The sequence below is a fragment of the Vibrio salilacus genome, from assembly GCF_002811245.1.
Taxonomy (GTDB): Bacteria; Pseudomonadota; Gammaproteobacteria; order Enterobacterales; family Vibrionaceae; genus Vibrio; species Vibrio salilacus.
In genome coordinates, this window is sequence record NZ_NIVQ01000011.1 from 57672 (window position 1) to 115342 (window position 57671).

At 46.9% G+C, this 57671-nt stretch carries 49 protein-coding genes, 1 pseudogene and 2 riboswitches (1 of these 52 only partly in view); of the genes and pseudogenes, 17 read left to right on the forward strand and 33 right to left on the reverse strand.

Annotated features, from left to right (window positions below; genetic code table 11):
* Nucleotides 1–27: 27 nt before the first annotated feature.
* The 19 genes from CDZ87_RS09630 to CDZ87_RS09720 form a co-directional block, all read right to left on the reverse strand.
* A complete protein-coding gene (locus tag CDZ87_RS09630) occupies nt 28–1071 on the reverse strand; it encodes a rod shape-determining protein (protein WP_100753358.1) in 1044 nt (347 codons plus the stop codon).
* Between the two features lie 169 nt (nt 1072–1240).
* Nucleotides 1241–4954: a DUF6701 domain-containing protein gene (locus tag CDZ87_RS09635; RefSeq protein ID WP_100753359.1), complete on the reverse strand. Its 3714-nt coding sequence runs from the start codon at nt 4952–4954 to the stop codon at nt 1241–1243.
* Nucleotides 4947–5369, reverse strand: coding sequence for an MSHA biogenesis protein MshP (locus CDZ87_RS09640; protein ID WP_100753360.1), 423 nt, complete (start codon nt 5367–5369; stop codon nt 4947–4949). Before CDZ87_RS09640 ends, CDZ87_RS09635 begins: the two co-directional genes overlap by 8 nt.
* Nucleotides 5341–6114, reverse strand: coding sequence for a PilW family protein (locus tag CDZ87_RS09645; RefSeq protein ID WP_100753361.1), 774 nt, complete (start codon nt 6112–6114; stop codon nt 5341–5343). Before CDZ87_RS09645 ends, CDZ87_RS09640 begins: the two co-directional genes overlap by 29 nt.
* On the reverse strand, nt 6114–6680 hold the full coding sequence (locus CDZ87_RS09650) for a prepilin-type N-terminal cleavage/methylation domain-containing protein (protein ID WP_100753362.1): 567 nt from the start codon (nt 6678–6680) through the stop codon (nt 6114–6116). Before CDZ87_RS09650 ends, CDZ87_RS09645 begins: the two co-directional genes overlap by 1 nt.
* Complete coding sequence (locus CDZ87_RS09655; protein ID WP_100753363.1) at nt 6670–7143, reverse strand: type II secretion system protein; 474 nt, start codon at nt 7141–7143, stop codon at nt 6670–6672. Before CDZ87_RS09655 ends, CDZ87_RS09650 begins: the two co-directional genes overlap by 11 nt.
* Nucleotides 7144–7281: 138 nt before the next feature.
* Nucleotides 7282–7746 carry a type II secretion system protein gene (locus CDZ87_RS09660; RefSeq protein ID WP_100753364.1) on the reverse strand — a complete coding sequence of 155 codons (465 nt, stop codon included), beginning with the start codon at nt 7744–7746 and terminating at the stop codon, nt 7282–7284.
* A gap of 34 nt (nt 7747–7780) precedes the next feature.
* The gene (locus CDZ87_RS09665) at nt 7781–8347 is read right to left on the reverse strand and encodes a prepilin-type N-terminal cleavage/methylation domain-containing protein (protein WP_100753365.1); all 567 of its coding nucleotides are present in this window, start codon (nt 8345–8347) and stop codon (nt 7781–7783) included.
* Between the two features lie 81 nt (nt 8348–8428).
* Nucleotides 8429–8902 carry an MSHA biogenesis protein MshF gene (locus CDZ87_RS09670; RefSeq protein WP_100753366.1) on the reverse strand — a complete coding sequence of 158 codons (474 nt, stop codon included), beginning with the start codon at nt 8900–8902 and terminating at the stop codon, nt 8429–8431.
* Nucleotides 8886–10106, reverse strand: coding sequence for a type II secretion system F family protein (locus CDZ87_RS09675; protein WP_100753367.1), 1221 nt, complete (start codon nt 10104–10106; stop codon nt 8886–8888). Before CDZ87_RS09675 ends, CDZ87_RS09670 begins: the two co-directional genes overlap by 17 nt.
* A gap of 8 nt (nt 10107–10114) precedes the next feature.
* Nucleotides 10115–11839, reverse strand: a complete 1725-nt coding sequence (mshE, locus tag CDZ87_RS09680) for an MSHA fimbrial ATPase MshE (protein ID WP_100753368.1) — start codon at nt 11837–11839, stop codon at nt 10115–10117.
* Nucleotides 11836–12927, reverse strand: a complete 1092-nt coding sequence (locus CDZ87_RS09685; protein WP_100753369.1) for a tetratricopeptide repeat protein — start codon at nt 12925–12927, stop codon at nt 11836–11838. The genes mshE and CDZ87_RS09685 overlap by 4 nt, the downstream gene beginning before the upstream one ends.
* Nucleotides 12928–12930: 3 nt before the next feature.
* Nucleotides 12931–13770, reverse strand: coding sequence for an ExeA family protein (locus CDZ87_RS09690; protein WP_100753370.1), 840 nt, complete (start codon nt 13768–13770; stop codon nt 12931–12933).
* Between the two features lie 4 nt (nt 13771–13774).
* A complete protein-coding gene (mshL, locus tag CDZ87_RS09695) occupies nt 13775–15448 on the reverse strand; it encodes a pilus (MSHA type) biogenesis protein MshL (protein WP_100753371.1) in 1674 nt (557 codons plus the stop codon).
* 14 nt (nt 15449–15462) lie between these two features.
* On the reverse strand, nt 15463–15789 hold the full coding sequence (locus CDZ87_RS09700; protein ID WP_100753372.1) for an MSHA biogenesis protein MshK: 327 nt from the start codon (nt 15787–15789) through the stop codon (nt 15463–15465).
* On the reverse strand, nt 15782–16432 hold the full coding sequence (pilO, locus tag CDZ87_RS09705) for a type 4a pilus biogenesis protein PilO (RefSeq protein WP_100753373.1): 651 nt from the start codon (nt 16430–16432) through the stop codon (nt 15782–15784). The genes CDZ87_RS09700 and pilO overlap by 8 nt, the downstream gene beginning before the upstream one ends.
* Entirely contained in the window at nt 16432–17871 is a 1440-nt protein-coding gene (locus tag CDZ87_RS09710; RefSeq protein ID WP_100753374.1) for an MSHA biogenesis protein MshI, read from the reverse strand. The genes pilO and CDZ87_RS09710 overlap by 1 nt, the downstream gene beginning before the upstream one ends.
* A gap of 5 nt (nt 17872–17876) precedes the next feature.
* A complete protein-coding gene (gene csrD, locus CDZ87_RS09715; protein ID WP_100753375.1) occupies nt 17877–19889 on the reverse strand; it encodes an RNase E specificity factor CsrD in 2013 nt (670 codons plus the stop codon).
* 162 nt (nt 19890–20051) lie between these two features.
* Entirely contained in the window at nt 20052–20597 is a 546-nt protein-coding gene (locus tag CDZ87_RS09720; RefSeq protein ID WP_038175286.1) for a single-stranded DNA-binding protein, read from the reverse strand.
* Between the two features lie 339 nt (nt 20598–20936).
* Here CDZ87_RS09720 and CDZ87_RS09725 point away from each other — a divergent pair, with 339 nt between their 5' ends.
* The 4 genes from CDZ87_RS09725 to CDZ87_RS09740 all read left to right on the forward strand — a co-directional run bounded on the left by CDZ87_RS09725 (nt 20937) and on the right by CDZ87_RS09740 (nt 27369).
* On the forward strand, nt 20937–21584 hold the full coding sequence (locus tag CDZ87_RS09725; RefSeq protein WP_100753376.1) for a response regulator transcription factor: 648 nt from the start codon (nt 20937–20939) through the stop codon (nt 21582–21584).
* 110 nt (nt 21585–21694) lie between these two features.
* Complete coding sequence (galU, locus tag CDZ87_RS09730) at nt 21695–22570, forward strand: UTP--glucose-1-phosphate uridylyltransferase GalU (protein WP_100753377.1); 876 nt, start codon at nt 21695–21697, stop codon at nt 22568–22570.
* A 131-nt stretch (nt 22571–22701) separates the two neighbouring features.
* A complete protein-coding gene (gene uvrA / locus CDZ87_RS09735; RefSeq protein ID WP_100753378.1) occupies nt 22702–25524 on the forward strand; it encodes an excinuclease ABC subunit UvrA in 2823 nt (940 codons plus the stop codon).
* A 69-nt stretch (nt 25525–25593) separates the two neighbouring features.
* On the forward strand, nt 25594–27369 hold the full coding sequence (locus CDZ87_RS09740) for a PglL family O-oligosaccharyltransferase (protein ID WP_100753379.1): 1776 nt from the start codon (nt 25594–25596) through the stop codon (nt 27367–27369).
* Nucleotides 27370–27412: 43 nt separating this feature from the next.
* Here the strand turns inward: CDZ87_RS09740 and CDZ87_RS09745 are convergent, their stop codons facing one another.
* Nucleotides 27413–28534, reverse strand: coding sequence for a pyridoxal-phosphate-dependent aminotransferase family protein (locus CDZ87_RS09745; RefSeq protein ID WP_100753380.1), 1122 nt, complete (start codon nt 28532–28534; stop codon nt 27413–27415).
* A gap of 221 nt (nt 28535–28755) precedes the next feature.
* Nucleotides 28756–28933: riboswitch (Lysine riboswitch) on the forward strand.
* A gap of 113 nt (nt 28934–29046) precedes the next feature.
* On the opposite strand from CDZ87_RS09745, the gene lysC reads away from it, so the two are divergent.
* Nucleotides 29047–30402, forward strand: coding sequence for a lysine-sensitive aspartokinase 3 (lysC, locus tag CDZ87_RS09750; RefSeq protein ID WP_100753381.1), 1356 nt, complete (start codon nt 29047–29049; stop codon nt 30400–30402).
* A gap of 72 nt (nt 30403–30474) precedes the next feature.
* Here lysC and pmbA read toward each other — a convergent pair whose 3' ends face one another.
* Nucleotides 30475–31818 carry a metalloprotease PmbA gene (pmbA, locus tag CDZ87_RS09755; RefSeq protein WP_100753382.1) on the reverse strand — a complete coding sequence of 448 codons (1344 nt, stop codon included), beginning with the start codon at nt 31816–31818 and terminating at the stop codon, nt 30475–30477.
* Nucleotides 31819–31927: 109 nt separating this feature from the next.
* Here pmbA and yjgA point away from each other — a divergent pair, with 109 nt between their 5' ends.
* Nucleotides 31928–32455: a ribosome biogenesis factor YjgA gene (yjgA, locus tag CDZ87_RS09760; protein ID WP_100753383.1), complete on the forward strand. Its 528-nt coding sequence runs from the start codon at nt 31928–31930 to the stop codon at nt 32453–32455.
* A 138-nt stretch (nt 32456–32593) separates the two neighbouring features.
* Here yjgA and thiQ read toward each other — a convergent pair whose 3' ends face one another.
* The 5 genes from thiQ to mpl form a co-directional block, all read right to left on the reverse strand.
* Entirely contained in the window at nt 32594–33298 is a 705-nt protein-coding gene (gene thiQ, locus CDZ87_RS09765; RefSeq protein ID WP_100753384.1) for a thiamine ABC transporter ATP-binding protein, read from the reverse strand.
* Nucleotides 33282–34886 (reverse strand): thiamine/thiamine pyrophosphate ABC transporter permease ThiP, encoded by a 1605-nt coding sequence (gene thiP, locus CDZ87_RS09770; protein WP_100753385.1) that lies wholly within the window; start codon nt 34884–34886, stop codon nt 33282–33284. Before thiP ends, thiQ begins: the two co-directional genes overlap by 17 nt.
* 9 nt (nt 34887–34895) lie before the next feature.
* The gene (gene thiB, locus CDZ87_RS09775) at nt 34896–35903 is read right to left on the reverse strand and encodes a thiamine ABC transporter substrate binding subunit (protein WP_100753386.1); all 1008 of its coding nucleotides are present in this window, start codon (nt 35901–35903) and stop codon (nt 34896–34898) included.
* 48 nt (nt 35904–35951) lie between these two features.
* A riboswitch (TPP riboswitch) is annotated at nt 35952–36073 on the reverse strand.
* Nucleotides 36074–36132: 59 nt separating this feature from the next.
* A complete protein-coding gene (locus CDZ87_RS09780; RefSeq protein ID WP_100753387.1) occupies nt 36133–36762 on the reverse strand; it encodes a flavin prenyltransferase UbiX in 630 nt (209 codons plus the stop codon).
* Nucleotides 36763–36773: 11 nt separating this feature from the next.
* The gene (gene mpl, locus CDZ87_RS09785) at nt 36774–38126 is read right to left on the reverse strand and encodes a UDP-N-acetylmuramate:L-alanyl-gamma-D-glutamyl-meso-diaminopimelate ligase (protein WP_100753388.1); all 1353 of its coding nucleotides are present in this window, start codon (nt 38124–38126) and stop codon (nt 36774–36776) included.
* A 312-nt stretch (nt 38127–38438) separates the two neighbouring features.
* On the opposite strand from mpl, the gene fbp reads away from it, so the two are divergent.
* Nucleotides 38439–39455, forward strand: a complete 1017-nt coding sequence (fbp, locus tag CDZ87_RS09790) for a class 1 fructose-bisphosphatase (RefSeq protein WP_038175267.1) — start codon at nt 38439–38441, stop codon at nt 39453–39455.
* A 241-nt stretch (nt 39456–39696) separates the two neighbouring features.
* On the opposite strand, the gene CDZ87_RS09795 is transcribed toward fbp, so the two are convergent.
* From CDZ87_RS09795 to tamA, 3 genes are read right to left on the reverse strand one after another with little or no spacing between them, the layout of a single operon-like run.
* Nucleotides 39697–40044: a gamma-glutamylcyclotransferase family protein gene (locus CDZ87_RS09795; protein WP_100753389.1), complete on the reverse strand. Its 348-nt coding sequence runs from the start codon at nt 40042–40044 to the stop codon at nt 39697–39699.
* Between the two features lie 22 nt (nt 40045–40066).
* Nucleotides 40067–43837, reverse strand: coding sequence for an autotransporter assembly complex protein TamB (gene tamB / locus CDZ87_RS09800; RefSeq protein ID WP_100753390.1), 3771 nt, complete (start codon nt 43835–43837; stop codon nt 40067–40069).
* Nucleotides 43834–45549 (reverse strand): autotransporter assembly complex protein TamA, encoded by a 1716-nt coding sequence (tamA, locus tag CDZ87_RS09805; RefSeq protein ID WP_100753391.1) that lies wholly within the window; start codon nt 45547–45549, stop codon nt 43834–43836. The genes tamB and tamA overlap by 4 nt, the downstream gene beginning before the upstream one ends.
* Before the next feature lie 116 nt (nt 45550–45665).
* Between tamA and msrA the strand changes: the two genes are divergently transcribed.
* Complete coding sequence (msrA, locus tag CDZ87_RS09810) at nt 45666–46289, forward strand: peptide-methionine (S)-S-oxide reductase MsrA (protein WP_100753392.1); 624 nt, start codon at nt 45666–45668, stop codon at nt 46287–46289.
* Between the two features lie 44 nt (nt 46290–46333).
* On the opposite strand, the gene CDZ87_RS09815 is transcribed toward msrA, so the two are convergent.
* Entirely contained in the window at nt 46334–46534 is a 201-nt protein-coding gene (locus CDZ87_RS09815; protein WP_100753393.1) for a DUF1107 domain-containing protein, read from the reverse strand.
* A gap of 205 nt (nt 46535–46739) precedes the next feature.
* Between CDZ87_RS09815 and CDZ87_RS09820 the strand changes: the two genes are divergently transcribed.
* The 7 genes from CDZ87_RS09820 (at nt 46740) to CDZ87_RS09850 (ending at nt 52141) form a co-directional block, all read left to right on the forward strand.
* Nucleotides 46740–47291 carry a YtfJ family protein gene (locus CDZ87_RS09820; protein ID WP_100753394.1) on the forward strand — a complete coding sequence of 184 codons (552 nt, stop codon included), beginning with the start codon at nt 46740–46742 and terminating at the stop codon, nt 47289–47291.
* Between the two features lie 136 nt (nt 47292–47427).
* Nucleotides 47428–47667: a DUF2607 family protein gene (locus CDZ87_RS09825; protein WP_245834682.1), complete on the forward strand. Its 240-nt coding sequence runs from the start codon at nt 47428–47430 to the stop codon at nt 47665–47667.
* A gap of 65 nt (nt 47668–47732) precedes the next feature.
* Nucleotides 47733–48428 (forward strand): zinc uptake protein ZrgA, encoded by a 696-nt coding sequence (gene zrgA / locus CDZ87_RS09830; RefSeq protein WP_100753396.1) that lies wholly within the window; start codon nt 47733–47735, stop codon nt 48426–48428.
* Between the two features lie 53 nt (nt 48429–48481).
* A complete protein-coding gene (locus CDZ87_RS09835) occupies nt 48482–49189 on the forward strand; it encodes an ABC transporter ATP-binding protein (protein WP_100753397.1) in 708 nt (235 codons plus the stop codon).
* Nucleotides 49186–50445 (forward strand): ABC transporter permease, encoded by a 1260-nt coding sequence (locus CDZ87_RS09840; protein ID WP_100753398.1) that lies wholly within the window; start codon nt 49186–49188, stop codon nt 50443–50445. The genes CDZ87_RS09835 and CDZ87_RS09840 overlap by 4 nt, the downstream gene beginning before the upstream one ends.
* Before the next feature lie 36 nt (nt 50446–50481).
* The gene (locus tag CDZ87_RS09845) at nt 50482–50946 is read left to right on the forward strand and encodes a DUF3299 domain-containing protein (RefSeq protein WP_422641421.1); all 465 of its coding nucleotides are present in this window, start codon (nt 50482–50484) and stop codon (nt 50944–50946) included.
* A gap of 298 nt (nt 50947–51244) precedes the next feature.
* The gene (locus tag CDZ87_RS09850; protein WP_100753400.1) at nt 51245–52141 is read left to right on the forward strand and encodes a TIGR03899 family protein; all 897 of its coding nucleotides are present in this window, start codon (nt 51245–51247) and stop codon (nt 52139–52141) included.
* A 130-nt stretch (nt 52142–52271) separates the two neighbouring features.
* Here CDZ87_RS09850 and pgi read toward each other — a convergent pair whose 3' ends face one another.
* Entirely contained in the window at nt 52272–53927 is a 1656-nt protein-coding gene (pgi, locus tag CDZ87_RS09855; RefSeq protein ID WP_100753401.1) for a glucose-6-phosphate isomerase, read from the reverse strand.
* 458 nt (nt 53928–54385) lie between these two features.
* On the opposite strand from pgi, the pseudogene CDZ87_RS17025 reads away from it, so the two are divergent.
* Nucleotides 54386–54538: pseudogene (locus CDZ87_RS17025) on the forward strand (YjbQ family protein); the annotation flags it as partial.
* Nucleotides 54539–54560: 22 nt separating this feature from the next.
* Here CDZ87_RS17025 and alr read toward each other — a convergent pair.
* Both alr and CDZ87_RS09865 read right to left on the reverse strand, forming a co-directional pair.
* On the reverse strand, nt 54561–55637 hold the full coding sequence (gene alr, locus CDZ87_RS09860; RefSeq protein ID WP_100753406.1) for an alanine racemase: 1077 nt from the start codon (nt 55635–55637) through the stop codon (nt 54561–54563).
* A gap of 12 nt (nt 55638–55649) precedes the next feature.
* Nucleotides 55650–57062 carry a replicative DNA helicase gene (locus CDZ87_RS09865; RefSeq protein WP_038175247.1) on the reverse strand — a complete coding sequence of 471 codons (1413 nt, stop codon included), beginning with the start codon at nt 57060–57062 and terminating at the stop codon, nt 55650–55652.
* Nucleotides 57063–57233: 171 nt separating this feature from the next.
* Here CDZ87_RS09865 and CDZ87_RS09870 point away from each other — a divergent pair, with 171 nt between their 5' ends.
* Nucleotides 57234–57671 carry the 5' portion of a DUF481 domain-containing protein gene (locus tag CDZ87_RS09870; protein WP_100753402.1) on the forward strand. Its footprint extends 327 nt past the window's final position, so only the first 438 of its 765 coding nucleotides appear in the window; the start codon lies at nt 57234–57236; its stop codon lies beyond the right edge, outside the window.

Here is a 57671-nt window from a genome sequence, read left to right on the forward strand (position 1 = left end):
CTCTTGGCTTTCACCAAGAGAATTCGATTATTCTTCGCTAAACAGATCGCCACCATGCATGTCGATCATCTCTAGAGCTTTACCGCCACCACGTGCGACACACGTCAATGGCTCTTCAGCAATCACCACTGGGATCCCTGTCTCTTCGGTTAGAAGGCGATCGATATCTTTCAGTAGGGCACCACCACCTGTTAATACCATGCCGTTTTCAGAAATATCTGATGCCAACTCAGGTGGACATTGTTCTAGTGCTACCATAACGGCAGACACAATGCCCGTTAATGGCTCTTGCAACGCTTCAAGAATTTCGTTTGAGTTGAGGCTAAAGCTACGTGGTACACCTTCTGCAAGGTTACGTCCACGCACTTCGATCTCTTCGACTTCATCACCTGGATAAGCGGAACCGATCTCATGTTTGATCTTTTCAGCCGTCGCTTCACCAATCAAGCTGCCGTAATTACGACGAACATAATTAATAATCGCTTCATCAAAACGGTCACCACCGATACGGACTGACGATGAATAAACCACGCCATTGAGTGAGATGACCGCCACTTCCGTGGTACCACCACCGATGTCGACCACCATAGAACCTGTCGGTTCCGAGACACGTAAACCAGCACCGATCGCCGCCGCCATAGGCTCATCAATCAAATAAACTTCGCGCGCCCCGGCACCAAGCGCGGATTCACGAATAGCGCGACGTTCAACTTGAGTCGACCCACAAGGCACACAGACCAAAACGCGCGGGCTTGGTTTGAGTACACTGTTGTCGTGCACTTGCTTAATGAAGTGTTGCAGCATTTTTTCGGTCACATAAAAGTCGGCAATCACGCCATCTTTCATAGGACGAATCGCCGAAATATTCCCTGGCGTACGGCCTAACATTTGTTTAGCAGCATGACCAACCGCAGCAACGCTTTTGCCCGCGCTTTTACGGTCTTGACGGATGGCTACAACAGAAGGCTCGTCGAGGACAATACCCTGTCCTTTCACATAGATAAGAGTGTTGGCAGTACCTAAATCGATAGATAGGTCATTTGAAAATATGCCACGAAGTTTTTTGAACATATTCTTCGTTCGTCCTGAAAGAATTATAAGATAGAAAATTGCATTAAATGTACCAATGCCTTGCCATCACAGCAAGGCATTGATCACCAAACATGGGCTAAAACACGCAATTTCTAACCTTAGGCTAACTTAATGATTGAAATTGGCTTTTATTCGCGAGCACAACGCACTATGGTGCACTGTTTTCACGCCACCAAATAACGCGGTCGCTACCTCGGTACAATCCAAATTGTACTCGGCCCTCTTCGGTATTATCGTTGTCAAGATCACCATCATCATCTTTGTCTTCTCGTAGCCAAGGAACACCTTGAGTGCTCATATTATAGGTGGTGGTGATGCTACCATTGTTACCCGCTCCTGGCGGGCTAAATTCTATCCAAGACTCGCCTCTACTTATTATCGAAGAGGTTAGATTAGCATTAACTTCTGGTTGAGTAGGATTGCCTGAAACCACGACTGTATAGTCATCCGAGGTGAGTTCAAAGCTGCTAATGCTCCCTAAGTTAGTGCATGAATCATCGATATTGGTTTCGAAGCTAGCATCTTTATATTGCTGTATTGCTAATTTTTGCCTTAGCGTTGTTAAGTCAGAACCATAGGTATCATGGATAACTAAACGCCCCCAGCGAAGTTGCATGCTTGCGTCTACATTATCAAAGCTAATGCCTTGACAGTCGCTCTCTTGATCTGAATCAGCCGTTTTGAAGCAAACGCCATCTGAGTCTTTGAGATCATTTTTGTCCAAAACAAGTTGGAAACTAGCCGTAAACGGATTAATTGGCGTAGCTGGTTTGTCGTAGACCATCACTTCGTTGTTTAGTGCAATAGCACTCGAATTTGACTGTACTCTTACAACTGTGGGAGCGGGATTACTCGTCGTATCTAAACTTATGTTTACACCATTGGCATCAAGATAGTTTCTATTTCCCCAATCATTGTTATAACGCCACCAGTCGTCGATAAGATAGTTACTAATGTCAGAACCATCGACTGTTTTGGGATTGAGCGCTAATTGTGGCTCATCTGAGTAGCCAAATGGCTGACCAATATAGTTAAAACTGCCACAAAAGGCTTCTAACTTAGGCTCTTTATCTTGTACCTTCGACACCGCTAAATAAGCAGGGATAAAGCGACCGATATTGCCACTAACACCCAAAGCAATCTCTCTATTAGTACTTCCATAGAATGGAGCTTGAGGCTCCGCGGTGAAATCAAATACCCCAACCTCAGAAACCGACTGTGTGACACTATTAGTACCATTCAAAATCGGAGCATGGTTGTAAGAGGTTGCAGTGATGCTTCCTTCGCTTCCTGTTGACGGCTCAACCAAACTATGGCTGATGGTAATCCCACTATGTTTGTAGTTGGGCGTCACGTCATCTTCTTGATTGTAAGCCGTCACCTTAAGCGTAAACTCTTCCCCTGCTTTGGCAAAGACATCACAATTAGTATCCGCACTACTGCAGGATCCGGTTCCACTATCCGAATTTTCAGCTGTAACTGTCAGGTATTTAGGAAAACTGACGAAATTAGCACTTCCGGTTAGCGCTAGCTCTTGTTCATCACCGGTACCGATGAATGTTGCATTAAGCTGTACATGCCCTGCATCATCATAATTGAGTTCAACAGATGCTTGACCTGTGCTATCAAAATCTAAGCTAAAATTTGTCGCAGAAGGTTCATCGTCACCGATATCTTGCTCTGTGCCAGAGGCATTAATAGACACCTTAGGAGTACCGATTAACTCTGCACCCGCAGGATCGATGTACTGACTCCAAAGATCAACGCTTTTGGTCTGATTAGCAAACCTCGCGACACACTGATCGGCACTGCTGCCCTGCTGGACAGCTTTGATTGTCGCAGTAACCGCTTCCGCTGCATACTTATCTGGGACATCAACTAAAAAGCCACTTTCCGTAAACAAAACATCACAATTGTCTGCACTCCAGTTGCCATTACCCGTCGAGCACAAGTTTTCAGAGAAAGGCCGTGCCGTCGGTGTCGAGCCCGACACATCTAGCGTTACGATTCCCGGTTGGTTTTTACGAATAAAAAATGTCCCTGAACCACCAGAAAATGTCTTAACGTTGCCACCGACCCAGCCCCCACCGCCCGTTATGGAGGCGGGAGAGAGTGTCGCTGTCACTGTTCCGGTATATTGTTCGCTACATGTTGCATTCATACACGCTGTGATCACAACCTCTTCTTGACTACAAGTTGGCTCTTGCCCTGAATGCGCAATACGAAAATGATCAACCTGCTCCCCGACGTCACGAGACTTCAAGGCACAAACCTTAAAGTTTTCAATCTCATGGTTATTAACTGATCCACCCGTTGAGCCTGCAAGAGAAAGTAAGAACTCTTCGGGTGTCGCACCTTGATTAGGATTCGATAACACATTAAACCAATCGATAACTGTCTGCATATTGCCATTCACCAGACGATCCACACGAACATAAACCGCGTTATTATTTCGTGAATCGATGGTGATGAAATAGCGATGACCAGGACCTGGCCCCGGGAAAGAACAGCCCCACCATTGACAAGTACGACGTACATCCAGCTTGGGGTTCAAATTAGCGGCAGTTCCTACTAGATAGCGGTAACTTGCGGCTTCAGAGCCTCGAATAGCAACGGCTTGGCGACGAAAACCAGGCCCTCCGACTCTTCCCTCTGTTGGGTTGGAGTAATTTCCCCATTCATCCAAACCAACTCCAAGCCAACCTCCAGCAAACCCCGGCTTAATTGGGTTGGAACTTGTGGTAGGTGCATACCCTAAAGAGCCGCCAAAACCACCTGTTCTGGGAATAATCTCGGCATCCGAAAAAATCACCGACACCCCATCTGCACCATTACCGGTTAAATTCGCCCACGCATAGTAATCAAACTCAACAGTAACTAAGTTGCCAGCCGCCGGAAAAATTCGTTGATAAGTCACAGCGGTCGCTTGGTTTCCAATAGCCTCGGTAAGACGCAAGCGGTCACTAACTATTCTCGGTGTAAAGTTACCAGTACTGGTAAAAGGTACCCAGCTTTGCCCCAGACTTGAGCGATTAAAATCATCGCTAAAGCAAGTATAGCCTTGTTGTTCAAATTGATTAATACGACTCGAACCCGACATAGTTAATTGCTTTGCGGTCACTCGGCCATTTAATACTGAATTATTATTTAAGGTCAGTTGATCTGCAGCATAAATATATCCATTTACAATACTTTGATTATTCAATGAGATACTACCATAAGCGACAATCGTCAAATTGCCCGTAGATGTTGCATTGAGTTGACTGCCAGAGATTTCGGTATTACCTAAAATAAAAATCCGTACATCACCATCAATGACCAATTGACTATTTTGGACGAAATTTGCTGACTCAAACCAATAATCTCCACTGGTTAAAATTGCTTTGGCATTTTGATTTAGTTGAAAATTTTTGATTCGATATCCATTATTGTTTGGCAAAAATGTCAGTTCACATCCACTGGTTAAATTAACTTGATTGAGCGTATTTATTGACGTGGATTGAGTGGTTGAACATCCAATATTTTCATTCGAATTCCAATTGGGGAAAGAATTTGGCCCCGTAAGAGACAAAGACGGTGTTGATAAACTCCCCGTGACCACACATTGCTGACCATCACAACCATTACTAGGTAATCCAGCCCCAAGGTTAGAAGAACAAAACGCTAATGCCTGACCACCTGTTCCCGTTATTTTGGCTGAGTTATTTTGTGTAAATTGCGGATTGGGCGCATCACTGCAACTACCATGACCTTGAGCTACGCTCGGGAAATAAATGGTTTGATCGATATTCTGAAACGACCAAGCGCAAGCAGGCAGCAGTACCAAACACCCCACGAGCGTTTTAACTAACGATCTATTCACTTTTCACCCCCACTTCAATAACTCGCTGCAACGTCCAATCGCCAGCTTGACAACGCCCGGTTGACGTCAGTTGATGAACAGTACGGCCATCATCCATATCGCCCACTGAGTTACATTCAACTTGTGCGCTACATTGCGCTAATCCTTCACCTTCAAACGTGAGTGATTGTACAGAATTAGTATGGCAACTGCCGTCGGTTGTCGTTTGATAAAAACGACTCAGTTCAACGTTGATCGCCGAACGCGCCGCCATTTCGGCGCGAGTGCCTATCACCATCGATACCAACTGTTGGCTATTGCGCTGTTGATTGCGGTTAGCGACCGAGGCAACAAAGCCGACCACCACAATGATAAAGATGACCAACACTAAGCCGCTGCCTTGCTGTTTACGGCGTGTTGTAGATAAGCGCATCATGGTCAAACCTCACCTCTTCACCGCGGTCGGAAAATGTCAGTTCAATTTTCACTAAGCCATTGCGTTGTAGCTCTGGCTGTGTGACGTGAAAATTGGCTTGGCTAATGTTTTCAGCCATCAATACTGGAGTGCCAAGCTGTTCAGGGCTGAGCGCACTGCGATTAAGCGCGTAATCCGCATAACGATAAATCCGACTGTTCTGATAACAAAAAGCCACTGGCGTGCGATAAAAATAAACTCGCTTAGCTGGCGATTGAATCTCAAACCCCGTCGGTTGCGTCAAGACTACATCGACCATGCTTGTGTTGTTGGGTGATGTAAAATCCACATCCGCGTTTACTTGCGCTGTTTGTCCGCTGGCACTTGGCGTTTGACGTAGCGAAGCGGCGTTGGTTGGAAACACGACCAGACGATCGCCATTGAGTACCTTTTTGTCGATCGGTAACAACCGTACCGCAGCCGAAGGCGATTGCACGGTTGGCAGCTCACTGTAGATCGCGCTGTCAGTGATCGGTAAAAACTCAATGCAACCATTTTCCACCATCACGCTGTTTGGCACCGCTTCACGCAATTCTCGGCTCAGCCGCTCAGTAACAAAGCGCCCTTGTTGGATCAAAGCTTCACGGGCGGTGGTATCAACATAAATACCCATACTTTGGCGGATCACAGAGCCTAAAAATAGCCCGACCACCGACAACAGAATAATCGTAATCACCATTTCCATTAAGGTAAAACCACGCGCCATCAGTAGTTCCCCTTAATGGCGGCAAACGGGTAGCGATTGCCTTGTGAATCAATAATCACCACCTTGATGCGTTTATAATGGCTGAGCTGATTAGCATTAACGCCTGTAAACTGACCGCTATTATCCTGCTCATAAAAGACATTAACGGTAACAGTAAAATTACGATAACTGCTATCAAGAGGTTGACCAAGCACGTCTTGAATCGGCCTTGGTGTAGCCGTGATAAAGTCGTCCACATCGTTAAATTCGGTAGTCATCGATTCACCATCATCGCCCAGTTCAGACGGTGCGCTACATAACTGCCTATCTGTCGTAGCCACAATCACACACTCTGGTAAGCCGCCATTGGGGCCTGAATTGCGGTCAAACTGACGCCCCAAAATTTCATCCAATACCGCTCTGCCCAGCTCAGCGGCTTTGACCGCAATCACCTGCTCGGCGCTCTGCTGCGAACGCGGGTAAAGGGCCGCCGCCAAGCCAGTAATCGCAATCGCGGTGATGGTGATAACAATGATCATTTCCACCAGGGTAAAGCCACGCGTTCGGTTAATTGGCTTAACAGGCATAGATATAGCCCTCAGTATTGATGCATACTTGGCGCTGATCGCTTGCACTGGAAATCATTACGGTACAGAGTGAAGTGGTGCATTGAGCGGCGCGGCCTAGAGAGTCAAAATCAAGATAACCATTAGGTGTAGAAAGGGTTAACGTTACACCACTTGGCACAGTAACTAACGAGACATCATTAGCCAACTCACTGCTACAAATCTCTGGTGTTTCGGGCTGCAAAGGCTTCACTTGCCCGGTTTGATTAGCGGTTACTAACCAACGATTACAATAACCCGTGCGCTGCATGGCGCGGTTTTGGGTTAGACGCAATGAGGCTAACACTTCGCTTTGTGTAGTCACGCTTGAAAAACCAGACGTTCCAGAATAACGACTGGCGGCATAAGCAGATAGAATACCGAGCAAGAGAATAACGACAATCAGCTCGACCAGAGTAAAGCCAGTATGTTTTAAGCGCGCCATAGTGAAACAACCCGAAACCACAATACGGTTAAGTATAACCTAACCAGGTTTGCCACTGTTGTTTTTTAAGGAAATTTGAGAGGCGTTGAGGGTAAAAAACGGATACGAAAAAGGCCAGCGATGCTGGCCTCAGAATTGTTACTCACAGTCATCTGTACCTACAGCAACTAATGCCGGTGTATTAGCATTAGCGGCTTGAGTGTACTTAACACAATTAGCCGTAAAGTTTTCGATACCAAATGTCGCTTCAGCAGGATCTGAATTTGCCACTTCCTGTATAAATACAAAATCACCATCCCCCAAACCTGTAACAATAGCTTCGATATCCGCTTGAGTAGCTTGAGGATAACCAAAGGCTGTATTAACATTTACATTGCTCATTGTCACAGAAGCACTGGATACAGCCTCTTCCCCTTCAATCGCTGATTTACCGTAAACAATTCCCGCAGCTCCTTGCATTGCACCGGCGAGGCCTTCAAGAGTTGCTTTACGCGCGTCATCTTGAATATTCAAAAAACGGGGCGCTGCTGTTACTGCTAAAATACCTAAAATAACTATCACCACCACCAATTCGATTAGGGTGAAACCGCCTTGTCTTTTCATATTATCTCTCTCTCTTGATTGACTATTTGCAGTACTACTGCAAGGTTACGGTCACACGACCTGTTTCAATTTCATACACAAACTGATGATCGCTGTTACCCTCTTTTTGCGTGTAAGTGCAAGTGGCATCACCGTCGTTTGCTTCTGCTGTATACTTGATATCCGAGTTGCTCGCTGTGTTAGCTGTCGTCCCCACTCGTGGCGGATTTTGCAATAAGTTATCCATCAAATCGATGCACGCCTGGTCAGTCAGTGACGTCGGAAACGTGCTATTGTCGAGGTTGACGGCATAAGGGTAACCATCACGAAAATTGCCATTGCTTTGATCGGCGCTGGTCAACCAAAAGTTCACCCCATCGTAATTGATACTATTGCGCGCCACGCCATTAATAGTCAGCGAAGGTCTTGCTTGTGCTTCCCACTGAGCACGCGCAGATAACACGCCTGTCGCGTATCCCCCTGCGACCCCTTCAATACTGGCCTTTTTCGCTTCATCGGTCACATCAAGAAAACGCGGCAGCGCAGCAACGGCGAGTAGTCCAACCACTACAATCACCACCACTAACTCAACCAGAGTAAAACCCGTTTGCTTATTTGCCATAGTGTAACAACCCGTTAGTTTCTACTCCGTATTATACGGAGGTTATATGATTTCGCTATATGTCATACGTCAATAAACCGACTAAATTAAGAGGCCAACTTTTGCTGAAAAGTGATTATCAATCAGACTAATAGCAATAAATCCATTGTGATTATAGTGATACAAACAACGATAATGACCCACTATCGATTCATTGGTAATCTCAAGTGGCTGACTACCAAGTAACTCTGTTTCTGGATACAAAAGCTCAAGCCAATGTTGACAGTCCACTTGCGATTGATGATTAACAGGCGTTACCCACCCTGTATTAGTGTAGTTCAGCCTTTGTGATCCTATTTTGAGGCTAGTGGGTTGTTTTGCAAGTAGCCATTGTTGTTTGTAATAACTTGCCCGTTCATTTATGCGCTGATTAGCCAATTGCAACGCTGATTTACTGGCTTGTTGTTCCACCGCTTGCCATGCAAACAGAAAGCTCATCACCAAAAAGGTCAGCAGCAATAACCAAATAACTAACCTAGATTTCTGAACATTATCGCCACTAGCCTTTAATTGCATCTAACATGCCCCACATTGGCAAGAAAATCCCGAGCGCCAGTATCAGCACCATCGCGGCGACAATCACTAATAAAATTGGCTCAATACGAGCGGTTAAGGTTTTTAAATCGTAATCGACTTCACGATCGTAAAAATCCGACACTTCTAATAGCAGCTCGTCGATTCGCCCTGTCTCTTCCCCAACACTGATCATTTGAATCACCAACGGTGTAAACACCCCACTGTTAATCGCCGTCGATGAGATGGTCCCGCCCGCTTCAATCGAGGCTTTCATCTCTAATAATCGATTCTCAAGGTATTTATTGCCAAGCGCTTCAGCCGATAGCGCGAGCGATTGGTTTAGTGGTACGCCGGCTTTGAGCATTAAGGCAAAGGTACGCGAAAAACGCGACAACTGAGCCCGATTAACCAGTTCGCCCACCACTGGCATGCGTAAGCGGAATTTATCCCATTTTTCTCGCCCTGCCGCGGTGTTAATCCAAGCCTTAAAACCAAACAGACCCGCCACTATCACCACGACCATCATCAGCCAATAGTTGACAAAAAATTCAGAGGTCGTGATCAAGATCTTAGTTGGCAGAGGGAGATCGACCCCAAAGCGCGCAAACATACTGGAAAACTGCGGAATGACTTTAACGTTTAAAATAAACAGCGCCACAAGGACAAAACTGATCACAAAGGTTGGATAACGCATCGCGGTTTTGATCCGTTTACGCGTTTCGACTTCTTGCTCGTAGTAATGAGCCAGTTGCAGCAGCGCTTGATCTAGCCGACCGGTATTTTCGCCAACGTGGATCATCGAGACAAACAGCGGGCTGAATACTTTAGGAAACATCTGCATCGAGCTCGATAGGCTGCGGCCATTGGTCAGTTCCTGAGTGACATCTTGCAAGGCTTCTTGCAGCTGTTTACTGGTACTATTTTGACTGAGCCCCTTCATGGAACGCAGTAAAGGTACGCCAGCCTTGGTCAAACTGTAAAGCTGGCGACAAAAAATCACCAGAGCTTCAAGAGGCAGAGCCGGGGTCAACAAGGCTTTGATATCAATACGGAAACGGCCACCTTGGCCACCTAATTGTATTGAAATGGGGATAATGCCTTTATTCATCAACTGTTCGACCACGACCTCTTGCGTCGGAGCATCGATAACTCCAGACGTTGCGCTTCCGTCTGCATGGCGGCCCTGATAATTAAACGTCGGCATAGCTCACCTTAGAGATAGATTGCTTGTATAAAACCAGATGAGTCCCCTTCACCTAAACTCATCACTTCACCTAAACTGACCACGCCTTGCATCGCCAATTCCATCGCAGACGCGAGTAGCGGTTTATACTCTTCTGATTGGCGTGCCACACGTGCAAAGCCGACCGCATCATTGGCGCGCAACATATCCATCATTTCCAGATTGAGTTCGAGCATTTCAAACACACCAATCCGGCCGCTGTATCCAGTGAGATTACAGTTTTGACACCCTCTTCCAACCGAAAAAGTATCGTTGACCTGATTGGGAAAACGCTGTGCAAGCCACTGCTTACTGCTGTCATCCAACGCGTGTTCGGTTTTACAATCTGGGCACACTTTACGCACCAAGCGCTGCGCAACAACCGCACGTACCGCACTTGCCACCAAATAGCCGGGAGCGCCCATGTCCATCATTCGAAGGGCACTGTCTACCGCATCGTTAGTGTGCAACGTACTCAGGACCAAGTGACCTGTTAGCGCCGCACGCAAACCGATTTCAACCGTTTCTTGGTCGCGCATCTCACCAACCAAAATGATGTCGGGATCCTGACGAAGAAAGGTTCGCAGAACAGTAGAAAAGTCTAAGTTAATTTTAGGGTTAACCTGCACCTGATTGACACGCGGCAAACGATATTCAACCGGGTCTTCTGCGGTAATGATTTTTTTACTCGGTTGGTTGAGTTCGGTTAACGCGCCATACAAAGTGGTGGTTTTGCCTGAACCGGTAGGCCCTGTCACTAAGATCATGCCATGCGGACGTTTGAGTTGATGGCGTAATCGCATCAGCAAATCGGCAGGTAGACCTGACTGCTCTAACTTACGTACTCCGGCCGATTGGTTGAGGAGACGCATCACGACCGACTCACCGTATTGCACTGGCATAGTCGACATACGAATATCGACTGACTGACCTTTGCTGCGGATATTAAATCGGCCATCTTGTGGTAAACGTTTTTCCGAAATATCGAGATTGGCCATCAGCTTGAGCCTTAACACTAAAGCCGACGCAATATTGACCTCATTAAGCAACGTCTCATGCAAGATGCCATCAATCCTTTGCCGCAAACGCAACACATTGGCGTCAGGTTCAATATGAATGTCAGAAGCTCCGACTTGAATCGCATCTTCAAATAGAGAGTTAATCAACTTTACAACGGTAACGTCTTCGCTGTCATTGCCTTCAACATTAAAATCAAACGCATCGGTAATTTGGTGCTCAGCTTGCAATTGCTCGGCAAACGAGGCGATCTCTTTGGTGCGGCGATAATAGCGATCAAAACCATCAACCAACTGTTTTTCTGGTGTAATGACAAATTCAATACGGTATTGAGCCAGTTGCGCCAATAATGCCTCTTGAGCAAACAAATCCGCCGGATCACTCATGGCGACGCGTAAAGTGTCTCCTTGCCGACCAATAACCAGTGCGCGTAAACGGCGCGCATGTACCTCTGGTAACAGTTGTACGGCATCAATATCGACATTCGCACGACTCAAGTCAATCAGTGGGATCTCTAATTGCTGCGAGAGAAAGCTCAGCATTTGATGTTCAGTCAGAAAGCCAAGCTCAATAAGGGTTGCCCCCAACTTACGTCCGGTCGACTTTTGTGCGCTCAGTGCCTGTTCAACCTGCTGCTCGGTAATAATGCCCTCTTCGACGAGCAAATCACCCAGTCGCTTACGGAGTTGAATTTTCATTGCGGTTGCTCCTCTAAGCGACCAATGAGTGCTAAACGGTCACGGATAAACTGTTGAGACTGACTGGATACCCCTAACTTAGTCAGCGCCTGACGATAAGATGATTTCGCAGCCGCCAGATCAAAAGCTCGCTCCTGCTGGATTGCTAGCCCCAACCACCAACGGCCACTTTGCGGCTCTCGCTCAACCAACTGGGAGTAACTCTCTAGCGCCAGTTGATCTTGTTTCTGTTTTTGCGCCAATGCTGCGCGCAAAGACAAATACTCTATCGACGCCTGCTCTGGTAACGCGATCAGTACCGTTAAAGCGGCTGGGTTTTGCTGCTCTTTGAGCAACATTTTTGCTAGCGCGAGACGCAAATCAATATTGTCATTGTTTAACGCAATGCCTTTTTGTAAGGTTTCCGCCGCTTTACGCACCTCGCCTTTTCCGTAATAAAGCGCCGCGAGCCACTGGCGAATATCGCTATCGTTTGGTGTATAACGCAATGCTTGATGGTAAGCGTCTAACGCCTGAGAGAGATTATTGCTATCAAGCGCTTTTTTCGCGCGCTCAGAGGCCTTATCTGCCAGTTGCTGCGGCGTGAGAGCAACGTGTTCAATCACGACCTGCCCCTGCTTTGCTTGCGAGGCGGCAACCTTATTGGTTGAGGCACTGACAAGCGTGTGGTTGACCGACGATTCCACCACTTGCGGTTGAGCGTATGGCTGCATTTTTGCTATCGGCGCGCTTGGAGAATGAGATTGCACGGCTTTGATTGGCGCAGATTCTGGTTGACTAGGCTTAGACGTAGCAAGCGGATCATTTGACGCTACATACATGGGTGACGAAATCACCGATGTTTTACTGGTCGGTGATACATTACCAGTGGCAAGCACCTCAACAGGTTCAAAATGGTAAAGAGGTGCAGATGGCGCTTGTTGAGAAATAGCCCAACCACCGACGGCTAAGCTGGCCGTAAAGCTGACGACTACCCACGCCACAATACGAGTCGATTTAACTGGCTTAACCTCGGCTTTGACCAGCACGCTATCGGTACTGGCACTGTTCGTCGATAGATCTGCCAACGCACGATTGATCGCACTCATAGGTTAACTCCATCCCCATAGCCATGGGCTTTTGAATTTAGGCTTACAACTGTCATAGGTGTCATGTATCGCTCGATATAACTGTGAATTATTGATGACTTTGGTTTGATCTCGGCAGGCCAAAACCAAGCTTTTATGACATATCTGATTGATCAAACGTGGATAGCCCAAACTGGCCCGCCACAGTGCTTTTTTGTGGTGGAGCGTAAACAAACCAGTGTTACCACCAACTTTATTGATGCGATTATCCACATAAGCCACAACCTCATCTAAGCTCAACCCACGCAGATAAGCGCTAAAGGTGATACGTTGACGCAGTTGGCGCAGGTGATGCTGAGTTAAACGTTGGTCCAATTCCGGTTGGCCCAACAATACAATTTGCAGCAACTTTTGTTGTTCGGTTTCTAAATTGCCAAACAGGCGTAACACCTCTAAGGCCTCATCACTTAACGCCTGCGCCTCATCTACCAAGACAACCACTTGCTTACCTTGCTTCGCCAGTGCAAGTAGTTTGTGTTGAATATGATTAACCAGTGTATTTGGCTCGACTTGGGTGATGCCCAACTCATTGGCAACCGTTGCTCTCAACTGCTCACCACTCAGAGCCGGGTTGGGCAAAAAGACTAACTGAACGTGCTCGGCAATATGCCTAATAATAACCCGGCAAATCATAGTTTTACCTGAACCTACTTCGCCAGTAATCTTAATCAACCCCTCGCCCATATCAAGCGCACCAAGCACGGTTTGAATCGCCTCATAGTGCGGGGCCAGCCCCAAAAACATCTCTGTGTCTGGCGTTAGGTGAAAAGGAAAAGTGGCGAAACCAAAATGCTCAAGATACATGCAATTATTGCTCGTCTGGGAACCATTCTTGCAGTAGGTCGCGCGATCGTTCGAGCTCTTTTTGCCATGTGTTAACCCCAACTACCGAAGGCTTAAGCAAAATCACCAACTCCGTTTTTTCCGTATATTGGTTGGTGTTCCTAAATAGATGCCCTAAGCCAGGTATGTCGCCCAAAAACGGGATTTTAGATACTCTGTCTAGGGTGGCCGACTTCATGAGACCGCCGATCACAACCACATCACCATCTTGAGCGCGAATCACTGAGTCTGATTCACGAATTGAGCTGGTAGCTAATGGTAAGGTTAAGTTGGTCTCACCATAGTTAATACTTTTATTCTCTTGCTGAACATCAATGACCGCTGGGTGAACATGTAATAAAACATTGCCCTGATCATCGATTTGCGGCGTTACATCAAGGGAGATACCCGAAAAGAAAGGCGTTAATTCAATATCAGTAGTGGTATTGCTGCTCGTATTGCCGGTGTCGGTATTTGACGAGAAGTCAGTGACAAAATAGCTGTCCGTGCCGACTTTAATCACCGCTTTTTGGTTATTAGAAGCCGTTACTCTTGGGCTAGACAGAACATTGAGATCGCCCTGGGTTGCCATAAAGCTCAACACGGCTTCAAAGCTACCACCTGAAATAACGGCGTTAGATTGCCCGCCAAGCAAGCTACCAATAGCATTAAGCCCAGGTAAAGGTAGAGCCAAAGGAGAACCATTAGTATCTTTGATAACAGAACCTTGGCCTAAGGTATAATTTGTGCCGTTTGACGAAAAGGCTTTTGACCAGTTGATACCTTGTTGATAGCCGTCACTCAGGGTGACTTCTAATATTTTCGCCTCAAGGATAACCTGACGATGCATTCTCTGTTGCGAGACACCCAAGAAATTACGTACTTCTCGAATCTCGTTAGGAAAAGCGCGCACCGTAATGACACTCGCTTGTGGAGTCACCACCACACTTTGCCCTTGATCCGAACCTATCAACTGAGTAACCGCTTGTTGCAACTGTGGCCAGAAGTCACTTTCGCTAGTGGTTTCGATTTCCGTGCCACCTTTAGTACTGCTATTGCTGCTCGATGAAGAGTTTGAACTGCTTGACGTGTTTGATGAACCAGATGAATTGCCATTACTCGAACCGCTTGCTGGATTCGTTACGGTCCCAGTCGAAATCGAGGTGACAGAACGACCTGTACGTTTAAATTGCAAATAGTCGACTGGCAGCGTAACTGTACGTAAACCAGCAGGGTAGACCTGAATAACATTGCCACTCTTGGTAATTTGATAGCCATACATATCTTCAATCACGCTCAACACTTCATCAAGCGACACATCATTGAGATTAGCAGTAATGGTTCCGCTCACACTAGGATGAACAGCGGCGCTATACGCCGTACCTTTGACTAAGCTGGTAAAAAATGCTTTCGCATCCACCTGATTTGCCTTAATACGAAAACGTTTGATCGAGTGTTGAGCGATCAACTCACCATTGCTGGTAGTTAATTCAGGCATCAGGTCGGCTTCAACGGACGCTGGCAGTTCATCTAATCGTAAACTGTTGTTTTGGTTAATCGCCTCGTTGAGCGCATTTTTGACTTCTATTGGATCGCGATGCCCCATCGAGCAACCGACTAACGTTGATACAATAGTGATAGCTATAGCGAATTTACGCATATGTTTTACTGACCTTACTGTTTCACTTCCAGAGGGAAGAGTTGTAATTTCCACGTTTTACCGCCACGCGTGAGGATAACGAGTTCTGGCTCAATGTGACGAACGGTGTAGCCCGAGACTCGCCCTCCAATAACCATAGATTGACCATTTAAAATCGCGTTGCAGTCACCAGATTGTGGGCAAACAATACTTTGCAGTTTGGGTAATGGAGCCACTTTGTTGACAGATTTATTGTCATTTGTTGCGGGCGCACTCCAGCCGAGAGGTGCCGTTGGATCTTGCTTGGCTTGAACAGCAACCGCGACCATCATTACAAGTGTTACGACAAGAAACCTAACCACTAATAAACTCCTGTCTGGTGCCCAAGGTATAAACCGTCAAAACTAATCGCGCTTGTGGATACGACTCCACTTGATAATCAAACTGACGCCAATAATAGTTTACTGGCATAGCTTCCAATGCTTCTAAATAATGGACGATGTCAAAATAACGCCCTGTCAACTCGATTCGAACCGGATGGATATAGTAGCCCGTCATGCCTTTATCCTCCGTGGCAGGAACAATCGGTTCCGCGGGCAAAGATTCCAGTGATACCAGACGTAACTGTTTTGAACCTAGTAACACCGATTCAAGTAATTGTGCCATTTCACTCGGAGTAATTAAGCTTTCAACCAGTTGAGCCAACTGTTGTGAACTTTGTTGGCTCTGTGCTATCAAACGTTCAATTTGTTTGTCTAACTCGCGATCCGGATCTTGATTCAACTGCGCTTGCATCCGTAGAATGTCGGCTTGCAATTGCTGCTCATTCAGCTTTGCATCAGATAACTGCAGGCTTAGCTGGTGATTTTTATTATAAACAGGCTCAACAACTAACGTCAGTAAACCGAAGATAATCGCCACTAATCCACATAAGCTAATCAGTCCTTTTTCTCGAGGGCTAAATTGCGTAAACTTCTCATTCCACCGCTGCCAATAACTCGCCATTAATTGCTCTCCCGCTGAGTTTTGAGCTCGAAAGTAATAATATCTTGTTCATTTCGGCCAATTTTGAGCTGTTCAAAGGTTCGTCCCACTAGACTCAACTCGTGTTTAAACTGATTTACCCAATTCGGAATCGCTTGTGGACTTTGAGCTAATCCAGTTAAATCAAGGCCGTTGCCATCAATTCGGATCGTCTGTAACGAAATATCATTGCGCCCTAACGTCGCGAGTGAACGCAGCACTGATGAGTACCCCACTTGCTGTGATTGAACGAATTTCTCAACCGCCGCCAACGCACTCTGGTTAGCATCTATCTCTAATTGTAGCCTAGCAATCGCCGCCTCTTTGGCTGCGCTCGGTTTATGCTGATTCAATTGCTCGGTTAGCTGAGTCATCTGTTGTTTAAATGCCGCTTGCTGGCGAGTGTGCTCAGCCAATTGCTGGGTTAAATCACGCTGTTGGTAATAGAGATTCGCTGCCACCACCACTAACAAGATCGCCGCGAATCCCCATCCTATCGCGATATTGGTCAGTGTAACGTATTCTTTTTTCGGCCTTAATTCTTCAGGAAAGAGGTTTATTTCAGCGTGGGGCAAGTTTTCGCACACGCGCACTAGAATTTCACCGGACCATTCGGCCTGCTCAGACAACCGCGCCGTTTTAACACTCAAACGTTGATTTAATGCTTCGACCATCTCTTGCTGCGACTCTTCATCACAACAGATCATCATTGTATGCAAAGGGGCAGAACGAAGCTGAGAGGAGAGATAATCAATCGAGCGCTGTAGTTCAAGAGCAATACCATCGAGCTGTAGCGCACTGCTTGCGACACCGGTTAATGGCGGTGTTATACCGCGCATCGTTCTTTGAAAAGCGCTTTGAGAATTAATAAACGCACTGACTCGAAACGCCCCTTGTTGGCTGCGTTGCAATAACAAGAAGTGACTCAACTCGCCCGCGGAATGGCCCCAGATTTCATCTTCAACCAAGACACGCTCAAGTTCGATAGATAGTGCCATCAGCGTTCGATATAACTGACTGACTAAACCTTTATCGACCACGTAAACTTGCAGCTTGTTATTGGTCGACAAATACATCGAGTCAATAATAACATCCGAGATTCGCTCACTAATGAGTTCTTTCAGCAAAAATGGCAGTGCCTGAGCTAACTCTTCCTCTGGCACATTAGGTTTGTCTATCTGATAAGTTTTATAAAGCGAAGAGTGTAATACCACATCCAATTTAACATGTGTGATAGTCAGCCCTTGCAGTGTGTCAGTCAGCACTTGTTGCCATGGCTGACCATTGAGCTCAACCTGACGCGGTAATTCACTGTGCAAAGAGGAAGAAAAAAACAACGCGCTCGGCTGCACAACCACATAGAGATGTGTCGAGGATTGCTCGCTGCGTTTAAACCTATTGATTATCGATTGAATGCTCATCTAATTCACTTTACTTTACGCCACCGGTTGCGACGACCGATTTGCACTTTATGTTCTGATGATTTTGCGGGAGGGAGCGACGCTTGCAGAGGCAATAACTGAGTTTCTTCACTCAAATAGCGCCCTTGTACTCCATGAATGCCTAATTGTACACTGGTGTGGTACTCGGCCTTATTATCCACCCCAACCGCAATCAGCTTAGTCGCTAGCCCTTCACACGCCCCAAGTAAACTTCTGACAAACAACTGATTTTCATCACGTTGATCGATTCTCTTTATCAAGCTACGGTGCAGTTTTAAATAGCTTACGGGTAAATCTTTGAGGTAATGCGTACTGACAATGGAGCGACCAGCTTGACCGACCGCGACCTGACAACCAAGCCCCACGATCATTTTGGTCACGGGTCGCATGTAATCAAGATGTTTAACCAAACGCGCTTCGGTGAATTCAAAGATCAACCGCTGACGCAAGCTGATGCTAAGCTGCAGAATTTCATCACGAAACCATTTAAAATACTCGCGTTCTGCAAAAGGTATCACATGCAAATTGATCGAGTAACTCTCTGAGCTATCAAATTGTTTTAAATGTCGCATAATGGCAGAAAAAGCAGCCTTATCGAGAACCCCTTCGTAACCTATGGATTCAATTGCTGAGTTGAACCTAGACGCTTTGATCACTCCCTTTTCTGGATCATTGATTCGTGCAAACAGCTCATGGTGCGCACAGAAAAGATCTTGATGTGAGTTAAGCAAATAACACGGCTGGGCAAAGATGTAGATATGTTCTGGTTTTAATGCCACATCAAAAAGTGTCCGCCAGCGAACGCTACCTCGTTCTTCTTGTTGCACATGGTGCTTATGAAAACGACTCCAAGTATTCATCCCTTGTAACTGAGCACTTTTCAATGCGGTTTCAGCTTCATCGATGATACGCCCTTGGCTTTCTCCTTCACGGTACATACTCACGCCAATGTGCACCCAATTGTCAACATCGAGAGGCTGCGGTGGGGTGAGCTTAGTAAGCTGTTTCAGACATTGAGTGGCGATATGAGAGACATCTTTGCTCGATAAACTCGGCGCGAAAATAGCAAAGTCAGAGCTGTAGTAACGTGACAAAATGACGTCAGGAAAGCGTTGAATGATATTATTAAGCCCTTCACCCACATCCACCAAGAAGTCATTTGCGACCTGTTTCCCCTGCTCTTCTTCTATCTGCTCCCAATCATCAATCCGTAACATCAACACGCCGCCATGGGCGCCATTTTCAGACAGTGCCGCTTCCAGTTTACTATCAAATAGTACTCGATTAGCGGTCCCAGTCAGTTGGTCTAAAAAAGTTTGAGTTCGAATAAAGGTATCGAAACGACTGCGCTCTTGCCGCGCATCTTGTAACTCTTCAATTAATCGGTCTAACGCTTCACTGGCGGTATAAGGCCACTCTCGTTCATCGCCTTTGGCGTATTCTTCGACTCGGCCGGCTAAAATCATCCGTCCACGCTCTTCGAGCATTTCTGAGCCATACAATTGCTCTTTGAGCCACTTCAAACCACGCAGCAAACAAAACACCACTAAACCAATCGCGAGCGTGATCGACCACAACGCCTGCATTGAATAGCCAAAACCAATATAAGGGGGGATTGCTTTCAAGCGAATTTGGTAGTCGCGATTACGTTCTAGCGTGTACTCCACCTCATACAGCAACTCACTCGCCACTTTTGATGAAGTATCTTTGAAGCGATAAATTACACCATATGAAGAGAGCAACTCCATTTCAACAACACTTGAGGCTTGCAACATTTTTGGCATCCAACGCTGGAGAGAGTATGCCGCGTCAGGGTCTTCCATCTCTTTATCGACCACATCGACGATCCCTTGCAAAGAGTGGTCAAGATATTCCTGGCCTAATCGTTTGAACGATAAAGTGCCACCTAAGAACAGGATAAACATCGCGCTGATAACAATAACAGTTACAAACGCAACCAAGCGTGTACTCAGTTTTAAGGTAGGCGTGTACCTCATGAATGCAGAATTCCTTTTCTCAATCGATAATCTTCAGTTATTTCGCGGATGCTTTTAGCTTATAGAGATTAGTGTAGTCAACGACTTATACTCTCGGCGAGTTGCTGAGGTAACTATATAAAAAAGCCGCGACAAGCGCGGCTTTTTTTCAATAATAATCCATTAAAACGGGATGTCGTCATCAAAATCCATCGGCGGCTCATTATATTGAGGCTGCGCCTGCTGTGGTTGAGATTGAGGTTGCTGCGCTGGCTGCTTTTGCATCGCCGGCTGTTGAGGTTGTCCCCAACCACCTTGCTGAGCTTGTTGAGGTTGAGATTGCCCCATACCACCTTGAGCTGGTGCACCACCTTGCGCACGGCCACCTAACATTTGCAGAACCCCCGTGTAACCTTGGACCACAACTTCCGTTGTATAACGGTCTTGGCCGCTTTGGTCTTGCCACTTACGCGTCTGCAATTGACCTTCTACATAGACTTGAGAGCCTTTACGTAGATATTCGCCCGCCACTTCGGCCAACTTGCCAAACAAAGCAACACGATGCCACTCTGTTTTTTCACGCTGTTCGCCCGTCGCTTTATCACGCCATGATTCAGACGTTGCAATAGTAATGTTGGCAACTGCACCGCCACTCGGCATGAAACGTACCTCTGGGTCAGTGCCCAGATTACCGACTAAAATAACTTTGTTCACTCCACGGCTAGCCATGTTTTGCTCCGTCTAAATTTGGGTTGTTCATAAAATAGCACATAAGGATAACACGCTTTGTGCTCGCAACAAATCTCTCAACCACAATGTCGTTTCAGTTTATCAAGCAACATCAAACTGAGTCCATTTTTAGAGTCGTCTCAAGCTGTAACAATGCTGAGTAATCAGTAAATTACCTAGCCATATGAATCGCAGCGCAAACACTCAACCAAAATTAGCGCACCTCTAAGACTTGCCGCACTCTGTCACTAAATTATTACAACCTTAGGGTCTGTTTATCTTTCACGGTTAAATTTGTTCGAAAAATCAACAGACCCTAGTATTAGAGGACATGACATTATGGCTAGAAGCATATATACCCGAACCATCTCCTTCCTATGTGAAGACTCATCGCTTAAACAACCGTTTATCGATCAACTAGAACAAAAGTTAGGAATGGTAATACCACGAATAATACCAAACGAACTTCTGCTCGCCTTACAACAACACAAACATCGCATTTTGCTGGTTGATTACCATAACTACACTAAGCTTAAAAGCCAGATACGCGCCCTTCCCTTAGCGGACAAATCCTTTGAAACCATTGTGTTTAACGTTAGCCAGCGATTGACTACTGACGAGCTTTTGGCGTTTGGCCATTTGAAAGGGGTATTTTATAAAGACATCAATATTGATTTGATCATGCGCGGTTGTGAAGCTGTGATCAACGGAGAAAACTGGCTGCCGAGAAAAGTGACCGCTCAATTGCTGTTTCACTATCGCAGTGTCGTCGATACGCAAACCACTCCTGCCACCGTCGATCTGACCGCGCGTGAAATTCAAATTTTGCGTTGCCTAATGAATGGCTCTTCAAATATACAGATCGCCGAAGACATGTTTATTAGCGAGTTTACCGTGAAATCACACTTGCAAAAGATTTTCAAAAAACTCGGGGCGAAAAACCGCGTTCAAGCAGCCGCTTGGGCCAAACAACACATGAGAAACTAAATCGACTACAATTGTTTCGTTATTCTGAGCGCACAGTGATTATCTCATTTAGAGTTTCATGATAAAGTCGCGCCAGTTTGATGAATAATAACAAGTTAAGGGTTCTACTCATGATAAAAAAATGCCTGTTTCCAGCCGCGGGTTACGGTACACGTTTTTTACCTGCAACCAAATCAATGCCAAAAGAGATGATGCCAGTGGTGAACAAACCATTGATTGAATATGGCGTCGAAGAGGCCATTCAAGCAGGTATGAATGGAATGTGTATTGTCACTGGACGTGGTAAACACTCGATCATGGACCACTTTGACATGAATTATGAGCTCGAACATCAGATCAGTGGCACCAACAAAGAAGATCTGCTGATTGATATTCGCGATATTATTGATACCGCCAACTTCACCTATATTCGCCAACGTGAGATGAAAGGTCTCGGTCATGCAATTTTGACCGGCCGTGAATTAATTGGTGACGAACCGTTTGCGGTGGTTTTAGCCGATGACTTGTGTGTTAACGAGCAGCAAGGTGTACTAGCGCAAATGGTTGCTCTATTTAAGCAGTTCCGTTGCTCGATTGTTGCTGTGCAAGAGGTGCCAGCGGATGAAACCCATAAATACGGCGTTATTGCCGGTGAGATGATCAAAGACGATATTTATCGCGTCGATGACATGGTAGAAAAACCTGAACCAGGCACTGCGCCGAGCAACCTTGCCATTATTGGCCGCTACATTTTAACCCCAGATATTTTTGAGTTAATCGAAAATACTGAACCCGGTAAAGGCGGCGAAATTCAAATTACCGATGCGCTGCTCAAACAAGCGCAAGCAGGCTGCGTACTTGCCTATAAATTTAAAGGTCAGCGTTTTGACTGTGGGAGCGTCGAAGGATACATCGAAGCGACCAATTATTGCTTTGAAAACCTCTATCTTAAAGACACCAAGACCTCAGAATTGGGCAAACAAACCACCACCAAAGAGAGCGAGTAATATCAACCTTTGAGTGGTAATGAAAGGCAACTTGAATAGTTGCCTTTACTGTTTTTTTATCCAGTATTTATTGGCACATTTCTCACACTATGTAATACTTAGCCAACTAATTTTTGCATAGAGTGACAAGCATGGATCAGATAGAAGTCCGCGGCGCCCGCACCCATAACCTGAAGAACATTAATCTCACCATTCCCCGAGATAAAATCACTGTCATTACTGGTTTATCAGGCTCAGGCAAGTCCTCGCTTGCTTTTGATACCCTCTATGCAGAAGGCCAACGTCGTTACGTCGAATCACTCTCTGCTTATGCACGCCAGTTTTTATCCTTGATGGAAAAGCCCGATGTCGACCACATTGAAGGCTTGTCACCAGCGATATCGATTGAACAAAAATCCACTTCACATAACCCGCGTTCCACGGTTGGAACCATTACCGAAGTGTACGATTACCTGCGTTTACTTTACGCTCGCGTTGGCGAACCTCGCTGTCCAGAGCACAAAGTTCCCCTTGCGGCGCAAACCATTTCTCAGATGGTCGATAAAGTTTTGGAGTTACCCGCTGGCTCAAAAATGATGCTACTGGCACCCATCGTCAAAGAGCGAAAAGGCGAGCACGTTAAAACCCTACAGAACTTAGCCGCGCAAGGCTTTATCCGCGCTAGAATCGATGGTGAAACCTGCGATCTATCCGATCCTCCGACGCTTGAATTACACAAGAAACACACGATTGAGGTGGTGGTTGATCGATTCAAAGTCCGCGATGACTTGCAACAACGGCTAGCCGAGTCTTTTGAAACCACGTTAGAGCTCTCTGGCGGGATTGCGGTACTTGCACCGATGGAAGGCACAGACGATGAAGTGGTTTTTTCCGCCAATTTTGCTTGCCCACATTGTGGCTATAGCATGCAAGAACTTGAGCCACGCCTGTTTTCATTCAATAATCCAGCAGGTGCTTGCCATACCTGTGATGGCTTGGGCGTCCAGCAATACTTTGATCCAGCCAGAGTGATTGTCGATGACAGTTTAAGTTTGGCGCAAGGGGCCATTCGCGGTTGGGATCAAAAGAATTATTATTACTTTCAGATGCTTTCATCGCTTGCGGAACATTATGGTTTTGATCTTCATCTGCCGTTTAAGTCATTGGCGAAAAAGACTCGAGAAATCATTCTTACCGGTTCAGGCCGAGCTGAGATCGAGTTCAAATACATCAATGACCGCGGTGATATTCGCGTTAAACGTCATCCATTTGAAGGGATTCTTAATACGCTAGAACGCCGTTATCGTGACACTGAATCCAATGCCGTCCGAGAGGATTTAGCCAAGTACATTTCGACCAAAACCTGCGCTAGCTGTGACGGTAGCCGTTTGCGCATAGAAGCACGCAATGTCTTTATTAACGATACCACGCTCTCTCAGATCGTTGAGTTAAGTATCGCCGATGCGCTGCGCTTTTTTGCCTCCCTGCAACTAGAAGGCCAACGTGCGCAAATCGCTGAAAAAGTGATGAAAGAGATTAACGACCGACTGCAATTTTTAGTCAATGTCGGTCTCAACTACTTAAATTTATCCCGCAGTGCCGAAACCCTTTCTGGCGGCGAAGCGCAGCGTATTCGTTTAGCGAGCCAAATTGGTGCCGGACTCGTCGGCGTGATGTATGTGCTTGATGAGCCTTCCATTGGTTTGCATCAACGTGATAACGAACGTCTACTGAAAACCCTTACCCACCTGCGCGATTTAGGCAATACGGTACTGGTGGTTGAGCATGACGAAGATGCAATTCGGATGGCTGATCATGTGATTGATATCGGTCCAGGAGCGGGTGTTCATGGCGGCAATGTGGTTGCGCAAGGCACCATGGCTGAGATCATTGCCAACCCTAACTCGCTAACGGGTCAGTATTTAAGTGGCAAACAACAGATCGCCATTCCTGAAACTCGCACGCCTAGAGACAGTAAAAAAGTCGTCGAACTTATTGGTGCCTCTGGCAACAACTTAAAGAATGTCAACCTCGAGATCCCTGTCGGGCTGTTTAGTTGTATTACCGGTGTTTCTGGGTCGGGTAAATCCACCTTAATCAACGATACTTTCTTTAAAATTGCTCATACCCAGCTTAACGGCGCCACCACCGCCATGCCAGCGCCGTATAAAAAGATTAAAGGGTTAGAGCACTTTGATAAGGTTATCGATATTGACCAGAGCCCTATTGGTCGAACACCGCGTTCAAATCCCGCCACTTATACCGGCATCTTTACCCCAATTCGTGAACTGTTTGCAGGAACCCAAGAGTCACGCTCACGTGGTTATAAACCAGGGCGTTTTAGCTTTAATGTCCGGGGCGGTCGCTGTGAAGCGTGTCAGGGGGATGGCGTAATCAAGGTTGAAATGCACTTCTTACCTGATGTTTATGTCCCTTGTGATGTGTGTAAAGGCAAGCGCTACAACCGCGAAACACTAGAGGTTCGCTATAAAGGCAAGAGCATTGATGAAGTGCTAGAGATGACGGTAGAAGATGCTCATCAATTCTTCCAGCCCGTCCCTGTGATTGCACGAAAACTGCAAACCTTAATCGATGTCGGCCTCTCTTATATTCGTCTTGGTCAGGCCGCAACAACCCTTTCAGGTGGTGAAGCGCAACGGGTCAAACTGGCTCGAGAACTATCCAAACGCGACACCGGAAAAACCTTGTATATTCTCGATGAGCCGACGACAGGTCTGCACTTCCACGATATCAAGCAGCTACTTGCGGTCTTGCATCGCCTGCGTGATCATGGCAACACGGTCGTGGTGATTGAACACAATTTAGATGTGATAAAAACCGCTGACTGGATCATTGACCTAGGGCCTGAAGGTGGCCAAGGTGGCGGCGATATTATTGCGTCTGGCACTCCTGAAGCGGTAGCGCTGGTTGAGGGGTCACACACAGCGCGATTCCTTAAACCTATGTTAAGTTAACATTTAGTTGTAAGATTAACAGACCAGTGGCTGCCTCACTGGTCTGTTTTTTTTGAGGTGTTGTAATTTATGGCGACTACGCATGTAGCTGGAACAGAGCTGGAAATCAAGGCGCCGAAGCCGCCGTTAATCAAACCTTTCTTAGTGTCTATTGCAATCGTATTTTTGCTAGCGATGCACTGGTTTATGCCCAATCCGGGCGGCTCTGGACTTGCACTCTCTTTTAATGCCACAACATGGCTCGCCATCAGCTTCTCACTTGCGATTGGCTTCTACCAGATCGGCTCGGAAGGAGCGCTCCGTTACAACAAACTGACTCTAGGATTATTCATCTGCTGTGTGATGATGACACTGCCCGTTCTCTATACCAGCGCCAATCCCAATTTGGCCGTCGGTAGATTAATTGGTTTATGGGCGGGCTACTTGTTGTTTGTAGTATTACAACAGATACGTTTTAGCAACAAACAAAAACAGCGCCTGTTGTGGTTTGTAGTCATTGCGGTGTTGATTCAAAGCCTATTCGGCTGGGTGCAATTATTACTCCTCGATCCAGACAATATGTTTGGCTACGACACGCTCAATAATCGCCCTTATGGTATTTTCCAACAGCCCAACGTAATGGCCAGCTTTTTGGCAACTGGCTTAGCACTGTCGGGGTACTTATTGGCACGTCATCCAACCAAATACCAACGCCGAATCAGTGAAGTCGCCTTGCTCTATCTCACCCCGATAGTGACGCTCCCCCTACTGATTGTCTTAGCGTCCCGAACCGGCTGGTTAGGAGCGGTGTTAGGCGTTGTTTTTCTTCTGCACTACCTGTATCGCTTTGCGACGAAAAAGCGTTTTTGGGGCTGGATAGTATCGATTACGCTTGGTATCGTGATCGGTTTCTCTCTTTCGGCTTTACCGGGGCAATCTTCAACGCTGATTGGCAACAAAGCCAACCTTGAAAGTCCAAGACAATATACCTTTCCACAAGCGTTAGATATGTTGATTGAAAAGCCGTTTACCGGTTATGGATACGGCCGCTTTGAGCCGGAGTATCTGGTTTATACCGCACGCCAACATCAGCTCAACCCAAGTTATCAACCTGGACTTGCCGCCATGGATCACCCGCACAATGAACTGCTTTATTGGGGAGTAGAAGGTGGATTGCTGCCTTTATTGGCGATTATACTGGCGGCGTTATTCGTCTTAGCCCGATTATTTCAAGCCAAGAAAGGCACACGTTTAGCCATGTTCGCTTTGTTTGTGCCTATCGTATTACACAGCCAGCTTGAGTATCCGTTTTATCACTCGTCAATACACTGGTTAACCTTTATTATTCTGCTGTTTTGGGTTGACCAACGCGCCAGTCGCTACCGCAGTTTATCATTGCATTTTATTTCAAAAGCCGCACTAAGAGTGACTAGCTTAATAGTCCCTATCGTGACCACCATCTATATGTTGAGCGCTCTACACACCAACTATGTGCTCACTCAATTTGAGCGTTCACAGCCTAAAGATCCACAGATCCTAGAGCGCGTTTCTAACGCTATCGTTTGGCAGGACCGTTACGATTGGGACATTTACAGTACCTACCTTAATCTGGGTCTTATTGAGCAAAATAGCCAGTACATTCAAGCTTACATTGACTGGTCTTTGTCGATTATTAAGGACAAACCGAGACCTGCCTTTTACAGCAACTTGATTTTGGCGTATCTGGGCATTGACGACACGATTAAAGCTGAACAAATCCGTGCCGAAGCTGAGTTCTTATTTCCCAATCGCGATTTTTCACAAATTTACTATATCGCTCCGGACATCGACGCTTTAAAAGCTGATAATCAACAACGAACACACTAAAAAGGGCGACCGTAAGGCCGCTCTATCGCGTAACGTGTGATTATTACTGAGTTAAAGACTCTTCTAGCGCGCGCAAGCATAGGGCCACGTTCTCATGGCGCGCAGCATAGCCCATCAAGCCGATTCGCCACGCTTTGCCGGCTAGCGCACCAAGGCCAGCACCAATTTCTAAGTTATAGGTTTCGAGCAAATGCGCTCGCACTTTCGCTTCATCGATACCTTGTGGAACATAAATCGCATTCAGTTGTGGCAAACGAGACGCTTCAGCCACAACAAATTCAAATCCCAGCTTTTCTAAGCCTTGCTTAAGCTTTTCATGCATCTCACGGTGGCGCTGCCAAGCATTCTCCAGACCTTCTTTTTTCAGCATTAACAGTGCTTCATGTAACGCGTACAAACTATTGACTGGCGCCGTGTGATGATAACTGCGCTTACCCTCGCCACTCCAGTAGCCCAACACTAAGCTCTGATCGAGAAACCAGCTTTGCACTGGCGTGGTCCGTGATTGAATTTTTTCGATCGCCGCAGCAGAAAAGGTTACCGGCGACAAGCCCGGCACACAAGACAGACACTTTTGACTGCCAGAATAGACCGCATCCAATTGCCACTCATCTACTTTTAACGGTACGCCACCAAGCGAAGTTACGGCGTCGACAATGGTTAGTACGCCATGTTGCTTGGCCAATTTACCGAGCGCTTGTGCATCGCTACAAGCGCCCGTCGAGGTTTCTGCATGCACAAACGCCAGCACTTTAGCGTCTGGGTGAGCGCTAAGTGCTTGCTCGACTTTATCGATAGACACTGGTGCGCCCCACTCATCATCAACGACTTCGGCAATACCACCAGCACGAACCACGTTTTCACGCATCCGTTCACCAAATACCCCATTGCGACAGACGATAACTTTCTCACCTGGCTCAATCAAATTAACAAAACACGTTTCCATGCCAGCACTACCCGGAGCCGACACTGCGATGGTAAATTCATTTTCCGTTTGGAACGCGTATTTGAGTAGTGCCTTTAACTCGTCCATCATACCAACAAACAAAGGGTCCAGGTGACCGACCGTTGGGCGACTCAAAGCTTGCAAAACTTGTGGCGAAATATCTGAAGGACCTGGTCCCATAAGAATGCGCTGGGGAGGAATAAAACTTTGAATTGTCATTGGCTGCTCCATCATTATTTTTGTTGTTGTCTTTGTTGTGACTTTCCACCTTAATCGAATTCCACCCCCCCGGCAATTAGCCCAAAGTCGACAGGTCAAACCAGTGTCACAAGTTTGTTAATTTTAAAATGCCATTAAGCAACAAATTCTCGTTGACATCATACGAAGAAACACGTTCAATGCAGAAATAAGTGGTGAATATTTATGCCACTGGCAAATTATTTTGCAGAAGAGGAGCACTGCCCAGGTAGGTGTGTTGTGGAGCCGCAACTCCAACACAATTCATCGAGGGGGAGCAGTGCCGAGGTAGTTCCGAGGTGCCGGCTTGGATCTATCGGTTGTTAGGGTTGAATCCCTACGACTGTCATCAGCCCCGTCTGATGATGAGCTTCTGAGGTACATCATTCAAAAATAGACCTCTCTTTCGCTCAACTCTCTTCATCAAAGTAAAAACATTGGATGTTGGTCTAATGACCAAATTTTTTATTTCAGGAAGTCGTGGGAGATACGCTGTGAGCAGTTTTAATGTCGCTAAATTTGGTGGAACAAGCGTTGCAAACTTTGAAGCAATGAGCCGCTGTGCTGCCATTATCGAAAATAACCCGAACACCAAACTGGTCGTCAGTAGTGCGTGCTCCGGCGTGACGAATCTATTAGTTGAGCTCGCCAATGGGGTGCAAGATCACTCTCGTCGTAGTGAATTATTGGCCCAACTCGCCCACATTCACGATGCAGTACTCAATCAGCTTAATGAGCCAACTCAAGCAGCAAGTGAGGTATATGCCATTCTTGATACCGTGACCAGCCTGGCTGAAGCGGCGTCAATTCAGTCAAGCAACAAACTGACTGATCATCTCGTCGCATGTGGTGAGTTAATGTCGACTCACTTACTGACGCAGTTAATGAAGGAACGTGGCATTAACGCGGTACGTTTCGATATCCGCGATATCATGCGCACCGATGATAATTTTGGTAAAGCAGAGCCCAAACTCGAGCGTATCGCTGAGCTAGCCAAAACCGCTTTGGTTCCTGTTTGCCAAGAACACGTTGTCGTCACTCAGGGATTTATCGGCTCAGATGAGCAAGGCAACACTACAACCCTTGGTCGCGGAGGCAGTGATTATAGCGCAGCTTTGATTGCCGAAGCGGTTGCGGCGGCAGGCCTAGAGATTTGGACTGATGTTCCGGGGATTTACACCACCGATCCACGGATTGCCGCTAAAGCCTCACCGATTCCAGAAATCAGCTTTAGTGAAGCCTCTGAAATGGCCAACTTCGGCGCTAAAATCCTGCATCCATCGACCTTGGTCCCGGCACTACGCCATGACATTCCGGTCTTTGTTGGTTCATCGAAAGAGCCAGAAAAAGGCGGAACGTGGATTCGTCACCAAGTCGAAAGTTCACCTCTGTTTCGAGCCTTGGCATTACGTTGCAATCAAACCATGGTCACGCTGCGCAGTGCAAACATGTTCCATGCGTATGGTTTTCTTGCCAAAGTGTTTGAAATTTTAGCTAAACATAAAGTCTCGGTCGATTTGATTACTACCTCAGAGATCAGTGTCTCACTGACTTTAGATCAAACGGGCACCTCTGGCGGCGCTCCGCAATTACCACCAGCGGCCAAACTCGAGCTCGAAGAGCTGTGCAGTGTTGAGGTTGAACATAACTTATGTTTAGTGGCACTGATTGGGAATAACATGAGTGAAAGCAAAGGCTATGCAAAACAAGTCTTTGGTACACTGGAAGACTTCAATCTACGTATGATCTGTTACGGTGCGAGCCCGCACAATCTGTGTTTTTTGGTCAATGAGTCTGTTTCCAAGTCAGCGATCCAAAAGCTGCATGCCGAGCTATTTGAAGCCGCGTAACCATCACCGAGTAACAATCAAGACAAACAAAAAAGGTTGGCCCGCGCCAACCTTTTTTATCGATGACCGTTGCTATTCACCGGCCACTTTCATCCGCTCAAGCAAAATAGAACCAGTCTGAATTTGAGACCGCGTTTCAACATCGTTGCCCACAGCGACAATTTGATTGAACATCTGTTTTAAATTACTCGCAATGGTAATTTCAGACACTGGATACTGAATTTGACCATTTTCAACCCAGAAGCCAGCGGCGCCACGAGAGTAATCACCGGTAACAATGTTAACACCTTGCCCCATCACTTCAGTAACCAATAAACCGGTACCTAATTCGTTGAGCATCTGTTCGAAATTCTGCCCAGTCGAGTTAACAAACCAGTTGTGAATCCCGCCCGCGTGACCGGTTGGTGTCATGTCCATTTTACGCGCGGCGTAGCTCGTTAGTAGATACGTGGCGAGCACACCATCTGTAATGATCTCTCTATCTTGAGTGAACACCCCTTCACTATCGAATGGGCTTGATGCCAAACCGCGCAGTATGTGTGGCTTTTCCGCAACGTTAAACCATTCAGGCAGTACTTGTTGCCCCAATTGATCAAGTAAAAACGACGATTTACGGTACAAGTTGCCGCCGCTGATCGCCATCACTAAATGCCCCAACAATCCCGTTGCCACATCCGCTGCAAACATCACTCGATAGTGACCGGTTTTGAGCTTTTGCGCATCCAAACGACTGACGGTTTTTTCAGCGGCTTTCTGGCCGACCATTTGAGGAGTCCAAAGATCATCTTTATGACGTGCAACCGTGTAACTGTAGTCGCGTTCCATTTCCCCATTGCGCCCCTGGCCAATGACACTGCAACTGGTGCTATGGCGGCTAGACGCATAACTGGCGAGCAAACCGTGACTGTTACCATATACTCTCAAACCGTAGTGGCTATCGTAACTTGCGCCATCGCTTTGTTTGATTTTATCGCTAAATGACAAGGCTTGTTGTTCAGCAGCAATCGCCACCTCAGCAGCACTGTCTGGATCCGGCGTGTCTGGGTGAAACAAGTCAAGTTCAGGAATATCTTTGACCATCAACTCTTTCGCAGCAGGACCAGCAAAAGGATCTTCAGAGGTGAACTGAGCGATATCAAGCGCCGCTCGCACCGTCTGTTCAATGGCTTTTTCACTTAAGTCAGAAGTCGACGCGCTGCCTTTGCGTTGGTTACGATAAACCGTGATGCCAAGAGCACCATCGCTATTAAATTCGACGTTTTCTACCTCACACATACGGGTAGAAACACTCAAGCCTGTGGTTTTACTGATCGCCACTTCAGCCGCATCAGAATTCGCTGCTGCCATCTCCAATGCCTTTGCTACGGCAGCTTCTAGCTCAACGCGCTGTTGAGCAACTTGCTCTTTTACGTCCATATCTACTTCATTTCTTAAGATCAATTGCCATTAGGATAACAAGAATTTCGCTTTCTCCCCACGATTCTTGTTAAAATAGAGAAATAGATGGTCATATTAGGGTAGAAAGATGGCACGTAAAAACCAAAAAGCGCCATGGGAAGAAGAAGAAGAGATCATTTGGGTCAGCAAAACCGAAATGAAACGCGACATGGAAGAGCTACAAAAGCTTGGTGAAGAGCTGGTTGAACTTAGACCGTCGGCGCTAGAAAAATTTCCTTTGAGTGAAGACCTAGCCGATGCAATAAAAGACGCCCAACGCTTCAAGAACGAAGCACGTCGTCGTCAGTTGCAATACATTGGCAAGTTAATGCGTTTTGAAGATATCGAACCACTGCAAGCAGCGCTAGATAAAGTCCGCAACAAACACTCACAGGCAACAGCAGAGTTACACAAACTTGAGCTGCTGCGTGACCGTATTGTTGAAAAAGGCGATGAAGCGATCTCAGAGGCAACCGAGCTTTATCCAAGTGCAGATCGTCAGCGATTACGCCAATTGGCTCGCCAAGCCAACAAAGAGAAACAAGCCGGTAAGCCAGCTAAAGCGTATCGTGAAATCTTCCAAGTGCTTAAAGCGCTCAATGAAGAAGAGAGTTAAGTGATTAGCGATTAGCGATTAGCGATTAGCGATTAGCGATTAGCGATTAGATTTAAGGGTTGACGTGCATGCGTCAACCCTTTTCGTTACCCACCTCACCATTTCATCACGACAGCGATATTGAGACGCCTGACTTTTTTAATCACTGGCACGGACAAATTCGCTCAATGCTGGGTGACAATGCTGCGTTGTAAGCTCGGTGACAGGGCCATTCGCGGCCACTTTTCCATCGGCCACAAAAATAAAGTCACTCGCGATCGATCTAGCATCACTAATGTGGTGTGTCACCATCAACACTGTAATGTGTCGTTCATCAGCTAGCTTGCTCACTAAGGCGAGCATCTCTTCGCGTAAAATAGGATCAAGGGCAGAAAAGGGCTCGTCCAGTAGCCAAATAGGATGCGGCTGAACAAAACAGCGCGCCAATGCGACTCGTTGACGCTGACCGCCTGAGAGCTGTTCAGGAAGACGATCAAGGTAAGCATCGACTCCGACTTGTTGCGCCGCTTGAACCACTTGCTGCTGCTGCTGAGGCGTCAGCTTAAGCCCAGGGTGCAAGCCTAAAGCAATGTTCTGCTGCACCGTTAAGTGGGCAAACAGATTATGCTCTTGAAACAACATTGCACATGGCCTTTGGTGTGGCGCACGGCCAACAAGATTGACCCCATCGACCATAATTTGCCCTTTGCTCGGCTCAATAAAGCCTGCCACTAGCGCCAGTAAGGTGGATTTACCGGCACCACTCGGCCCCATCAGAGCAACAATCGAACCTTGGCCGAGAGTGACATCAAAATGGAATAGCTCATCATGATAATAATAATCGACCTTATTGAGACTTAACATACTTGACCTTATCGTTGGCGTTAAACAACACTTCGAGTAGCGAAAAGCAACCGACGCTGAGCAGTAACAGGGTTAGCGATACCACTGCGGCAGCTTCCATCTGATAACTGCCAAGCAGTTGAAACAGATACAGTGGCAGAGTTCGAAACTCTTGGCTGCCAAACAGTGCAATCGCACTCAGATCGCCAATCGCCAACATAAAGCTAATGGCAAAGGCATGGGCAAACGGCTTTTTCAATGCTCGCCACTCAACCACTTTAAAACGCTGCCAACCTTTAAGGCCTAAACTCGCACATAAGTACTGATAATGCTGTTCTATATGTAACATAGGTTGAGCAAGGGTTTTTATCACATATGGCAAGCTCATTAACGCATTGACCGCAACGACCACAACAAACGCTAGACTGAACACATCGGTTATCGTACGCAGCAGCAAAAACAGCCCAGTAGAGACCACCAACCCTGGCGTAACCAATATGATCGTTGCCATTAACTCAATATGATCAGCACTTTTATGCCGTCGATTGAGCCTTAAACGGCGACTGGTTAACAAAATCGCATAACCACTGACGACCGCAATCACGCTAGCCAACGTCGCCACTTTCAATGAAGCCAGTAATGCCGACCAAAAACGACTGTCTGCAAACACGGTCAGCGCTTTGCTATTGAAACCACTGAGTACCACCATCAATAGCGGGGGTAACACCAATAACATCGCCAAACCAATCCAGCTCCAATCCCAGCATTTTATGTAGCCACTGTCTCTCACTAACCGGAGGTTCTTTGCTTGCGAGCCCACCGCTGTCGCCATCGGTTTGGCTAAGCGCTGAATCGTTAACGCCATGATCGCGCACAGCAGCATTTGCCACAGCGCCAATAACGCCCCAGTTTGGAGATCAAAATCAAACTTAATCGCTTGATAAATGGCCAGCTCTATTGTGGTCGATTTGGGGCCGCCGCCTAATGCCATTACGGTGGCAAAACTGGTGAAACACAACATAAACACCAAGCCACAAACATGCGGAAGCTGCTGACGCAGTCTCGGCCACTCGACCCAACGGAATTTTTGCCACGCGCTCATACCAAGGTGCGCGCACAACTTATGTTGTTCAAGGGGAATCGTATCTAAGGCTTGCAGTAACAGTCGCGTCGCATACGGCAAGTTAAAAAAAACATGCGCGAGCAAAATACCGTTGAGGCCGTAGATAGAAAAGGGCGGCGCTATATCGAGGCTATTCAGCCATGAAGCGAGCAAGCCACTGTTGCCATAAATAGCTAGCAGACCAAAAACACCGACCAACACGGGCAGCACTAACGTAGTCGCAAACAGTTTAAGCAGCAGTGACTTGCCGAAAAACGCTCGCCTCGACAGTGCGTGAGCAACGGGAATCGCGAGCCCTACGCTAAGTAGTGTCGAAACAAAAGATTGATAGAAACTAAACTTGGTGACATGGCGGTAATAGGGATCGTTCCAGACACTCATCACATCAAGCGTTGGCGCTTGTATTAATAGAGCAGCGAATGCGGATACAACAAAGGCCGCGATGATCATCGCGACCCATAAACCGACTTTAGGAATGGTATACAAAAGACGCCTTTAGAAAGTCAGTGCGTTTTGCCATTCGCGAATCCAAGCTTTGCGGTTTTGCGCCACCTCATCCGCCGAGAAAGCAAGCGATTTGCTCGGCACAGTCAGAGTGTCAAATCCTTGTGGCAATTTAACGTCGGTGACAGGATACATCCAGTTGCCCGTTGGCATTGCCGATTGGAAGGCATCACTAAGAATAAACGCCATAAACTGATCGGCCAGTTTGTCATTTTGAGTACTTTTCACCTTGGCCGCGACCTCTACCTGGGTGTAGTGACCTTCGGCAAAGTTAGCCGCTGCAAACTTTGCATCATTCTCTGCAATCAAATGATAAGCGGGCGATGTGGTGTAAGACAAAACCAAATCCGACTCACCAGCAAGGAACATTGAGTAGGCTTCTGACCAACCTTTGGTGACCGTCACTGTCTTGTTGGCTAACTCTTGCCAAGCTTGCGGCGCAGCCTCACCGTAAACCGATTTAATCCACAACATAAGCCCTTGTCCAGGTGTTGAGGTGCGCGGATCTTGGTAGATCACTTTCAAATCGTCACGAGACTCAATCAACTGTTTAAGGCTGGTTGGTGGGTTAGCCAGTTTCTCTTTGTTGTACACAAAAGCAAAGTAGCCAAAGTCGTAAGGTACGAACGTTTGGTCATCCCACCCATTAGGCAACGTCACCTTACTAGTATCGACGGTATGTGTTGTTAGTAGCCCGGTTTGTTTCGCTTCTGCCATCAGGTTGTTATCTAGGCCCAACACGATATCGGCTTTACTGTTACTGCCTTCCAAACGTAAACGGTTAAGAATCGAGACGCCATCATCGAGCGCGACAAAGTTAACGTCACAACCACATTGCGCTTCAAACGCTTTTTCAATCGTCGGACCTGGGCCCCACTCTGCGGCAAACGAGTCATAGGTGTACACCGTTAAGGTGTCATTCGCCGCTTGGGCGGAAAAAGAGGTGATCAATGCAACGGCAAGGCTGCTGATAGAAATAGGGGTTAGAGTGTGGTTCACTGCTCGCGCTCTCCTTGTGTGAGCGGCACAGGCTTGAGGGACAGTAACTTGGTGTCCAGACTCAATTCCTACGCCAGCATTATCTGGTTCAGGTACACGGGTCCCAAGCAGAGCCTGATCTCAGCCACCAGCCAATAAAGGTTGACTCAGTAGCTCCCCGATGAGTTACGCTCAGATTGTAATAGTTATCAGACTCAATAGCCATCCCCTAATAATTGGAGGTGCAGCTTTAAATATGACGGGGATCATAGCCCCAACGTGGAACGAGCCCTTGCTCAACACCCAAGTGATCGAGAATGCGCGCCACCATAAAGTCAACTAAATCGTCAATCGACGTTGGCTGATGATAAAAACCTGGCGCAGCTGGCATAATAGTGACGCCAAGCTGCGACAGCTTATGCATATTCTCGAGGTGGAGGGTTGAAAATGGTGTCTCACGTACGACCAACAGCAGCTGGCCACGCTCTTTGATCACCACATCGGCGGCACGCTCAATAAGGTTATCCGACATACCGTGAGCAATCGCAGCGACACTGCCTGCCGAACAAGGGCAAACCACCATCTGCTTTGGTGCCGCCGAGCCAGAGGCAACCGGAGAGAACCAATCATCTTTACCACACACCACCAGTTTGTCTGGCGCACAATTAAGCTGTTTGACTAGCGCTTGCTGCGCAGCTTGTGGGTTAGCTGGCAACTTTAGTTCTTGCTCAGTCGCCAACACCACGCGTGCGGCTGAAGAAATCAGCAGATAAACTTGATAATCGGCGGCGAGCAAACACTCTAGCAAACGCAGACCGTAAGGAGCGCCGGATGCGCCAGTAAAAGCTAAGGTGATGGCTTTAGGTTTGTTGTTACTCATAGTTACTCGGTTCAGTCGGCGAGTTTCGCCAATAATTTGCTGTGAATACCTTCGAAGCCGCCGTTACTCATCACCAACACTTTATCACCCGGTTGCGCACTGGCAACAATGTCAGCCACCAGTTGCTCAATGTCATGGGCAACTTGGGCGGGTTGATAACACTGCTCAGCAACATCGGCAACAGACCAATCGATATTATTCGGTTGATAGAGAAACACGCGATCAGCTTTGGCCAATGACGCGGCTAACGTATCTTTGTGCACACCACGTTTCATGGTTGCACTGCGCGGCTCAAGTACCGCGATAATTTTATCCTTGCCGACCTTGTTACGTAAACCACCTAAAGTCAGTTCAATCGCAGTGGGGTGATGAGCAAAATCATCATAAACGGTCACACCGTTAACCTGCCCTTTTAACTCTAGTCGGCGCTTGGTATTAATAAAGGTTGTCAGCGATTGACAAGCGAGGTCGGGGGTAACGCCAACATGGCGCGCCGCTGCAATCGCCATCAAAGCATTATCGACATTGTGATCGCCGACTAAATCCCAATCGACTTGACCCACTTTTTTACCCTGGAACAAAACAGCAAATTTAGAGCCATCGCGCTCAAGCTTTTCAGCCTGCCAATCACCGCCTAAACCACTGAATTCGGTTTCGCTCCAGCAACCACGAGCTAAAACATCGCTAAGCGCCTGATCTTGCTTGGGAGCGAGAATACGACCATTACTTGGTACAGTGCGAACTAAATGATGGAACTGACGCTTAATGGCTTCAAGATCATCAAAAATATCGGCATGATCGAACTCGAGATTATTCATCACCAAGGTACGAGGGTGATAATGAACAAACTTAGAACGCTTATCGAAAAAAGCGCTGTCATATTCATCGGCTTCGACCACAAAAAACATACTCTCGCCCAAACGTGCCGAGACTCCGAAGTTACCCAACACGCCACCAACAAGAAATCCAGGTTGATAACCACACGCCTCGAGGATCCACGCCAGCATACTTGATGTGGTGGTTTTACCATGTGTCCCTGATACGGCAAGCACCCAACGATCATGGAGTAAAAACTCCTGCAGCCACTGTGGGCCTGAGGTATAGCGCAAATTGGTATTAAGCACATGCTCTACGCACGGATTACCGCGGCTCATGGCATTACCGATCACCACTAGGTCGGGCGCAGGATCAAGCTGTGAAGGATCAAAGCCTTCTATTATTTCAATACCTTGTGACTCTAGTAGTGTGCTCATCGGCGGATAAACGTTGGCATCACTACCCGTCACTTTATGCCCCAGTTGACGAGCCAACACCGCTGCGCCACCCATAAATGTGCCGCAAATTCCCAAGATATGAATATGCATAACCGACCCTGCTTTAGGCGAAAAATAATCCGCTCATTATGGCGGCAAAGCACTAAAAAGCGAACTACTTTGACTATCGATTATCATGATAGTCAAATCACTTGGTTACTCTTCAGCCATAAGTCACTACTAGGCAAACAAAATGTAAGTTGTTCTTTAGTCGACAAATAAATTGAGATCTCAAACAGTTAGTTCATTACCAATAAAAAGATCTTACTTTTACACTTAGGCTTGGGTAGTCATTCACGATCCGCAGAGATCTGTCCACCCCATCCTCCCCTATCATTGAGCGACTTTTTAAAGGAAAAATCCATGTCTGGAATGCGCACCCTTGGCGAGTTCATTGTTGAAAAACAAGCGGACTTCCCCCACGCTAGCGGTGATCTATCATCCCTACTCTCTTCAATCCGTCTTGCTGCTAAGATTGTTAACCGTGAAATCAACGCGGCTGGTCTTGGTGACATTACTGGCGCTGTCGGTACGGCGAACGTACAAGGCGAAGATCAACAGAAACTTGATGTCTACGCTAACGATAAATTCAAAGCCGCTTTAGAAGCACGCGATCAAGTGTGTGGTGTGGCCAGTGAAGAAGAAGATGAGGCAGTAGCGTTTAACAAAGAACTGAACAAAAATGCCAAATACGTGGTGTTGATGGATCCACTTGATGGCTCGTCTAACATTGATGTGAACGTTTCTGTTGGTACGATTTTTTCTATCTACCGCCGAGTGTCACCGATTGGTACTCCACCAACACAAGAGGATTTCCTCCAACCAGGCCACAAACAAGTCGCGGCAGGTTATGTGATCTATGGCTCCTCCACCATGTTGGTTTACACCACAGGTAATGGCGTCAACGGCTTCACTTACGATCCATCGCTAGGTACCTTTTGCCTTTCACACGAGAACATGATGATCCCACAACAGGGCAGCATCTACTCAATCAATGAAGGTAACTATATTCGCTTCCCACTGGGCGTAAAAAAATACATTAAATACTGCCAGGAAAGTGCGCCAAGCGACAATCGCCCTTACACCTCTCGTTATATTGGTTCACTGGTTGCTGACTTCCATCGTAACCTGCTTAAAGGCGGTATTTACCTTTACCCAAGTACGCAAAGCCACCCGAACGGTAAGCTGCGCTTGCTGTATGAGTGCAACCCAATGGCTTACATTATTGAACAAGCTGGCGGCGTGGCGTCTGATGGCGTTAACCGCATCATGGACATCAAACCGACGGAGCTGCACCAACGTGTGCCTTTCTTTGTTGGCTCAAAAGATATGGTAAAAAAAGTAGAGCTATTTTTAGAGCAAAATCGCGAACCATCATAATCTGCCAAGCAATTCCAAAAGTAAAAGAGTCGACCAAGGTCGACTCTTTTTTTGTGTGCTGACTCTTTTATCCGCTTAAGTTTGTTAGCTGGTTAAAGTTTATTGGCTAGTTAAACGTGTGTTCGCTGGTCAAAACTTGTTTGCCAGTTAAAGCCTTGAAACCGCAGTCGATCTAAGCACTGAGATATAATCTTATTGAAAGAAAGGATCGAACCTGTCGCAGATACCGTTGAACAACTACCTATACCTTTTGACACCAATCTCCAGAAGCGATCAACACATCAAGATGGCTGGCATCTTGGTAAAAATAGATCCAAGCTAGTCCAAATGGTGTGTCAATTTGCTCTCGTTGATAGGTCACGGGGACATCTTCAAGCAAATCAAGCTGCTCAAGTGTCGCCTCATCAAGTAGATAAACTTCACCAACAATAGGGCTATGTCCTTCGGTTACGGCTGGATACGAACCAAGATCATATAAACTGTAAATAGGTGGCGTGGTGTGTGTGCCAAGCCATTGTGCTTGGGCCATTAGATGATGGTTAACTTCCCCATGGCGTAACGTGCCATAAACAAACACTAAATGTTGCATCCCTACCCTGCCTTTTATGTTCCTAATCAAACTCAAACTGGTATAGCACATCTACCGCGCTGTCGACGCCCGACATCGCTTCTAAATAAAGATCCTGCATCAAACGATAGCGCACCGTAAACTCACCGACTGAATCAAAGATTCCCACGCCATATTTCACTTGCAGTCCTGGAAAAATATAGCCGCTTACCGTTACTTGTGAATCGTCACCTGAACCCGCAGTATCAAGTTGAAGATCCTGAACACCAAAAGCTTCACCAATTTCACCCACCACGCGACCACTTTGCGCTAAGCTAAGACCAATCAAGGTCGTGGTCATCGCATTACCGCCCGTTTCACCATCAATGTCTTGCCCACGCAGTAAATAAGACAAAGCGTTAGCTTGGGGCATTGCCGGTTCAGAGAAAATCATCACCGTCGGTTCACTAGCAGGCCCGGTCACTTTGACCCCTGCGGTAACCTCGTCGCGCGTATTTTCCGGATTACGTATCGCGGTGATCTGAACATAAGGTTGATCGACCGGACCATTCATCAGAATTTTGCCCTCATTTATCCGTAAATCTTGGCCAAATGAGCGATAGGAACCGTCGGTAATATTGATTTCACCAGTGATAAATGGTCCTTTGTCTTTTTGAGCCACATTAAGCTGACCGACTAAACCGCCTTCCAGTCCAAAAGCGGACAATTTAAAGTCATCACCAATCTTAATATTGATATCGGTTTCAACCGCAAAAGGAGCCGAGCTCTGCTCATCGATTGGTTCCAATTGTTGATTCAAAATCACCTGATCTTTCGATACTCCCACCGCACTGGATGGTAATTCTTCAACTAAGATGCGCCCCCAAGGCAGCACAATATCCCCATCAATTCGCGCATAATTTGGCGTGGCAGAGATGATCATGTCAGGCTGAACTTTGATCTTAACCATAGGCGGAAGGTCGACCAACAACTCTTGGGCGTAAACACGCACATTGGTGCTCCAATCTTGCATATCTTGCCAGTCAGCATCACCGGACAACTCTAACTGACCGTCGGGTGTATTCAGCGCCGCCGCCAAAGAGGCTTGATAACCATCAAAGTTAAGCAACACACGACCAGACTCAATTTCAACCGGAGAGATCTCCCCTTTAAGCTTAATGTCATCGACCACAAACCGCCCTTTAACCTGAGGTTGAAGAGCAGGTCCAGTAATCGCCAAGTCTGTTGATATATTGGATTTGAGCTGACTAAACTCACCAATGATCGGGGCGATGAAATCGAGATTGAAGGTTGTCAATTGCAAACGACCATCGAGTTGCTTGTCTTGACTTAAAACATCGGCAATCGCGACATGACCGGAAACATCACCATTGTCCGTGACATCAAGCAACCAATCGGCCTGTAACTGGTTGTTGTCGAGCTGGGCATTGAGCGCCACCGACTCCCAGCCGATACTCACCGCTTGCTCTAACTGTTGGGTCACTTGACCTTTCGGTAGTTGCAGCGCCGCCTTGATATACGGCGGCAAGTCTGGTGCCCACTTAGCGGTTACTTGCGCATTTACTTGCCCTGCAACCACAGTTTGCTGCGGTATCAGCATCGCGATTTGATCAAAATTAAAGTGCTCAAGAGAGATCGTTGCCTCGCCACTTTGACCGACATTGATGTCTTTATCTAGACACAGGGTTGAATCCGCTTGCTGCCAACAATGAGCCGCCACCGAGACTTGTTCAGTCGCCATATCCAAAGCTAAGGCTGTCGATTGAGCCAGACGCCACTCCCCCTGCTTCGAGGACAACTGCATCCGTTTTAAATCCCCACGCCAAGCCAGTTCGGGCTTATCGTCAAGAGCGCCAGAAAGGGTTAACTGGGTCGAAACAATATTTGAGCTAACATCAAGAATTAAATCATGCGCTTGCTGGGAGCCATTCAGATTTAACCTGAGCTCATCAAGCATATAATCTTGATAATGTGCTTGCGTGACTTTGAGCGCTAAACGTCCTTCAGGAGTCGGGAGTGGTGTCACTCGCCCCTTCAGTGTCACCTTCTCGACCTGAGCTTGCTGCTGCCAGTCAATCGCGTCTAGCTCTAAATTAAGGCTAATCTCTGGTGTTTGCAGTGCACCACGTAGTTTGACGTCACCACGTGCTCTACCTTGCAGATCAGGCAGCGTTTTTATCATCTCAGGAAAATGGATCGCCAAGTCCATCTGCCATACTTGACCGAGCTCGCCTTGCGCTTCAATTTTATTCGGCCCATGAGACAAGACCAAACGTGGAGTCTTGACCATCAACTCGCCGTTGCCCGCATGGTCAGCAGCACTCAATGCCCCTTCAATATTGAGCGGATAGCCACGCAGTAAACCATCAATATCCAACTTAGGTAGCTCGACATTCCAACCGCCCTGCTTGGTCAAACTACCAGTAGTAGAGAGCGAGCCACTGAGATCGCCTTCCGCATCTGGCCATTGCAAACCCGGCTGAATATGACTGATGTTTAGATTCGCCGCCCAATTGATTGGCGCTTGCCAGTTGGCCATCACATCCCCCGTCAGGCTGCCCCCCAAGGTCGCCATCTCAACCCGACTTAGCTCAATGTGCGACAAATCCCCTTTGCCTTCGAGTGACAAAGAGAGATCAGGTAAGGCTTGACCTTTGATCTCACTATTCAGTGCTAAGGTATAGCCATCAAGAGATCCACGGCTTTGCAGCGAGTCTAGCGCAACAAAATACTCCCCTTGGCCAGTGAGAGGCCATTGCACGTCAACGTCCGATAGTTGGACATCAAAAGGGAGATCACGACGCAGCGGTTGCAACTGGGCATGAATATCGCCTGTCGCTAACCCATCAAACACTGCCTTCACATCCAAATCAGCGACACTGCCACTGGCTTTAACAACCACCGTTTGTCCTTTGGCTACCGGCTCTTTAACCGTGGCATTGAGGCTAAGTGTCAATGGGTAGTCACCAGCAAGCTTAATATTGGTGGCAAGCTGGGCATTCATTTGCGGCATATCTAGAGTTAAGTTTTTGACATTGACCTGAGATTGCTTGGCATTGGCCACCAAGGCTAAATGATTGACAATCACGGGTGTCGCTTGTTCAAGCTTGAAATCACGAATATCTAAACCGAGCAATTCAATTTGCAGCGGTAGAACCACCTCAGGAAGCTCGATAGTCTCTGATGGCTCATTTGTCGCGCTCGAAACAGTACTCTGCGCTTCGACGCTGTCCTTGTCAGCTAAGGCGACACGAGGCGATATCAGTTCCATTTTATTGATTCGCAGGCGGTTACCTTGAAACGAAGCACCAGTGGTAAACGAGCGCCAACCAATCTGGTGGCCAAGCATATCGAGTTCGATATTGCTCAACGCCAAGCGAGCAACACTGATCGGGATAGGTGAAGTAATCATGCTAGATGATGAAGAGGGGTCACTGGTCTGTGGAGCTTGATCAGCGCTGGGCGGCAATTCAGGCATCGAAAAATTCAAACCGTCAATCGCCAGTTCATCCACACACACTCCCGGTTCGGTCAGGCAGGCGGGATTGATCGCCAATGTCAGCGTTTGTGCTTGCATCGAAATATTCAACTGAGGATCATCAAAGCGTACCTTATTGAGCGTAAATCGCGGCAACACCGCGCCGTCAGTCGCCTCAATCCTTAGCTGTGGCAGGGCTTTTTCGACTCCCCAAACAATCAAGTTCAAGCCGGGGTTGGTCAACAGTAGCATCGCTAATGTCAACAACAGCAAAAACAGCAAGCTGACAACAGAGAGTGAGAGCCACTTCGAGCACTTGATCAGCACTTTAATCATAACTCTGGCCCTAAGGTGAAGTGGATTTGAAATTCATCGCCTGGCGCCGCATCCAATCCCCATGCAAAATCTAAACGAATAGGACCAACAGGTGATGCCCAGCGCACCCCGACCCCAGTACCGCGTTTTAATTCGGGTTGGTCATTAAATGCATCGCCAACATCATAAAATAGTGCGCCCCACCAATTTCCGTAAACACGATACTGATATTCTAATGAACTGGTCGCCATATACTTCGCCCCAGTTAATGCACCGCTAGCATCCCTCGGCGAAATTGACTCGTAACCATAGCCGCGTAAATTATTATCACCACCAACGAAAAAGCGCAAAGAAGGCGATAACTTGTCAAACTGTTCAACAAAGTTTGCGCCGCCATCAAGACGGAAAATGCCGCGATGATTGTCGCCAATACTACGAATCCAAGTCATGCCCCCTATCAAGCGAGTCACGCGCGTTTCCGATAACAGGCTAGGATCGCCATATTCAAGCGTGATACTTTGGCGATCCCCCCACATTGGCATCGCACCACCACGAATACGCGTACGCGACATAGAGATGCCGGGCAGCACAAATTGACCGCTATCATCTTGTATACCTTGCTGGTAATTCTCAATCAAATAGCGTGCGAACAGGGTTCGCTGCCAGCCACTGTCCATAACCCAATAGCGCTCTAACGCAAGATTGGACTCCAAGCTTTTGGTATCGCGGCTATCGAGATTCTTCATGCCATACTGAATACGGTAATACTGTTTTAAGACATCATCGAGCGGGATGCGATAACCAGCGGTCACTGTTTGCTCGGGCGCAGAGAGAGAGAAAGTGCTACTGAAACTGTGTCCACGACTATTGACCCATGGTTTTTTCCACTTCAGCGTGCCACGAACACCCACATCCGTCGAATACCCGAGACCCGTTTCTACTTGATTACGTGCTTGCGGAGCCAAAGAAACTTTCATTGGCAATTCTCTTCCTTGGCCAAGCTGGCTCAAGTCTGGCTCGACAAACACCGATGAGAACCAATCGGTATTCGACAGGTTCTGATTGTATTCACCCACCTGAGACACCAAATAAGGGTCTCCGGATTGATAAGGCGCCAGCGATGCTACTCTGTCCTCTTTTATCTGGCTCCCCGTGATGACATTCTCACCAAAGTGGTAACGAATGCCGCTATCAAAGTGAAGACGAACAAAGGCTTGATTAAGTTCAGGGGCGATTTCCAAACGACTAAGCTGATAGCTGCCTTCAAAATAACCATGACGCAACGCCAGATTACGAATCGAACTTTTTAACGAGTCATACTGGCTATGCACCAGAGGCTGTCCTTGTTTCAACCCACTGTTTTCAATCAAGGCATTAAATTCTGGATCACGGCTAGCTTCGCCGCTGATCTGAATATCAACCAACTCAACTAACACCACTGGACCTGGGTCAATATTGACGGTCATTCGAGTTTGATCGTCTGACACAACAAACTCGTACATGGGGTGATAATACCCTAGCGCGTTGAGAGCCTCGGTGAAATTACGCTCTAAGCGCGCTTGAAAACGTAAACTAACGTCGTAGTCATCTGGTGGAATCGCCGACAAATAAGCATCAACATTATCCAATAAGGCGCTTTCAATACCTTTAATATCCAAATCCAAGCCTTGCGCCCAACTGACAGGCGCAAACGTGAGGAGTGAGATTAGGACTGGTAAAGGCTTTCGGATCATGCTTAATTATCTGTCTACATCATTTACAAGAATAATAACGCCTGTACAAATAGAAGTCTGTATGAAAACAGTCAATTAGGCGGTCTTTATAAAAAAACTCATTAAGGATGTTTATCATGCTCGACAAACAAAGCCTAATCTCGGCGCAAAATGCGCTACCTGGCCGTGAGACGCCAATAGCGATCGACGATGTTCATTTCGTTAACCAATCCAGTTTGACCGCAGAACCTGCGCAAGGTTGCGAAAAAATCTTACTCGGTATGGGCTGTTTTTGGGGCGCTGAACGACTGTTCTGGCAATTGGAGGGCGTGATCAGCACCAGTGTTGGTTACGCAGGCGGCTATACTCCTAACCCAAGTTATCAAGAGGTGTGCAGCGGGCAAACAGGCCACACTGAAGTCGTGCGTGTTGTCTTCGACCCAAAGAAAATAAGCCTAGAGCAACTACTGCGTACTTTTTGGGAGAGGCATAATCCGACTCAGGGAATGCGTCAAGGCAATGATTTAGGGACACAATACCGTTCAGCCATCTATGTCTATAATGATGAGCAGCAACAGCAAGCGCAACAATCGAAACTTGCGTATCAAGCTTTGCTCGGAGATCAAGCAGACCATATCACCACAGAGATCTCGGCTGCTGGCCCATTTTATTACGCCGAGCAGTATCACCAACAATATCTAGCCAAAAACCCTAATGGCTACTGTGGTTTAGGTGGAACTGGTGTTTGCTTCCCCGCATAAACGAAAAAGTCGCCTCAGGGCGACTTTGACTAACAACCACTGGTTTATGCAGAAAGCGACTCTATTGCCTGATTGATCTCTTTAAACGTCATCAGTTTTTGTTGATCCCGGACATCGGGCAACAACACCTTGCCATTATCAAAATCAAACTCACCGACACCTGCAATAGCGAACTGACCTTTAAACAAAGCTTTAACAAATCGCGCAATCTGTTGTGGGTGATAGTTGGGAAATTTACGCAGCATAGCAACTCCAATATCCTTTTATGATACGACCAATACAGGCCGCGTAGTTCTTATCCTTAGAACGTGTCAGGATTATACCTGATGACGTTCCAATGTGAACTATTTTGTTAACAAAATGATCTATGCTCACGCTATTACCGCGATTTTTACCCACGATAAAAATTTCGGTATATACTTTTTTCGCTTACATAAAAGGGAAAATATAATGAAAACGAAAACTTTACTTGCTCTGGTAATCGCATGCTCTCCAAGCTTTGCTTTTGCACATAACATCGCCATCGGCCAGCCATTGGCTAGTATTGAAATCGCCAGTCATGGCGAAATTGTACTCAATGGTGACCAGGCCGAGTTCAAAACTTGGTCGACTCAAGACATGCTAGGAAAAGTGCGTGTTATCCAAGCCATTGCGGGTCGCAGCAGCGCTAAAGCGATGAACGCGCCATTAATGACCGCGATTACCGCAGAAGAATTCCCACAACAGAGTTATCAAACCACCACCATCATCAATCAAGATGATGCGATTTGGGGTACGGGGTCATTTGTTAAATCGTCTGCTCAAGACAGCAAAAAAGAGTTTCCTTGGTCTTCAATGGTGTTAGATGAAGAAGGCCGCGCTGCCAAAGCTTGGCAGCTAGTTGAAGAGTCATCGGCGATCATTGTGCAAGACAAACAAGGCCAGGTCTTGTTTGTCAAAGAAGGGGTATTAAGCGACCAAGAGATCGAACAGGTTATCAGCTTAATCAAACAAAATATCTAGGCTAAAGGCTTAACTTTCGCCTTTTAAATGGAATTGTTATAGTATAACAATTCCATTTTTTATCAGTGTCGTTGTTGTGGATCGAGCAAATCTAAAGCCTACCCGCTCTCACACGGTTGCCTTACTGGCCATCGTGATGTTGCTATGGCTGAACTTCGCTTATATCGATCATCAATACGATCTCTCATCAACATACCATAGTCAGCACGACTGCCAGCTTTTTGCTTGTGGATTACATGGCGCAAGTGCCGCCGTGGCGACGTTAACGATCACACCGTTAACCAGTATCAGAGCAACGTCACCAGTCTTTCATTTCTTCCCCGTCAGCATTTGGGCCTACCATGCCCGATCCCCACCCAACATTGATTATAGTTAAGCAATAACATGACTGAACTCACCGCTCTAGGTGGCTTTAAACACGACTATTAATCAGGACTGACAATGAAAAACCTTACTCCCATTGCCCTTGGCATGACTCTCGCTATCAGCGCTGTCGCACACGCTGAAGAAGGCTTTCGCCAACACAATGCTCACGTTCACGGGCAAGTCGAATTTAACATCGCTCAAGATGGATCCGATTTATTATTTGAAATCACGGCGCCAGGTGCTGATGTGGTAGGCTTTGAGCATGCGGCGCAAACGGAGCAGCAGCAGCAACAACTCAATGCAGCCGTGACGATTCTCAATCAAGCCGACAAAGTGCTTGTTCTGGCAAGCAGTGCTGGCTGTAGGTTAATTGACCAATCGGTGACTCACACGCTCGGTGAGGATGACCACGACCATCACGACCATCACGACCATCACGACCATCACGACAACCATGAACACCATGACAAACATGACAAACATGACAAACATGAGCACCATGACGAACATGAACACCATGACAAACATGAGCACCATGACAAACATGAGCACCATGACAATCACCAGCATGACCACGAGCATGAATCAAGCCACGGTGAATTTACCGTCCAGTACCACTACCAGTGTGACAACATTAAGGCGTTAAACAACATCGAGACCCAGTGGTTTACTCAGTTCCCGAGCACCGAATCAATCAAGGTCAACCTGTTGACGGACACCAAACAAGCTGCACTCGAGTTACATCAAGATCAAACAGCGATCTTATTCTAATGACAACCGTGGCTCAGTTTGGCTGAGCCACCTTGCATGATTGGACATCAACAATGGACATCAAACCTCATCACTGTGTGGTTGAACTCAACCAAGTGAAGTTTACTTGGCCTAGTAATGACAAGCCGACATTGGATATCCCCTCTTTGTCGGTAAAGCGCGGAGAGCACCTGTTTATCAAAGGACCGAGTGGATGCGGTAAATCAACTTTACTCGGGCTGCTGACTGGCATTCATACTGCCACCTCAGGCAAGGTGTCCGTACTGGGAGAAGCACTTTCATCCATGACAGGTAGCCAGCGCGATAAGTTTCGCGCCGATAATATAGGTTATATTTTCCAACAATTTAATTTGTTGCCATACCTTAATGTTATTGAAAACGTCACTCTACCTTGTCAGTTTTCATCCCATCGACGCCAGCAAGTTGAAGGGGACTTAATCGTCAACGCAAAAGCTTTGCTCGATAAGCTGCATCTGCCCAGCTCACTACTGGATAAACCCGTAGCCGAGCTAAGTATTGGTCAGCAACAGCGAGTCGCGGCAGCGCGCGCTTTGATCGGTCACCCCAACATCATCATTGCTGATGAGCCGACGTCATCACTTGATTTTGATAATCGCAGCGCGTTTATTGAGTTGCTGTTAGAACAAGTCAATCAGGCCAATTCAACACTATTGTTTGTCAGCCATGACCCAACTTTAGAAGCTTTCTTTGACAAAACGATTAACCTCCAACAGTTAAATCAAGCCGGAGGCTACCTATGACCCCGACGCTCACATTGGCTTGGAAAAGCGTTCGTAACCGTAAAGTGACGGCGATTCTGAGTATATTGACCGTTGCTATTTCAGTGATTTTACTACTTGGTGTGGAGCGAATCCGCACCGAGGCCAAAAGCAGCTTTGCCAACACCATTTCTGGTACTGATCTGATCGTCGGCGGCCGATCGGGACAAGTCAATTTATTGCTTTACTCAATCTTTCGTATCGGTAATGCAACCAATAATATCGACTGGAAAAGCTATCTAGAGTTCAGCCAACACCCCGCAGTAGATTGGGCTATTCCTATCTCACTCGGAGACTCTCATCAAGGGTTTCGGGTCATGGGAACCAATCATCAATATTTTGCCCACTACCGTTATGGGAAAAAGCAAAACCTAGCCTTTACGCAAGGCCGAGAATTCAACGGTCTTTTTGAAGCCGTAATTGGCGCAGAGGTAGCCCGAACACTTAACTACCAGATTGGCAGCGATATGGTCATTGCTCATGGCATTAGCGATGTGAGCTTTAGTCGTCACGATACCTTACCTTTTAAGGTCGTGGGTATCTTGGCCCCAACGGGCACGCCGGTTGACAAGACGGTGCATGTCTCATTACAAGCCATCGAGGCGATTCATGTCGGCTGGGAAAGCGGGGCCAACTTAGGCAATACCCCAAGTGCCGAGCAACTGGCCAATATCGATTTTCAACCCCAACAAATTACCGCCATGATGCTAGGTTTAAAGTCAAAGATTCAGACCTTCGCGCTGCAGAGGCAAATCAATACCTACAACAAAGAGCCGTTAAGCGCTATTTTGCCGGGCGTTGCTCTGCATGAGTTATGGACAATGATGTCGGTGGCAGAACAAGCCTTGATGGCGGTCTCGGTATTTGTGGTCGTGGCAGGACTGCTCGGTATGCTATCGAGTTTACTGACGAGCCTGCAAGAGCGTCGGCGTGAAATGGCGATTCTGCGTGCCATGGGCGCTCGGCCTCGTCACGTATTTAGCTTACTCATTCTTGAAGCCAGTGTATTGACCTTTGTTGGTCTCATTGTCGGGACGATCGGCTTATATGCGATGTTGGCGTTAGCCGCACCACTGATTCAACAGACCTACGGCATCAATTTATCACTCAGCGGCTTATCCTATTATGAGTTTTTACTGTTAGCGGCTGTACAACTGGCAGGAACCACCATAGGATTTATTCCCGCCCTTCGCGCATATAGACAATCACTTAATGACGGAATGACAATCAGAGTATAACCAATGAAAACCATTAGCCTATTACTTATCACCCTCATGACACTCGGTGTAGCCAGTTTTACAACTCATGCCGAAGAAACCCTCACGCTCGACTGGATTGACTTAATTCCAGAAAGTGAGCGCAACCAGTTTGATTCCTATGGCATGCCGGCAGTCGATCACTCCACAGATGTAATGAAACAATCCAAAGTTGGCGGAATAAGACCAGAGCTGAACGGCAGTAAAATCAAAATACCGGGATTTGTGATCCCATTAGAGGGGGATGAAAACAACGTCACCGAATTTTTGCTGGTCCCTTACTTCGGCGCGTGTATCCATGTGCCACCACCGCCGCCAAACCAAATCATCTATGTACGCTTTCCTAAAGGGGCGCCCGTGCAGCAGTTGTGGGATGTTATTTATGTGATAGGCACCCTCAAGACTGAAACCGTCAGCCACGAGTTGGCAGAGACTGGCTATGTGATTGAAGGCACAGAGATTGCCGAATACGATGATCTGTAAGTGTTAAAAAAATGAGCCGCCTGTTAACGCCCTTTTTTATGCCAAATAACTAGATAGGTAACCGAGTATAGCTAGGTAACAGAGTAACAATAGGACGATTGACAGGTGCTTCTTTATTTTATGATCATTCAAATATTTCATAAGCCCCCCAGAAACAACGATAACAATTTTAACAATTTGTTATCATTTATGGTAGCGATATTTTTATAAACTGGCTCACAGTCTTTGTGTGGCGGGCTTGGCGCTTCCGAGGTAAAGTAAATACTTGAGTTAACAATTTGATGGCTAAGGAAATAGCATGTCTGAGACCAATAAGCCCGGTGCTCTAGAGCACGAAGCCGAACCCCCTCGGCACCAAGAAAAAAAGTCTGGCTACATCAAAGACAGCGCAAGTCGAGTTCTCAACATCGCTCAAACCTACGGTCTCGATGCCCTACTGCAAACTGAGAAGCCAGAAAAAAACGCCTTAAAACGCGCCCTGATGAGGGAGAGGAGACGCAAAGAGTTACGGCAGAAAAATCTTGAGCAAATCCTGAAGCTCGCCCACATTTCCTGCAAAGACGAAACGGCTGGTGATCCCGAACAAGATTGGCTGTTACGCTTTTTCGATATGGCGCAAGAAGTGCACAATCACTCAATGCAACGCCTGTGGGCGCAAGTGCTAAAGCGAGAGGTGACCAACCCAGGATCAACCTCGATGAAAGCACTAAAAGTTTTACAAGATATGACGCCGAAAGAGGCGCAGATTCTTCAGCGCGCTTCCTCTTTGGCCTGCAGTTTTGGTGGTGACAACAGCCGTAAGTTGCTAGTCGGCTATCGAGCACAGGGGGGTATCTTTAGCTTTGGTAAGCGTACTACCACCAGCAATATTAATGTCGGTAACTTCCAACTGCCCTACTCAAGTTTATTGGTATTGTTTGAGCTAGGATTGATGCATGGCACAGAATTAGAATCTGGAGAAATTGAACTGGATTCACCGTTACCACTGCTTTATCAGGGTAAGCAGCTATCATTACAGGCGCACAGCAAAGGCGTAAGGTTGCTCTACTATCGCTTTACGCCTACGGGCAACGAGCTGTGCAAACTGCTCGGAAACAAACCCAATATGCAGTACTACGATCAGATGGTTGCAATGCTCAGCCAGAAATTTATCGCCAATACGGAAGTGGAAAGCAGTATTCATCATACGGTGTAAGTACTACATACGGTGTAAGTACTATCAGCAACCCTATCATCTCGACACCACACAAAACGCCAGCCTTTCGGCTGGCGTTATTATTTGCTTATCACCCAGACAATGGGCGCTGCTGATTCAAGTCTGATTGTTATTTCGCTTTAAACGCTTTAAATGCGTTAATCAAACCATTGGTCGAGCTGTCATGTGAATTAATCGCTGTATCATCAGCAAGCTCTGGCAAGATTTGGTTTGCTAGCTGTTTGCCGAGCTCCACACCCCACTGATCAAAGCTGAAGATGTTCCAGATAACTCCTTGTACAAAAATCTTATGCTCGTACATTGCAATCAAATTACCGAGTGTACGCGGAGTGATCTGCTTAACTAGAATAGAGTTCGTTGGACGATTACCTTCGAAGACTTTAAATGGCGCGAGTGTCGCCGCTTCTGCTTCGCTCTTGCCTGCTTTCGCAAACTCTGCTTTAACCGTCTCTTCTGACTTACCAAAAGCAAGAGCTTCCGTTTGGGCAAAGAAGTTAGACATCAGCTTCTGGTGATGATCACCAGCAGGATTATGGCTAAGTGCTGGCGCAATGAAGTCACATGGGATCAACTTAGTGCCTTGGTGAATCAGCTGGTAGAACGCGTGCTGACCATTGGTACCCGGTTCGCCCCAGATAATTGGCCCAGTCTGGTACGTCACGGCATTACCATCACGGTCAACGTATTTACCGTTCGACTCCATGTTACCTTGCTGGAAGTAGGCAGCGAAACGGTGCATGTATTGATCGTAAGGTAAGATAGCTTCAGACTCTGCGCCGTGGAAGTTGTTGTACCATAAGCCAAGCAACGCCAGAATCACTGGAATGTTGTTTTCAAACTCTGTCGCGGCGAAATGGTTATCCATTTCATGCGCACCGTCCAATAGCTCAATAAAGTTGTCGTAACCAACCGCCAGTGCAATAGAAAGGCCAATGGCAGACCAAAGAGAGTAACGACCGCCAACCCAGTCCCAGAACTCAAACATGTTGTCTGTATCGATACCAAACTCAGACACAGCGCTCGCGTTGGTCGACAGCGCTGCGAAGTGTTTAGCGACATGCGCTTGATCGCCAGCAGTCTCTAGGAACCAATCACGAGCAGAATGTGCGTTTGTCATGGTTTCTTGAGTGGTGAATGTCTTCGATGCAATTAGGAATAGAGTGGTTTCAGGGTCTACTTTTTTAAGCGTTTCAACGATGTGCGTACCGTCAACGTTTGAAACAAAGTGAAGATTTAGATGGTTTTTATAAGGCGCTAGTGCTTCAGTCACCATATAAGGGCCTAAGTCCGAACCACCAATACCGATGTTAACAATATCTGTGATCGTTTTACCCGTATAGCCTTGCCACTCACCGCCAATCACGCGCTCAGTGAAAGAGTTGATTTTCTCTAGTACAGCATTAACCGCTAGCATCACGTCTTCGCCATCAACCATAACTGGTTTGTTGCTGCGATTGCGCAGCGCGGTATGAAGTACAGCGCGATCTTCGGTTTTGTTGATCGCTTCACCACTGAACATCGCTTCGATGGCTGCTTTTAGCTCAGTCTCATTAGCTAGAGCAAACAGATGATTGAGCGTCTCTTGGTTAACTAGGTTTTTAGAGTAGTCGACAAGAATATCGTTGCCGAAACGTGCTGAGAAGTTGTCAAAGCGAGCCGGATCTTGAGCAAATAACGCTTTCATATCCATATCTTGTGCAGATTCGAAGTGCGCAGTTAACGCTTTCCAAGCTTGTGTTTGCGTTGGATTGATATTTTTCAACATGGTGTCTATCCCGATGTTACAGTAGGTTCTATTCCATTCAGCCTAGCGACAACTGGTGGAATCCCCGATTAAGCAAAATAATAATATTAGGTATGTTTAGGCAAAATGCCACTAATACCAGCCGGGACAAATAGATGGTCAGATAGTTACGCAGGAAAAATCGCTTAGAGCAAAGCATAGATTGCAGCTAGCTAGTTGACCTACCTACAAAATCTATAACAACGCTATCAGCGATTTTAACTAGCAAGAATGACCAGACATTTATTCTGATTGGTATAACTACCTTTGTAATTTTTTTTCAGGCGAATATTATGACGCAGGCGACTTACGCTCACATTGAGTTAGGTCACGTTCCCTGCTTCAAAACTAAACAAACACCCTACTCGCAAGTAAGAGCTTACCATTAACCTTAGCTAAGCTTAACCATTAGACGCGAATCATCGAATATAGGTTGCCGTATGTGGACTCAAAAAACACTGAAAATGAGCGCGCGTAAGCGTGGATTCCATCTAATCACCGATGAAATTGAACAACAATTACCGCAAATAGCAAATTATTCTGTGGGAATATTACAGTTATTTATTCAACATACCTCGGCCAGCTTGGTGATTTAAGGCGTGTTGTTACAGCAAGTTACTGGGAATATTCCATATCGACGCGTGAGGTGAGTTTAGTCACCAGCTCATAGGCGATCGTGCCAATATGAGAGGCCACCTCTTCAACCGGAAGATCTTTCCCCCACAAAATGGCTTCATCGCCAACACAATCGCTCGCGTCTGGACCGAGATCAACGGTGAGCATATCCATAGAGACACGACCAGCGATCGGCACTTTGCGCCCATTGACCCATACCGGTGTGCCATTAGGCGCCATTCTTGGGTAGCCATCGCCGTAACCAATCGCAATCACGCCGATTTTGGTATCTCGCTCACTGGTCCAGATACCACCATAACCAACACTTTCGCCAGCTTTAACTTCACGTACCGCAATCAAGTGCGACTTGAGCGTCATGACAGGCAGATAGCCCATCTGCTGCGCATTTCTATCCCCAAATGGCGAAACGCCGTACATTATAATACCCGGACGTACCCAATCCATTTGGCTATCAGGCCAGGCTAGTAGCCCTGCCGAGGCGGCCATTGAGCGTTCACCTTCACACCCTTGGGTCAACGACATAAATAGTTCGATCTGTTGAGTGGTGGTCGGTTTATCCAGTTCATCAGCACAACCAAAATGACTCATATATCGCAAGGGTTTAGCGACATTGCGGCACTTTTTCAAACGCTCCACAAAACCATTGTATTGCTCAGGGCGGACCCCTAAACGATGCATTCCACTGTCGATTTTTAGCCATACCACGACCGGTGTCTCGAGCTGAGCTTGCTCTAGCGCCTCAAGTTGCTCTTCACAATGCACCACAGTTTGGATATTGTTGGTCACCAGTACGGGTAAGTCTCCTTGAGAGTAAAACCCTTCGAGCAACAAAATCGGTTTCACGACACCACTAGCACGTAGTTGCAACGCCTCTTCAATTCTGGCGACGCCAAACGCATCCGCTCCTTGCGCGCTTTTGGCAACATGACGCAGACCATGACCATAACTATTGGCTTTCACCACCGCCATGACTTTGCTGTGCGGTGCTTGCTGCTTTATTTGCACTAAGTTGTGCGTAAGTGCGGTCAAATCAATGTAAGCCGTTGCGGCTTTCATATGCGTCATAAATTATTCGTCGTCCATATCAAATGAAGGGCCCGCATAATTATCAAAGCGTGACCACTGCCCTTGGAACGTCAGCCGAACCGAACCGATTGGGCCATTACGCTGCTTACCTAGAATGATCTCGGCGGTGCCTTTCATTGAACTGTCTGGGTTATAGACTTCATCACGGTAGATAAACATGATCAAGTCAGCATCTTGCTCGATAGAGCCCGATTCACGTAAATCTGAGTTTACTGGCCGCTTATCAGCACGTTGCTCTAGGGAACGGTTCAACTGCGACAATGCTACCACAGGAACATTCAACTCTTTGGCCAAGGCTTTCAGTGAACGCGAGATTTCAGCAATCTCCAGAGTACGGTTATCTGACAGTGCAGGGACACGCATTAATTGCAGGTAGTCGACCATGATCATCGACAGACCGCCGTGATCGCGAGCAATACGACGAGCGCGTGAACGTACTTCGGTGGGCGTCAAACCTGAGCTGTCATCGATGTACATGTTCTTCTTCTCCATCAGAATTCCCATGGTTGAAGAGATACGCGCCCAATCTTCATCATCAAGCTGACCAGTTCGAATTTTGGTTTGGTCAACACGCGACAACGAGGCCAACATACGCATCATGATCTGCTCCGCGGGCATCTCTAGCGAGAAGATCAAAACGGGCTTTTCTTGTTCCATCGCTGCGTTTTCACATAAGTTCATCGCAAAAGTGGTTTTACCCATCGACGGACGTGCGGCGACAATGACAAGATCCGAGCCCTGCAAACCCGCCGTTTTTTTATTGAGATCAGTGAACCCGGTGTTGACCCCTGTCACGCCATCTTGTGGTGACTTGTATAATAGTTCGATACGCTCAAGAGTCTTCTCAAGAATATTGTCAACGTTCTGTGGGCCTTCGTTCTCGTTGGTGCGTGCCTCTGCAATCGCAAAGACTTTACTTTCTGCCAGATCCAACAGATCTTCTGAACTGCGCCCTTGTGGGTCGTAACCTGCATCGGCAATTTCGTTAGCAACCCCAATCAAATCACGTACTAAAGCGCGTTCAGCAACAATGTCTGCATAAGCATTGATGTTAGCCGCACTCGGGGTGTTTTTAACCAGATCGGCAAGATAAGCAAAGCCACCGACGTCGTCGAGTTGCTCGCGCAGTTCAAGGAACTCCGACAGGGTAATAAGATCGAGCGGTTTGTTGTCTTCAAGAATCGACTTAACCGCTTCGAAAATAAGACGATGCGGACGGCTGTAGAAATCTTTCGCGACAACACGCTCTGAAACCGTATCCCAACGCTCATTATCAAGCAGCAAGCCACCGATAACGGACTGTTCAGCTTCTAGTGAGTGAGGGGGAAGTTTAATCGCATCCACTTGTGCGTCTCTAAACTTTTTGTTTCGATAATCTACTTTCGCTTCGGCCATGGTTCTGCTCAACAACTTGCTCTGGACCGCTAATTATAACGAGAATAAAGCCGATGTCTGTAGTCTGTTGATACTTTGTCACCTAGTGAATCAGATTTAACCTGCTGTTGACGGTATCGACCTCATTTCGCATTACCATTGTTGCGGTTTTTTTTTATGTTGAGGTCGTTAGTGTCTAAACTTTGGCTATTGAGCATGGGGTTACTCAGCTCAATGTGTGCTTATGCCGATGAACAAGGACAGGACCACTCGGATATTGAACTTCCTTCCCCTTGGAATACGGAAGTGGAGTTTGGTTATCAGGCACATACTGGTAATTCTGACTCACGCTCACTCAACTCACGTCTCAATCTGGAATATGTTGAAGGCCGTCATCGTACCTATGGCGAATGGAAATATTACTTGCTGTATAAAGATGGGGAAGAGGACAAAAGGCAATCGACCTATACCGCACAAAGCGACTTCAAACTGAGCCCGAAAACCTACCTTTATAGCAGCTTTCGTGGTATTGACTCTCGCTATACGGCCTATTTTAAGGATTACACCTTGTCGGGTGGTTTAGGTTATCAGTTTGCCAATACCGAGCACTTTATCTTAGAGGTGGAATTT

What these genes read in the sequence shown, in the direction of transcription:
- msrA (WP_100753392.1), top strand. Translation starts at nt 45,666, where the DNA reads ATGCTCGACAAACAAAGCCTAATCTCGGCGCAAAATGCGCTACCTGGC.
- CDZ87_RS09795 (WP_100753389.1), bottom strand. Translation starts at nt 40,044, where the DNA reads ATGCAACATTTAGTGTTTGTTTATGGCACGTTACGCCATGGGGAAGTT.
- tamB (WP_100753390.1), bottom strand. Translation starts at nt 43,837, where the DNA reads ATGATTAAAGTGCTGATCAAGTGCTCGAAGTGGCTCTCACTCTCTGTT.
- CDZ87_RS09710 (WP_100753374.1), bottom strand. Translation starts at nt 17,871, where the DNA reads ATGAGCATTCAATCGATAATCAATAGGTTTAAACGCAGCGAGCAATCC.
- CDZ87_RS09725 (WP_100753376.1), top strand. Translation starts at nt 20,937, where the DNA reads ATGGCTAGAAGCATATATACCCGAACCATCTCCTTCCTATGTGAAGAC.
- mpl (WP_100753388.1), bottom strand. Translation starts at nt 38,126, where the DNA reads ATGCATATTCATATCTTGGGAATTTGCGGCACATTTATGGGTGGCGCA.
- fbp (WP_038175267.1), top strand. Translation starts at nt 38,439, where the DNA reads ATGTCTGGAATGCGCACCCTTGGCGAGTTCATTGTTGAAAAACAAGCG.
- CDZ87_RS09845 (WP_422641421.1), top strand. Translation starts at nt 50,482, where the DNA reads ATGACACTCGGTGTAGCCAGTTTTACAACTCATGCCGAAGAAACCCTC.
- pgi (WP_100753401.1), bottom strand. Translation starts at nt 53,927, where the DNA reads ATGTTGAAAAATATCAATCCAACGCAAACACAAGCTTGGAAAGCGTTA.
- CDZ87_RS09850 (WP_100753400.1), top strand. Translation starts at nt 51,245, where the DNA reads ATGTCTGAGACCAATAAGCCCGGTGCTCTAGAGCACGAAGCCGAACCC.
- CDZ87_RS09660 (WP_100753364.1), bottom strand. Translation starts at nt 7,746, where the DNA reads ATGAAAAGACAAGGCGGTTTCACCCTAATCGAATTGGTGGTGGTGATA.
- CDZ87_RS09650 (WP_100753362.1), bottom strand. Translation starts at nt 6,680, where the DNA reads ATGCCTGTTAAGCCAATTAACCGAACGCGTGGCTTTACCCTGGTGGAA.
- CDZ87_RS09645 (WP_100753361.1), bottom strand. Translation starts at nt 6,114, where the DNA reads ATGGCGCGTGGTTTTACCTTAATGGAAATGGTGATTACGATTATTCTG.
- pilO (WP_100753373.1), bottom strand. Translation starts at nt 16,432, where the DNA reads ATGGCGAGTTATTGGCAGCGGTGGAATGAGAAGTTTACGCAATTTAGC.
- CDZ87_RS09820 (WP_100753394.1), top strand. Translation starts at nt 46,740, where the DNA reads ATGAAAACGAAAACTTTACTTGCTCTGGTAATCGCATGCTCTCCAAGC.
- CDZ87_RS09670 (WP_100753366.1), bottom strand. Translation starts at nt 8,902, where the DNA reads ATGCAATTAAAGGCTAGTGGCGATAATGTTCAGAAATCTAGGTTAGTT.
- alr (WP_100753406.1), bottom strand. Translation starts at nt 55,637, where the DNA reads ATGAAAGCCGCAACGGCTTACATTGATTTGACCGCACTTACGCACAAC.
- zrgA (WP_100753396.1), top strand. Translation starts at nt 47,733, where the DNA reads ATGAAAAACCTTACTCCCATTGCCCTTGGCATGACTCTCGCTATCAGC.
- uvrA (WP_100753378.1), top strand. Translation starts at nt 22,702, where the DNA reads ATGGATCAGATAGAAGTCCGCGGCGCCCGCACCCATAACCTGAAGAAC.
- thiQ (WP_100753384.1), bottom strand. Translation starts at nt 33,298, where the DNA reads ATGTTAAGTCTCAATAAGGTCGATTATTATTATCATGATGAGCTATTC.
- CDZ87_RS09840 (WP_100753398.1), top strand. Translation starts at nt 49,186, where the DNA reads ATGACCCCGACGCTCACATTGGCTTGGAAAAGCGTTCGTAACCGTAAA.
- CDZ87_RS09825 (WP_245834682.1), top strand. Translation starts at nt 47,428, where the DNA reads ATGTTGCTATGGCTGAACTTCGCTTATATCGATCATCAATACGATCTC.
- CDZ87_RS09665 (WP_100753365.1), bottom strand. Translation starts at nt 8,347, where the DNA reads ATGGCAAATAAGCAAACGGGTTTTACTCTGGTTGAGTTAGTGGTGGTG.
- CDZ87_RS09690 (WP_100753370.1), bottom strand. Translation starts at nt 13,770, where the DNA reads ATGTATCTTGAGCATTTTGGTTTCGCCACTTTTCCTTTTCACCTAACG.
- tamA (WP_100753391.1), bottom strand. Translation starts at nt 45,549, where the DNA reads ATGATCCGAAAGCCTTTACCAGTCCTAATCTCACTCCTCACGTTTGCG.
- pmbA (WP_100753382.1), bottom strand. Translation starts at nt 31,818, where the DNA reads ATGGACGTAAAAGAGCAAGTTGCTCAACAGCGCGTTGAGCTAGAAGCT.
- CDZ87_RS09655 (WP_100753363.1), bottom strand. Translation starts at nt 7,143, where the DNA reads ATGGCGCGCTTAAAACATACTGGCTTTACTCTGGTCGAGCTGATTGTC.
- CDZ87_RS09630 (WP_100753358.1), bottom strand. Translation starts at nt 1,071, where the DNA reads ATGTTCAAAAAACTTCGTGGCATATTTTCAAATGACCTATCTATCGAT.
- CDZ87_RS09815 (WP_100753393.1), bottom strand. Translation starts at nt 46,534, where the DNA reads ATGCTGCGTAAATTTCCCAACTATCACCCACAACAGATTGCGCGATTT.
- CDZ87_RS09640 (WP_100753360.1), bottom strand. Translation starts at nt 5,369, where the DNA reads ATGATGCGCTTATCTACAACACGCCGTAAACAGCAAGGCAGCGGCTTA.
- CDZ87_RS09720 (WP_038175286.1), bottom strand. Translation starts at nt 20,597, where the DNA reads ATGGCTAGCCGTGGAGTGAACAAAGTTATTTTAGTCGGTAATCTGGGC.
- CDZ87_RS09865 (WP_038175247.1), bottom strand. Translation starts at nt 57,062, where the DNA reads ATGGCCGAAGCGAAAGTAGATTATCGAAACAAAAAGTTTAGAGACGCA.
- CDZ87_RS09740 (WP_100753379.1), top strand. Translation starts at nt 25,594, where the DNA reads ATGGCGACTACGCATGTAGCTGGAACAGAGCTGGAAATCAAGGCGCCG.
- yjgA (WP_100753383.1), top strand. Translation starts at nt 31,928, where the DNA reads ATGGCACGTAAAAACCAAAAAGCGCCATGGGAAGAAGAAGAAGAGATC.
- galU (WP_100753377.1), top strand. Translation starts at nt 21,695, where the DNA reads ATGATAAAAAAATGCCTGTTTCCAGCCGCGGGTTACGGTACACGTTTT.
- mshE (WP_100753368.1), bottom strand. Translation starts at nt 11,839, where the DNA reads ATGAAAATTCAACTCCGTAAGCGACTGGGTGATTTGCTCGTCGAAGAG.
- mshL (WP_100753371.1), bottom strand. Translation starts at nt 15,448, where the DNA reads ATGCGTAAATTCGCTATAGCTATCACTATTGTATCAACGTTAGTCGGT.
- CDZ87_RS09685 (WP_100753369.1), bottom strand. Translation starts at nt 12,927, where the DNA reads ATGAGTGCGATCAATCGTGCGTTGGCAGATCTATCGACGAACAGTGCC.
- CDZ87_RS09675 (WP_100753367.1), bottom strand. Translation starts at nt 10,106, where the DNA reads ATGCCGACGTTTAATTATCAGGGCCGCCATGCAGACGGAAGCGCAACG.
- CDZ87_RS09835 (WP_100753397.1), top strand. Translation starts at nt 48,482, where the DNA reads ATGGACATCAAACCTCATCACTGTGTGGTTGAACTCAACCAAGTGAAG.
- CDZ87_RS09780 (WP_100753387.1), bottom strand. Translation starts at nt 36,762, where the DNA reads ATGAGTAACAACAAACCTAAAGCCATCACCTTAGCTTTTACTGGCGCA.
- csrD (WP_100753375.1), bottom strand. Translation starts at nt 19,889, where the DNA reads ATGAGGTACACGCCTACCTTAAAACTGAGTACACGCTTGGTTGCGTTT.
- CDZ87_RS09745 (WP_100753380.1), bottom strand. Translation starts at nt 28,534, where the DNA reads ATGACAATTCAAAGTTTTATTCCTCCCCAGCGCATTCTTATGGGACCA.